The sequence below is a fragment of the Rhodococcus sp. C3V genome, from assembly GCF_029269915.1.
Lineage (GTDB): Bacteria > Actinomycetota > Actinomycetes > Mycobacteriales > Mycobacteriaceae > Rhodococcus_F > Rhodococcus_F qingshengii.
Map to the genome: position 1 here is coordinate 1 of NZ_JARJBE010000003.1, position 57671 is coordinate 57671.

The following is a 57671-nucleotide window of genomic DNA, read 5'->3' on the forward strand; positions in this document are numbered from 1 at the left end:
GCGCCGATGGTACTGCACTCGACAGGGTGTGGGAGAGTAGGACACCGCCGAACACACATTAGAGAAGCCCCTCAACCAGTACTGGTTGGGGGGCTTTCTCGTACCCAAAACACCCCCCGAAACATCCCGTCGCCGGCACCCTCTGATCGAGTGAACGGTACGTTCGTCGCCTCAGATCGACCGAACGTACCGTTCACACCATCAGGGGCGCGAGCACAGCCGACTCACCACCCCGTCCGGGACCGAGCGAACGACACGCTCACCCTCTTGGGCGAGGGGAACGATACGTTCACGCCATCAGGGCAGGGCAGGGCAGGGCAGGTGAGCGGATGGGCAGATCCGACAGGCGTTATCGCAGAGCTGCCTGTAGCACCTCGCAGAGCACGTCCAGCGTCCTCGAATACTGCGACTGCGTCGGCGTGCTGTAGCCGACGACGATGCCGTCACCGCCGACTGACGACACGTCGGGATGTCGGAAGACCGACAGCCCTTCGAGTCCGAGATCGCGCGCCTGGGCCGCTGCAAGAACAGATTGTTCGGTGCCGGAGGGCAGACGGATCACAGCGTGAAGTCCCGCGGAGATCCCCTCGACCCTGACCTGGGGTACTTGCTGCGCAAGTGTCGCAACCAGTTGATCGCGTCGTCGTCGGTACGAGGTGCGCATCTTTCGAATATGGCTGTCGAATCTTCCGGATTCGATGAAGTCCGCCAAGGTCAATTGATCCGTTGAACTTACCCAGCGTTCGTAGGGTCCCTTTGTTGCGAGGACAGGTTCGATCAGCCTGTCCGGCAACACCATCCATCCGATGCGAATGGCCGGCGACAGTGTCTTGCTGACAGTGCCCAGGTACGCAACGTGCTGCGGTGCGATTCCTTGGAGTGCACCGACAGGTTTTCTGTCGTAACGGAATTCGCCGTCGTAGTCGTCCTCGATGATGACGCCGCCCGTAGTCGTGGCCCATTCGAGAGCGGTCGCGCGCCTCGCCGGTGTGAGGGGACCGCCGAGAGGGAACTGATGGGTCGGCGTCAGCAGAACACTATCAGCAGATGTAGAGGCCAATTCGTCTGTGCAAGTGCCTGATTCGTCAACCGATATGGGAACTGTCAGCAGCCCTTCGTCGGCGAGCAACTGCCGGTGCAGGTGAAGGCAGAAAGCGTCGACCGCAATCGTTCCTCCGAGTGCGCGGGCAAGGAGGGAAATCCCGTGACCCGAGCTGGCACTGATCACAATGCAGCTCGGATCGACGCGAACGCCTCTGGTGCGGCTCAGGTATGTGGTGAGGGCGTTTCGGAGTTCGACTCGGCCCCTGGGATCAGTAGTCGCGAACGCGTCGGTCGGCGCGTCGGTCAAAGCACGTCTGGCGGACGAAATCCATGCAGTGCGGGGAAACGCCGACGCGTCGGGCGATCCAGGGAGAAGGCTGTAGGTCCAGCGTCGTCGAGTCGGTGATGGCTCGACCTCGCGGGTGTGTGTGCTGGCGAGCGAGGCGACCAGGGTCCCGGAACCAGGCCGTGTGACAAGCCACCCAGCTGCGGCGAGCTCGGCATAGCAGTCCGCAACGGTGTTTCGGGCAACTCCGAGGTCGAGCGCGAGGGTGCGGGAAGGTGGGAGTCTGGTGCCGGGCTTCAACAGTCCACTGTCGATCGCGTCGCGAAGGGTCTGAAGCAGTGCAGCGCGAACCCCGATTCCCTGTGGCAGCTCGATATGTAGATCGAACCCAAGATTGGCCCACGAATTCACCACCGGATTGAACCATGTTTCCGGGTCTTTCCGGGATTACCGTTTGAGTTATGACTACAGCAACAGGACAAAGACTGGATATCGCAAAGCTGGCGCCCGAGGTCTACAAGGCGATGATTGCGTTGGATGCCGCTGCGCGCAAGGGGCTGGAGCCGACGCTCGTCGAGCTGGTCCTCACGCGTGCGTCGCAGCTGAATCATTGCGCATGGTGCCTGGACATGCACACTCGCGACGCCCGAAAGGTCGGCGTCACGGAGCAGAAGCTCTACCTACTGAACGCGTGGGAAGAAGCGCGAGGGATGTACTCCGATCGTGAACGTGCCGCGCTCGCCTTGACCGAGGCCGTGACAGTCCTCACCGACGGTTTCGTTCCGGACGAGGTGTATAGCGAGGCTGCCGGCGAATTCTCGGACGTGGAACTGGCTCAGCTCATCAGCGTCATTTTGACGATCAATGCGTGGAATCGCATTGCGGTTACCACGAGGAAGGCGCCTCCGGTCCGAGACTGATCCGAGGCCGTGCTCCGCTCTCCGGCAGGGCAGGGTTCCGCCGTCGGAGATCTGGATAATCGACGCAAAGAGGACCAAAAGATTGGTTCAGGGTGTGAACAAAACCAACAGATTCTTTCAATGTGATGCAAATCACACAATGTGAGTGGGGATCGTTCTGGAGCATCTACAAGTTGCCCGAATCCCGACAAAGCAGTCTCGGTCGGAAGTTTCCGGCGAAGGGGTCCGCATAGCGGGCCCCTTCTTTTGCGTGCGAGCTGAAAACGCCCCTTCCTGTGAGTTTCCTCGACATGCCCAAGTTACCGACTGGCTAGCTTCGGCGAAATGTCAGAAACGTCGCGGTTGTATGAGCAGATTTTGGGGGGATCGCGATAGTTGTGCGGTTGGACAAAAGTTCAGTCACCTCCATGGCTAACTTGCCATCCGGATGTCCAAGCTATGCCCGAGGGGCTCGATGGCCGGGTGAACTTTCTTGAAACATGCACTACATTGCCATCTAGTAACTGGCTGATTGCCAAAAGTGATCGGCCGATCCTCTCGGAAGTGAGCGCTGGGTGGCGTGGTATTGGGAATCCAGGCAACCGTCCCGCTACCGAAATGTCTTGAAAGGGAAGCTTTGATGACTGTGTCTGGTTCACGGCGTAGGCCGCTTGTTCTCCGGCTCTCGCTAACTGCAGCTATTGCCGCAACGGTGGCCGGTAGTAGCGTTGCTTTTGCTTCGCCAGCTGTGTCCGCGCCGATGCCGGTGCGAACCGCGGCCGCTCCGGCGTTCACCGCTGGGTTGTGTGAGGGCACCGAGTACACGCCCTCGGAGCAGATGCTCGAAATCTCCGGCATTCGGCTGGATCACTACAACGACGGCAACATCGTGCCGATGTACGGCACCACCGATCGGGGTACCTCGGCCGCGGTGGATGCTCCGGTCTGCGGTGTCCGCGACGTCGACGGAATTGCGAAGTCGGAATGGATGTACTGCACGGACTTCGATCTCGATCCGTGTGCCGGTGTCGACGAGAACGGTTTGCCGGTTGACAAGCACAACGACGAGATGGGTGCGACGGTGCCGTCTTCGGGCAATCCCGATCTGTCAGCCGACGATCTCGCTGTCATCAGTTGGTTGCTGCAGAATCCCGCCAAACTCGACGGTGTCGTTTCGGGAAATAGCAGCGAGGATGCACGTTCGGCGCGGCAGACGCTTGTGTGGTGTGTCTCGGACTACGACAATCCGCTGATGGCCGATTTCAAAAGCCTGTGCGACAGGAACATCGGAGACGACGAGCGAGCTCGCATCGTCGAGATCATGAACGTCACGCAGACGCTCGACCTCGTTCGCAAGACACCCGCGACGGGGACTCTGAAGGCCGGCGAGACTGCCGTTTTCACCCTGAATACGAATATGTACCGGAAGCCGATCACTGTTCAGTCCTCGGCGGGCACCGAACTGACCGTCTGTGGTGACAACGCCAAGGCGACGTTGACTGCAAACCAACTGACGGTCGACGGCCGCGGCGACGCACCGACTGCTGTTGATCTTTGCCTCACCGCTGCGGCCGGCGGGGACTACTCGGTGACTGCAAGCGTCATTCCGGATTCGGTCGAGAACCTGCACTGGAACACGGCAGGCGCACAGTGCCAGATCTTCGCGTCGTTCGACACCGTTCGGCCGGCTTCGATGAATGCATCTGCCAGCGTCGGATATGCAGCAGCACCCACGACGACACCGGCAACGACCACACCGGCCACCACGACGCCTGCAACCCCGGTCGTTCCGATCGTGCCGATTGTTCCGATCGTGCCCATCGTGCCCATCGTGCCGATTGTTCCGATCGTGCCGGTCGTGCCTGTAGTTCCGGGTGCACCTGTTCCGTCGCAGCCGGTTGCAACTCCCGCAACTCCGGCGCCGTCGGCTCCGAAGCCGGCCACTGGCCCCCGCCCGGTTGCCATCGACGGTGGTGCTGCTGAACAGAATTCAGGCCGCAACGTCGCCGTCGCAGTGACGGGCCTCGGGCTTGTCGGAATGGCTGCTGCCGGAGCAGTTGCTCTCCGCCGCAAGCGATCCTGACACCAGGCACGTGTAGTAGACGTCGGCACCGATCACGATTCGTGTGATCGGTGCCGACATTGATCAGACGCAGGGGGCGTCAATTCGCACGAGGTGCCGGGGGCGCCTCATCCCGCAGGAGACAGTTCGATGACCATGTACGAGTCGGATCCCAATCCATCCAATCCATACGACGATCCCAACCACGATCAGCCCGCGAGTCCAGGCAAAGGGCGTCGTGTCGCGTTCATTCTGGCTCTCATCGCGGTGTTGGCCGCCGGTGCTTCCATGGCCTTCGTCGGCCTGCGATCCTCCGATGGCGATGCTGCGATCCCGCCGAGTCCGGGAGTTGTCATGTCGCACTCCGCGAATCCGGCAACGCCTACGGATGCGTTGATGACTCCCAACACCCTTTCGCTCGACCCGGTCGGTGTTCAGGCGCCGATCGTGGACGCCACCGTGCCGGAAGGAGTTCTCACTCCGCCGGAGAACGTCAAGAACGTCGGAATCTGGCTCGACGGTGCATCTCTCGATTCCGCCACCGGCACGACCTTGATTGCCGGACACGTCAATCTGACCGGCCAGGGTAACGGCGCGCTGTTCGACCTGGGCACGATCGAGCCGGGTGAAGTGATCCGTACATCCGACGCGACGGGTAAGAGCACGTCGTGGAAGGTGACTGCGGTGACGACGCGCCCGAAGGCCGATGGTGTGGAGGAAAGCGTGCTGGCCGGCCCGGAAGGCCCTCGTAAGTTGGCAGTCGTAACCTGCGGCGGCGAACTGCAATTCGAGGACGGTGTGGGCAACTACGCCGACAACGTCTACCTGTACGCGGATCTGATGGTCTGAGACACAGGAATGATTCCGACGGTCCCCGATCCCTCTTCGTAGAGATCGGGGACCGCCTGTTGGATAGTGTCGCAGGTATGGATCTTCACTTGTCTGGAAAGCGTGCGATCGTTGCCGGTGGTAGCAAGGGGATCGGTCTGGCAATCGCCAGAGGTCTGGCCGCTGAAGGGGTCGACATCGCGATACTCGCGCGCACTGAGCGAACCGTCGTAAGCGTTGCACGAGATTTGGTTTCGAAGTTCGGAATTCGTGCGATCGGAGTCGCGACGGATACGCGAGACGACGACGCGGTTCAGGCGTCGGTGCGGCAAGTGGTAATGGAGTTCGGCGGTGTCGACATTCTGGTCAATTCGGCAGCGACGCCGTTCAGCGCCGGAAAGCCGACGGATTTCGAGGCGACCACCGACGACGTCGTGCGAGACGAAGTCGAAGTGAAAGTGCTGGGGTACCTGCGCACTGCGCGTGCTGTAGCGCCGTATCTGATCGATCAGGGTTGGGGTCGGATCATCAACATCAGCGGTTTGGGTGCCAGACAGGCAACCTCGATCGCCCACACGATCCGCAACGTCAGTGTGTCTGCGCTGACCAAGAATCTTGCAGACGAGCTGGGCCCCAAGGGAATCAACGTCACCGTCGTCCATCCGGGCGTGACGCGGACCGAGAGGTTGACCGCGCGGATTACGCGCGAGTCGGAAGAATCCGGCCGCTCGCAGGCGGAGGTGGAGCGGGGTATCGCGACGAATTCGATACACCGGATCATCGACGCCGAAGAGGTGGCTGATGTCGTGACCTTCCTGGCATCGCCGCGAAGCATCGCGATCACCGGTGACGCAGTGGCAGCGGGTGGAGGAGTGCCAGGGCCGGTCTACTACTGAAATTGTGCGTACTGCTACCTGCCGGCGGTGGTGACGATCGTGTGAACGCGTCCGCCGCCGAGTCTCTTGCTTTCGTACATCGCCGAATCGGCGACTTTCTGCATGTCCGTGAACGCTGCTGCGCGGTCTTCTCCGGCGACGAATTTGTGGGTACGCACGGCGATTCCGATGCTCGAAGTCGACGGTATCTCGTCGGTATTCGAGTGCATTGCCGGTCCGATCGAGTTGAGCATCGGTCCGATGGCTGGCACGGAAAGTCTTTGAACGAGGATGAATTCGTCGCCGCCGACCCGCGCGACGACAGCATCGGCGTGTGCCCAGGCGGATAACCGCTGCGATACCCGGAGAATGATGCGATCGCCGACGTCGTGGCCGTGCACGTCGTTGATCGTCTTGAACCGGTCGATGTCGATCGCGATCACGAGTAGTGCCGCAGATTCTTGACGCTGGAACCCCTCGAGTACCTTCTCGACGTGGCGGTCGAGGCCACGACGGTTCAAGAGGCCGGTGAGAGGATCGAGGTCGGAACTGGAAGCATCCATGCTGAGCATCGTCAGCACGATCTGCGAGATGAATGCGCAGACCACCAACGCGGTGATGACGACCAGTACTTTCGAAACACCAAGGGCTGGATCGCGATCCGGCCCGAACAGAATTGGCTGCGCAGCCACCGCGATCACAAGAAGCGAAAAAGCTATGTGCGCGATCTGCAACTTCGGGTTGTGGAAGTAGGCGATGTAGATGCCGACCAGAGCAAAAATGACACAGGTGAGCAATCGTGCGAGCTGGGAGGAATCTCCAACGACGGAGATCGTGACCGCGATGTCGCAGAAGACCACGAAACCGAACGAGCGACGCTTTGTGGGGCCGAAGACCCACCATGAGACTCCGACTACGAAGCACGAGATCACGACAACAGTATTGAAGAACAGCGCAATCGTGCTTGTCGGACCGGCAGGGCTGAATCTGTTCAGTAGTGCGCACACTCCCAGTCCGATGACAATGATGCCAAGTAATAGCCGGGTGGCGGTCGTGAGGCCGTTGTCGCGGAGATAGCGAGTGAAGCGGTCGTATTGATCGGGAAGAATCAACCACTCGCGGGTCAGCGTCCTCATCGACTTCATCTGCGATGTCATGAGTGCATCAGTCCTCGAAGGCTGGAGCGTGCGCCATTCATCGCGAACTGATTCCTCTTCTGTCTGGCACCTTGCAATGCTAACTGGATCGATGCCGCATCGGACCGAGATGTTCGGATCGGCGACCCGGATGTCTGCGTTGCGCCAGCGTGGAGTATAAATACATCTTGTGTCTATGTTGTATTCCGCTTCCGAAACCGTCTTCCGCGAAGTCAAGGAGCTGATCCTTTCCGGCGAGCTCGCCGGCGGGGAGCTGATCAGTGAGGGTGACATCGCTGCACGGACCAATGTGAGCCGAACGCCGGTGCGTGAGGCGTTTCTGCGTCTCGAATCGGAAGGTTGGATGCGCCTCTATCCGAAGAAGGGGGCGCTGATCGTCCCGGTCGCGGATGGGGAAGCGGAACACGTAGTCAGTGCCAGACAGCTCGTCGAGACTCAGAGCGTTCGAGTGGTGTCGGTCCGACCGAACGCACGGGAAGCGCTTGTCGCAGCGTTGCGCGCGAATCTGATCGAGCAACGTGAGATTGCTGATCGCGGGGACGTGGCCGCGTTCAGCGCAATCGATGCAGACTTCCACAAGATGATCGTTGCCGCCGGTGGGAACCCTTTGCTCGACTCGTTCTACGCGAGTCTGCGCGACAGGCAACGACGGATGACAGCCCGGTCGATCTCACGCGACCCCGGCCAACTCTCGCGCATCCTTGCCGATCACACCGCGCTTACCGACCTCGTCGACACAGGCGATGCCGACGGATACAACACTGCCGTCCTCACACACATGCGCCAGGTCCACGGCCTCGGCTTCGAAGGAACTCTGTGATGAGCACCCAAACGATCGGCGCTGGGACCGCGGCCGAAACTCGTCTCGAGGGTGAACGCCTCTCCGGCGGAAAGTGGCTGTGGCTGACCGTTGCCGCCAGTATGTTCGCCGCTGCCTGGGGCGGAAACGAATTCACCCCACTGCTGGTGATGTACCGACTCGACCACGGCTATTCGCCGGTGATGGTCGATTTCTTCCTCTTCGCCTACGTCGTCGGAATTGTGCCGGCCCTGCTGCTCGGCGGCCCGCTGTCCGATCGATTGGGTCGACGCCCGATCATGCTCCCCGCGCCGATCATCGCGATCGCCGGTTCGACGCTGCTCGCTTTCGGGGCGGACTCCGCCGCTGCTCTCATCCTGGGAAGAATCCTCTGTGGCATTGCCTTGGGGATCGGTATGGCCGTCGGCGGCTCCTGGGTCAAGGAGTTGTCCACGCAACCTTGGGACCCGACGGCGTCGGAAGGCGCAGGTGCTCGGCGAGCAGCGATGAGTCTGACCGCGGGCTTCGCCTTGGGAGCGGGTGCTGCGGGAATCTTGGCGCAGTGGGCGCCCATGCCGAGTGTGTTGGCGTACGTGCTGCACATCGCGATCACCGTCCTCGCCGCCATGGCGCTGTGGCGTGCGCCCGAAACACGACCGGCACAGGCGAAATCCGACCGTCGCAGGTTGATCGACGACCTCAAGATCCCCTCGGCAGGTCACCGCAGATTCCTCTACGTCGTCGTTCCGTTGGCGCCGTGGGTGTTCGGTGCCGCCAGTGTCGCGTATGCAGTTATTCCGGCGCTCATGACCGGGCACAGTGGCGATGCGCCCGTGGCCTTTTCGGCTCTGCTGTGCATGGTCGCGCTGACATGCGGATTCGCGATTCAGTCGTTGGGGCGCAAGATCGACACCGACCGCAGTGCTCGTGGCGCCGTTGTGGCTCTGGTGTTTCTGGTGGTCGGTATGGCCGGTGCTGCTCTGGTTGCGTCGACGCTGAGCGTGGCGATCGCGATCGTGGCTGCAGCGATCCTCGGTTGCGGGTACGGCATGGCACTGGTGTCCGGGTTGCTGGAGATCCAGCGAATCGCGGGGCCGGACGATCTGGCAGGATTGACCGCGGTGTTCTACTCGATCACCTACATCGGGTTCGCGGTGCCTGCGTTGCTGGCGATGCTGTCGGAAAGCATTCCGGCACTGAGCTACACGGTGACTCTGCTGTTCGGATCAGCCGCCGCCGCTGCCTGCTTGATTCTGATTCTCTTCAAGTCGCGTTCACATCTTCCGAGCGCGTGAAGCCGGCCCGCCGACTCCTGCGAGAGTCGGCGGACCGGGGCGAAATCACGCGTCTACGGTTGCGGAACCGTTTTCCGAATTGTGGACCGAATTGTGTACCGAACCAGCCGGAACCGATGCGGTCTTGTTCAGGCCGTTGAGCAAACCGGTGATATCGACGCCTGAGCTTTCGAGAGTTTCGATGACACCGGCAATCACCTGGGGACTGATGCCCAGGATCGAGCCGATCGAACCCTGCGCCCCGTCGCTGCCGCCGACGATGGAGATCCGATCGATGTCGCCGACCGGCTTCGCTGCTGCTGCGGTGGCGTCGACCAGTGCTGCCAGAACGTCAGGCAGAGTGAGCAACTGCGCGGCCTGCGGGGTGTAGGAATTGAGCGCCTCGGCGATCTGACGCTTACCGGCAGCCTCGGCTTCGAGCTTGGCGCGCAAACCATCCGCTTCGGCCTGCTGTTCGGCGCGAACGGCGTCGGCCGCTACCTTGCGGCCGTCAGCTTCGGCTTCCAGACGTGCTCGAAGGCCGTCGGCATCAGCCTGCTGCTCGGAGCGAACAGCGTCGGCGACGAGCTTTCGTGCATCGGCCTGAGCCCCGCCGGCCTGCCTTGCTGACTCGGCCTGTGCCTGGGCGCGGAGGATCGCGGCCTGTCGCTCACCCTCTGCGCGTGCGATGGAGGCTTGGCGTTCGGCCTCGGCCGGTGCAATGACATCTGCCTGCAATGCCGCTTCCGATTGCTGGGCGCGACGACGCTCGACCTCGGTGCGAGCTTCGACGCGGGCCGCCTCGGCCTGCTCACGTGCGATGCCGACGGCCTTCTCGGCCGTTGCCTGCGCGAGTGGTCCGGCCTGGTCGGCTTCGGCGTTCTCGGCTTCGGTCTGTGCTCGAAGGCGAGCGAGTTCGACGTCGCGCTTCTGATTTGCACTCGCGATCGCAGTGTCGGCCTCGGCCTGTGCGACGGAGCCTGCCTGTCGCGCCTTTGCCGACTGGATCTGCGAATCACGCTCTGCTTCAGCAGTTCCGATCGCGGCATCACGTTTGACCTCGGCGATGCGGCGCTGACCGAGCGATTCGAGGTAGCCGTTGAAGTCGGAGATTCCCGCGATCTTGATGACATCGACTTCCATGCCGATGCGTGCGAGGTCGCCGCCTGCCTCCTCGACCACGCTGCGTGCGAGCGAATCGCGGTTGGAGTTCAGATCCTCGACCGTCATGGTCGCGGTGATTCCGCGCAGGCTGCCGGCGAGGATTTCGTTGATCTGCTGCTGGAGTTCGTCCAGGTCGGAGGTCAGGAATCGTTGCACCGCTGTCTGAACCGCTTCGTCGGCGGAACCGATTCGTACCAGGCCGACTGCCTCGACGTTGACCGGAACACCGTCGTTGGAGAGCGCATTCTTGAGATTGATGCTGACGTTGAACGGCTCGAGCGACATGATGTCGACGCGTTCGATTCCCGGAATCTTGAACCGGGCTCCGCCGCGGACGACTTTCGGCTTGCCTCGTCCGGTGAAAACCGCCACTTCGTTCGGCGGGACCTTGACGTAGTTCTTCACGTAGATCGCGGGGAGAACGATGAAGATGATTACTGCGACTACAATCGCAATGATGATGATTGGCAGCATGTATCGAGTCCTTAGATCGCGTCGTCAACCGTGACGACGTGAAGGTATTGATCGTCTACATCGGCGATGTAGACGGTGGTGCCGGTGGTGAGCGCCATCGGCTGTGCACTGACGGCCTTGGCCTGCACGCGATTGCCTTCGGCGTCGACGAACGAGACTTCTCCCCAACCTTCGGCTGCAATGGTGAGAGTGACGGTGCCCAACAGCCCGGAGTACGAAGCTCGTCCGATGTGCGAATTATCTTGTTGTTCAAGGAGATAGGGGAGAAGTAGGCCGCGCGTGACGACAACGAGAACGGCGGCGAGTGCGAGTGCTGCAATCGCCGCTACTAATGTTGGGGCGTCCGCGAGAGTGGCAGCTACGCCGCCGGCGCCGAAGCCGAAAAGTGCTGTGGCCAAGGTTGTCAGGCTCAGAAATGGCAGCCCGTCTGCGTGGCCGCCGCCCAGATCTGCAACCTCGCCGACGGCAAAGGCTCCGACCAGGGCCACGACCCCGATCACGAAACATATTGTGAATACAACGAACATCGATCCCCCGATCTACCTGTCGAGGAAGCGTGCCCTGAGAATTGTGTTGTCGGGGTCGTCCCTCGGCCCACCTCTATAGTAAAGGTAAGACAAAGATAATCGGCGCATTCGGAATGTTTCGGCGTGGTGATATCGCGGTGAGAGAGCGTCAGAGACGAGGCAGGGAGCGCTGATTCAGCCATGCATCCCACAGTGGGCGCAATGGAGTGTCGGTGAAACGTGAAGCGAGATCGGTGAATTGCTCGGTACTGACCGTGCTGTGTCGATGCTTCGTGGTCCACTGACGGATCAGTTCGAAGAACTTCTCGTCTCCGAGAACGCCGCGCAGGGCGTGCAGAGTCAATGCGCCCCGCTTGTAGATTCGATCGTCGAACATCAGGGCAGGACCGGGATTGGCGACGATCAAGTCCTGAGATTTACGCCCGAGCCCTTGATAGGCGTTTGTCGCGAGTTGGTTCGAGGACGGGCCACCGGAATTCTCGGACCAGATCCACTCCGCGTAACAGGCAAAGCCTTCGTGCAGCCAGATGTCGCACCACTGCCCGAGAGTGAGGCTGTTGCCGAACCATTGATGGGCAAGCTCGTGTGCGACAAGACGTTCGGAACCGCGCCTGCCTGTGCAGTGGTTGGCTCCGAAGATCGAGAGTCCCTGCGCTTCGATGGGGATTTCGAGTTCGTCGTCGGTGACCACAGCGGTGTAGTCGGTAAAGGGATACGGTCCGAACAGCTTTCCGAAGACCTCCAACATCTGGGGTTGGCGCCCGAAGTCGACGTCGAACGCTGCTCGCAGCCGAGGTGGGTGAACGGCGAAGACCGGTACCGGCCCGGCGCTCACTTGTCGGTGCTCGTACTGACCGATCTGAATGGTTGCCAGGTAGGTTGCCATCGGTTCGGTCTGCTCGTAGACCCACGTCGTCTGACTCGCACGGGTCTGCTTGCGGATCAGCTTGCCGTTGGCGAGGGCATAGAACGGGGAATCGGTGGTGATCGAGATGCGGTACGACGCTTTGGAAATCGGATGGTCGTCGCACGGGAACCAGGACGCCGCGCCGTTGGGCTGACTTGCGACCAAAGTTCCTTCGTCGAGTTCCTCCCAGCCGACTTCGCCCCACAGGCTCTTGATCGGCTCGGGGTTGCCGCTGTACGCGATGGTGACCGACAGGGCACCGCCCGCGGGGATCTTGGTAGACGGCGTGAGGATCAGCTTGTTGTTCAAGTGCGCGTACTTGGTGCCGCGGGCACCATTGACGGACACCTTGGACACCTGCAGGTTCTGCGCGAGGTCGAAGCTGAACTTGGATCGGCTCTCGGTGGTGACAGCGGTGATGACAGCTTTGCCCGCGAGACGGTTGCTGAAGACCTTGTACGTCAGTTCCAGTTCGTACCGGGACACGCGGTACCCGCGGTTGCCGTTGAGCGGCAGGTACGGATCGATCGGCTCCTCGAGCATTCGGTTCGGCTTCACGACGCCACCCACGGTGCAATCGGGTTGCCCTGCCAGCGGGTGGAGGGCGGAACGGTGTCACCTCGCATCACCAGAGATGCAGGCCCTACCGTCGCTCCCGCGCCGATGCCGGCTGCGGGTAGCGCGACACAGTGCGGTCCCAGCGTTGCTCCTGCTCCCAAAGTGACGGTGTCCATGGACATGATCCGATCATGGAAGAGATGAGTTTGCACGACGCACCCCCGTTCCACTGTCGCTCCGTCGCCCAAAGTCACAAGATCTGCCTCGGGTAGCCAGTACGACTCACACCAAACGCCCTTACCGATCTTGGCCCCGAGTCCACGCAAGAAGATGTTCAGTACGGCCGTACCAGTCGCCGCGCGAGCGAACCACGGCGCCGCGACGGTCTCGACGAAGGCGTCGGCTACCTCGTTTCGCCAGACGAACGAACTCCACAGCGGATGCTCGACCTTGGCGATGCGTCCGACGACGATCCACTTGGCGGCGATGGTGATCGCGCCCGCCACTGCTCCGGCGACGAGCAGAATTACGCCGCTCAGCAGAGCCGCGAACCAGAATCCGACTGCGCCGACCAGTGCTTCGAGTGCAAACAGAACACCGAGACCGATGCCGAACGTGACCATGACGGGGATCAGTCGGCAGGTTTCGACCACTCCGCGGGCGATCTTGAGGCGCATGGGCGGATTGAACGTGCGGGCGGCGTCGGTGTCTCCGGCAGCCCTTCTCAGACGTACCGGTGGACTACCCAGCCACGATGATCCGGACTTGGCCTTGGACGGGGTAGCCGACAGAACCGCCACCAGACCGTTCTTGGGGACGCGTCGACCGGGGGCGGTCATACCGGAGTTGCCGAGGAACGCGCGCTTGCCGATCTTCGCCTGTTCGATGTGCATCCAGCCGCCGCCGAGGCCGTAGCTCGCAACCATGGTGTCGTCAGCGAGGAATGCACCGTCGGCGACCGTCGTGAACTTGGGAAGGAGGAGCACGGTGGATGCTTCGACGTTCTTGCCGATCTTGGCGCCGAGAAGGCGGAGCCATCCCGGCGTCAGCAGGCTCGCGTAGAGCGGGAAGAGGAAGGTTCTGGCCGAGTCGAGCAGGCGTTCGGTCGCCCACACCTGCCAGCCGATGCGGCTGCGGACAGGGTGGTAACCGGGGGTCAGCCCGATCGAGAGAAGACGAACGGCCACAAGGGTGACGACTGCGAAGACGAGCAAACTCAGGATGGTCGCGACGGGAAGCATGATCAGCGATTGGAGCACTGCGCTCGCGAGCGTGTCGGTGTCGCGAATCCACCAACCGATCAATGCGATCCCGGCCATCAGCGCGAAGATCGGCATACCGGCCAGGAAGACCGAGGTGACGCCGTATACCGGCACCCAGCCGGGCGCGCGCTTCGGATGTTCGGCAGGCCAAGGATGATTCGCTTTCCCGACCTTGGTGGCGGGGGAGCCGGCCCACTGCTGGTTTGCCTTCACTCGGCCGAAAACCGCAGATCCGGGTTCGACGACGGCGTCGCGACCGATACGCGCGCCGGGCAGAAGCGTCGAGCGTGAACCGACGGAGGCGCCGTCGCCGATCTTGATCTCACCGATGTGGATGACGTCGCCGTCGATCCAGTGGCCCGAGAGGTCGACTTCGGGTTCGACGGAGCAGCCGTTACCGAGTTCGAGCATGCCGGTGATGGGAGGAAGTGTGTGGAGATCGACGCCGCTGCCGATGTCGGCGCCGAGGGCGCGGGCGTAGTAGAGCATCCACGGTGCGCCCGAAAGGTTGGCTGCGCCACTGGCTTCGGTGAGTCGCAGCGCTATCCACAGACGCAGGTGTTCACTACCACCTCGCGGGTACGTTCCTGGTTCCAACTTGCGTAGGAGCAGGCGCGCCCCGACGACGGCGATGGTCATACGGCCGATCGGCGTGATGAACACGATGAACGCCAACAGGATCCACCACCACGAGACCGTGGGCGCCCAGCTGACGTCGACGAACCAGCCGAGGACGTTGTTCGCGATCGCCAGCCACGTCACCCACTGCAGTCCGGTGAGCGTCGTGAGCGGAACGGTGACGGCGATCTGCGCGAGCTGAGTCTTCAAGGGTGTCGGAGCGACGATGCGCGGCTCCACAGTTTCGGTGGGTGCCAATTCGTCGAGATATTCGGCGAGCGATCCCAACCGTGGGTGGTCGTAGAGCTGTGCGACGGTCACTTCGGGGAACCGCTCGCGCAGGGCGGTTACCAGCTGAGCCGCAGAGAGGGATCCGCCGCCCACTTCGAAGAAGTCGTCGTCGAGTCCGGTGATCTGCGCGCCCAGGATCGATCCCCACAGGCCGGCAACCCAGGCAGCGGTGCCGTCGAGGCCCAACGCGGCCCCCGCATCTTCACCGGCGCCGGGCAACGGCCACGGCAGCGCATTGCGGTCGACCTTGCCTGACGTACGCGTCGGAAGTTCGTCCATCAACGCCAGACGCGGCACGAGGGCTGCTGGTAGCTGCTCGCTGAGCAGCGCATGAGCGGCCTTGAGATCGAAGTCGGGATCCGTGCTGGCGATGTATCCGACGAGGAGCTGGTTGCCGGCTGCCGTCTTCTTCACGGCTGCGGCAGCGCCGCTCACACCCGGCAGGTTCTGCAAGGCGTTGTCGACCTCACCGAGTTCGATGCGCCTGCCGCCGAGCTTGACCTGATCGTCCGCGCGGCCCTGGAACATCAGGCCGGTGGTCTCGAGCCGGACCAGGTCGCCGCTTCGGTAGGCGCGTTCCCACCCGAGAGAGGGCATCGACGCGTACTTCTCGGCGTCCTTCGCGGGATCGAGGTAACGGGCGAGGCCGACGCCGCCGATCACCAGCTCGCCTACCTCACCGACCGCGACGGCATTGCTCTGGGCGTCGACGACGGCAAGGTCCCAGCCGTCGAGGGGGAGGCCGATGCTGACGGGGCTCCTGCCGTCCATCAGTGCGCCGCAGGCGACGACGGTTGCCTCGGTGGGGCCGTAAGTGTTCCAGACCTCGCGGCCCTCGACGGCCAGGCGCTCTGCCAGTTCGGGTGGGCAGGCTTCGCCGCCGAAGATCAGGAGTCGAACGGCTTCGAGGGCCTCGGCCGGCCACAGAGACGCAAGCGTCGGCACAGTGGAGACGATGCTGACGTCACGCGAGACCAGCCACGGGCCGAGGTCCATGCCGCTGCGAACCAACGAACGAGGAGCCGGGACGAGGCAGGCGCCGTGGCGCCACGCGAGCCACATCTCCTCGCAGGACGCATCGAATGCCACGGAGAGTCCCGCGAGGACGCGGTCACCAGGCCCGATGGGCTCGTCCTGGAGGAACATGCGCGCCTCGGCGTCGACGAAGGCTGCGGCATTGAGGTGAGTGACCGCGACGCCCTTGGGGGTGCCCGTGGATCCTGAGGTGAAGATGATCCAGGCGTCGTCCTCGGGTTCGGGTTCGCGAACCGGTGGATGTTCGAGCCGCTTCGGCGCCGTCCCCGGCTGGATTCCGTCGCCGGTGATGATTGCCGCTACCTGCGCCTCGCCGAACACCAACTCGGCGCGCTCTTCCGGATCGTCGGCGTCGACGGGAACGTAGGCGGCGCCCGCCGCGAGGATCGACAGGATCGCCACGTACAGCGAACGCGAACCTGACGGCATCCTGATTCCGACGCGGTCACCTGCGCCGACGCCGGCATCACCGAGCCAGCGCGCACCGAGCGCGATCTCGTCGAGCAACTCCGAGTACGACAGTGTGGTGTCGCCGTCGTCGATGGCAGGTGCTTCCGGGTTGGCCTCGGCTGAGGCCCGCACGATGTCGATGAGCGTGCGCGGCGCAGGTGCATGCGCCGACCGTAGGAATACGGACGGAATCCCGAAAGATTGTTCCGTCTCCGACTGCGACTGGAGTGGCAAACCCGTTGGTCCTGTTCTACTCACGAAACTTAGAGTCCTGCGAACTGTCGAGTTGAAAGTCTCATGACAAGTTTGCGAGTTGGTGAACAGATATGCCTAATGCAACATGCCGAACGTGCCGGTCAGTCCGTACTGGCAGCTTGCGCGTGGCCTTCTGCCGAGTCGGCGAACTCGGGTGTGTCGAACACCTCTCCGCCCAGCGGATCGACGACCTTCGATTCCTCGGAGAAGTCGACGGCGCCGGTATCCGGGTCGATGTTGACCGCATGGGCGGGAACTTCGTGGACCGCGACGAGCATGTGGGCGTCGGAGGGATCCGTCATGATCCCGCTTTGTGACGGAGTGAGCCCGGCGAAGGTCGACGAGATCTTCAGATCGCGGAGCCGCTTTTCGGTGGGTTGCGGAACGTCGGTTGATGCCGAGGTATTTGTAGAAACCCGCAGGTAGCGCGGTGCCGAAGCGACCTCGTATCGGAACGCCTTCAGCATCGACAGACATGCCAGCACCATGATGACCGAGAACGGTACCGCCGTGGCGATGGCAACGGTTTGCAGCGCCGTGAGCGATCCACTGCCACCCACGATGAGGAGAACTGCGGCCGCGGCACCGGAGAGGAACGTCCAGTAGACACGCGTGATCTTGGAGGTCTCCAAGCTGCCACCGGTCGCGAGGATGTCGATGACGATCGAGCCGGAATCCGCGGACGTGACGAAGAAGAAGACGATCACGACGATCGCGAGAACACTCGAAATCGTTCCGAGCGGAAGTCCGTCGAGAAGCGTGAACAGCGACGTGTTGGTGTCCACTGCGCCGGATGCGTCGAGCATCGTGCCTTCGTTGCGCTGACGCAGAATGCCGGAGTTACCGAAGATCGTGAACCACAACGAACCAACCAGCGTCGGGGCCAGCAGCACACCGAAGACGAATTCGCGGATGGTGCGGCCGCGTGAGATGCGCGCGATGAACATGCCGACGAACGGTGCCCAGCTCATCCACCAACCCCAGTAGAAGATGGTCCATGCGCCCTGCCAGCCGTCTTCGGCGAACGGGGACGTGCGCAGCATCAGTTCGGGCAAGGCCTGGACGTATCCGCCGAGGTTCTGCACCCACGACTGCATGAGGAACAGCGTCGGTCCCAGAATCAGGACGAACAGGGCCAGCGCGGCAGCGAGCATCATGTTGATGTTGGAGAGCCACTTGAGGCCCTTGGTGACGCCGGAGACGACCGAGAAGGTGGCCATGCCCGTCACGATGACGATGATGGTGATGACCAACCAGTTGTCGGTCTCCACCCAGCCGAGGTAGTCGAGGCCGGCCGAGATCTGCTGGACACCGAAGCCCAGCGACGTCGCGACACCGAACAGCGTGCCGACGATGGCGACGACGTCGATGGCGTGGCCGATCTTTCCTTCGATGCGAGCCCGTCCGAGGAGCGGCTCGAGCAACCAACGGATCGAGAGCGGACGACCCTTGCGGTAGGTCATGTACGCCAGACCAAGGCCGACGACGACGTAGATCGCCCATGCATGAAGGCCCCAGTGGAACAGCGTCAGTTCCATCGCTTGATTGGCTGCGGCGTCCGTGGATCCCGCGATCTGCCCGGCGACGGGAGGGTTCACATAGTGCGAAAGGGGTTCTGCCACTCCGTAGAACACGAGGCCGATGCCCATCCCGGCGCTGAAGAGCATCGCGAACCACGAGAGCATGCCGAACTCGGGTTGCTCGTCGTCGCGCCCCAATCGGATGTTGCCGATGCGGCTGATTCCGCAGTACAGCGCAAAGATCACGAAACCGGTAGCCGAGAGGATGTACCACCAGCCGACGCCGTCGCTGATCACGTTGTTGAGTGTTTCGAAAGCATCCGCGGCGGTTCCCGCGTAGATCACGGCAAAGGCGATCAGGGCAAAGATCACTATCGACGCGGGGATGAACACGGGTTTCCGTAGTTCACGCCACGCAGTTTTGACCGCAGTCATTCCACTCCTCGAACGTTCAGGCATTCACAGCGCCCATCAGGGCGGCCACGTGTCACGCGTAGGTGGGCGTTTCGCTCACACCATCGCAGGCCAAGACCGGGCTATTGCTTTGAAATTCAACGTAACGTCAAGTTTCGGTCAACTCAACTGGACGAAAGATGCTGCACTGTCGCGAAAGTTCTCACTGGATGCCGTAGTTCCGGTTGTAAATCGTTGGGTAATAGTGGCATTGGGTCATGAGCGGAATGCTGAACGGCGAATTCGATTGGTACGGTGAGTTGAATCGGTCGAGTCGACGCTCACCGATTGACCCCATTTGTCAAACTCGGCGAAACAGCCTGTCTGTCAGGTGGTTAACTCCTGGCGTGCTTGCCCGATCGTGGCGGTCAGGTGTCGATACCTAACTGTGATTGTGATGGTCGCAACTATCAGTGATGCGGGCCCTGTTCGCCCCGCTGAGCGTCGATCAGATCCATCGCATCCCTCAGGCCCAAGCCCGGATGCAGTTCGCGTAGTGCCTTGATTGCCGGAATGCGGTCGTCAGTCGACGCGAGTGCGCTACGGACGTCGTCGGCAGGGATTTCGGTGGGGGCAGTTGTCCCTTCCCACCACACCGACTGAGGTTTGTTCCTGTTTCGCCAGGCTTGGACTGCGTAGTAAGCAGACCCGACCGTCGCGAAAAGCCAGATTGCGAGGAATGTCCAATTCCAAGCTGTGGGTTCTGTGATGACCTTGTCGATGGTGCTTGGGCCGAAGAAAACGAGTAGCCAAACCAGCACGATCGTCTGCCACCATCGCTCGACGCGCCTGCTCGGATTCCACCACTCTGCCATCGACCGATACTCGCACAGGGCTGCTGTTTCGGTGCGACGATGGAGATCATGGAGATTCGTGATGCGGTGGAGCGACTTCGGGCGGATTCCGGGACCTCGATGATCTTCGGAGAACCGCACCAGACCAGCGACGGATCGACGATCATCACGGTTTCGCGTCTACACCGGCGGTGGCGGGGCGACCCGATACCGGTGCCAGTGGGAGTGTTCTCGATCCACGAGGGTGAGCCGTCGTGGTCACCGGCCGTCGATCACACCAGGGCGGCTTTGATGGGGGAGTTCATCGGGCTGGCGGCCGCGGTGATCGCAACCCTGGCAGTTCTACGTCGACCGCCCTGGCCTGATGTGACGATTCAGAAGGGGTGACCCAGAATTACGCCGATCAGTTGGAACGGCATCGCGAGGAACATCGATCCGACGTAGAGCGGATAGCGAATCGGATCGCCGGCGAGGTAACCCTCGGCGAGCCAGGCCATGACGTCTGCTGATCCCATAGTCGTTACTTCCCTTCGCTGTTGTGGTTCACCGACATTTTCGGTCGTGGGAGTTGTTTTGTTACAAGCGAACTCGAAGGAGGAGTACATGTGAAGGCAGTTTCGACGCAGCAAACGTCGTCAAGCGAGATCCCCGGGGGCGGTGTCCTCTACCAGCTAAGTCTCGATACTTAGCACTGTTCCGTAGTGAAATCTGTGCGTTCTGCACATGTCGGGACAATTCGGTGAGCCCTACAGTCGCTGCATGACAACGACACCTTCTCCTCTCTCAGGCAAGACCGTCGTACTGATCGGCGGCGGAACAGGCATCGGGCTGCGAGTGGCGCAGCTTGCCGTCGACGCCGGCGCGCAGGTAGTTCTCGGTGGCCGAACCGCATCCAAGCTCGAAGCAGCGGCCGCGCAGCTGGGTGAGGCTGCGCACTGGTTCACCGTCGACACCTCCGACGACGACTCGGTGAAAGAGTTCTTCACCAACATCCCCAGCGTCGATGCTCTCTTCACCACGGCTGCCGATTACCAGGTCGGCTCGTTCCGTGAACAGAGCGTCGAGGAAGCGGCGTCGCCGTTCACCTCCAAGTTCTGGGGGCAGTACCGCGTCGTGCACGCTGCGCTCGACAAGCTGACACCCACCGCATCGGTGGTCCTCATGTCCGGCGCTGCCAGTGTGCGGCCACCCGCAGCTGCCGCGGCATACGTTGCAGCCAACGCGGCAATCGAGGGGCTCGGGCGGGGGCTGGCGGTCGAACTGTCGCCGATCCGCGTCAACACTGTCGCTCCCGGAACCATCGACGGGCATCTGTGGGCTCAGCGCCCGGCGGAGGTTCGGGAGGCCGCGTTCACCTGGAGTGCCGAGAACAACGTGCTCGGCCGCGTCGGGAACGAAGACGAGATTGCACAAGCGGTGTTCTATCTCTTCACCAACACGTACACAACGGGTTCCACGCTGTACCCCGACGGCGGGTACGCGTTGCGTTAGACCCGTGCCATTTGGCGACTGTGTGAAATGACGACTGTGCGAAATGCATTGTCGTAACACGAAGAAACGCCAATTCGCCCATAGGCGTGACCCCTGCCACATTCGTACCGTCTTCTCCGAGAACACTTCCAACTATTCGAGGAGTCCGTCATGAAAAACACGTCAGCGACCGCCGCCGGCGGTGAAGTGCCCGACGGTGACGACTACGCGCTCACCCGCGTTCCCGACGAAGCACGATATTCGTGGTTCTCGGTGGCAGTACAGCGATTCGGTCAGGTATCGGCACTCGCACAGTTCTTGCTCGGTGCGACGCTCGGCTACGGTATGACGTTCTGGAATGCCTTCTGGGCATTGACAGTCGGGGCGGTGATTCTCGAGGTCGTCTGTATTTTCATCGGCATCATCGGGGTTCGTGAAGGGCTCAACACATCGGTGGTCGCACGCTGGTGTGGATTCGGGCACGCAGGTTCCGCGGTGATCGGTTTGGTGATCGGGGTCAGCCTGATCGGTTGGTTCGGCATTCAATCTGCTGTCTCTGCATCAGGTTTGCACGGAATCATGCCGTTTCTGCCGCAGTGGGCGTGGGCTTTGGCCTTCGGTCTCCTGATCACCGCGATAGTCCTTCGCGGGTTCGGATCCATGCAACTGATCGCCAACATCACCGTTCCGCTGTTCCTGATCCTGGTCGGTTGGGCCGTCATCGCCGAACTGCGTAATCACTCGCTGTCAGATCTGATGGCATCTGCTCCAGCCGGGCCGGAGCTCAGCTTCCTCGCCGGAACTACCATCGTCGCAGGCGGTTTCATTGCCGGAGCAGTGATCACACCTGACATGACGCGCTTCAACCGCACGGCAGGCGATGTCGTGAAGCAGACGCTCGTCGGAATAACGTTGGGCGAATACGTGATCGGGCTGACCGGTGTTCTCCTTGCCCATGCCGTTCGCAGTTCCGACATTGCCACGATCATTCTCTCGTCGGTCGGTTGGGTCGGCGTTCTGATCATCGTTCTCGGCACCTTCAAGATCAACGACTGGAACCTGTACAGCTCGGGGCTCGGCGTCGTGAACTTCATCGACGTCGTGTTCGGTCGACGGATCAATCGCGCAGTTGTCACAGCAGTTGTCGGCATCACCGGTTCGGTCCTCGCGGCTGCCGGAATCCTGAACTCGTTCACCGACTTCCTGATCCTGTTGGGCGTCGGATTCCCGCCGATCGCCGGGATCATGGTGGCGGAATACTTCATCGTCAAGACATGGCGCAAGGATCTGGAGGAGAGTCGAGCTGCGGGTACCCTCCCGAACTCGGCACCCACTTGGGTACCGGCCACGCTGGTGATCTGGATCGTCTCGGCGCTGATCGGTCATTACAGCACCTTCGGCCTGCCGTCGATCAACGCGGTGGCCTCGGCCTTCGTTCTCTACGTCGTCGCGGGTCGACTCGGCCTGATTCGCGGAGTCGGACGCACCGCCACCGAAGCGCCGCAAGAGACTTCGGGAAAATCTGCGCTCACGCACTAGCACGGCACACACTGTAGAAGGGAGTTCGCGATGCGAATCGGAATCGACGTCGGTGGTACGAACACCGACGCGGTCCTGATGGACGGGACCACCGTCATCGGGCATGTCAAACACTCGACCAGCAAGGACATCACCGGCGGAATCGGCGGAGCTCTGACGGCGCTGCAGCAGCAGTACTCGTTCTCTCCCAGCGCTGTTCAAGCAGTGATGATCGGCACGACGCACTTTCTCAACGCTCTCATCGAGCAACGCGGACTTGCACCGACAGCGGCTCTGCGATTGGGGCTTCCGGCGACCGCGGCGCTTCCTCCGATGGTGGGGTGGCCGCGAGACCTGGTCTCCGCTGTGCAAGGAAGGCACTACCTCGCTCACGGTGGGCACGAGTTCGACGGTCGTCGTATTTCGCCGCTGGACCCCGACGAGATTCGCCGCCATGCCGCCGATATGGCTCGCAGCGGTACTCGTTCGGTCGCAATATCTTCGGTGTTCTCTCCGGTCAATCTCGAATGCGAAGCGGCCGCCGCGGAGATCGTGCGTGAGGAACTCGGCCCGGACGTCGCAATTTCGCTCTCGCACGAGATCGGTCGAGTGGGTCTACTCCAGCGGGAGAACGCGACCATCATCAATGCTGCGCTGCGCGAGCTCGCCGATCACATCGTCGACGGTCTTGCCCGATCTTTGGTCGAGCACGGCATTGTCGCGCCGCTGTACCTGAGCCAGAACGACGGAACCTTGATGGACATCGAGTACGCGAGGCGTTATCCGGTGGCGACTTTCGCATCGGGACCGACCAACTCCATGCGAGGCGCCGCTGTGCTGTCCGGTCTGGCCAGCTGTGCGGTGATCGACATCGGAGGTACCACTACCGACGTGGGCGTATTGACCAACGGTTTCCCGCGAGAAGCCACCACGGAGGTGACGGTCGCCGGGGTACGGACCAATTTCCGTATGCCGGACGTCTTCTCGATCGGTATCGGTGGTGGTTCGCTGGTGGAAGCAGACGGACTCACAGTCGGACCCGAATCTGTGGGATACGAATTGGGTTCACGGGCACTCGTATTCGGCGGTGACACGTTGACGGCCACCGACATAGCCGTCGCGGCAGGCTTGGCCGACGTCGGAGATCGCAGTGCGGTGGCGCACCTCGACCGCGGCCTGGTGTCGACGGCACTCGACCGGATCTCGCGCCGAGTCGCCGACGCCGTGGAACAGATGCGGACCACGTCGGATCCACTTCCCGTTGTGGCGGTTGGCGGGGGATCGGTACTGCTGGAGCGTGAACTCCCGGGCCTGGGAACGGTGATTCGTCCTGTGCGCTTCGATGTTGCCAATGCGATCGGCGCTGCGATCGCGCAGGTCAGTGGTGAGGTAGATCGAGTCGAAGCGGTGCGGGACGGGCACCGGCAGGTTTTTGCCGACGATGCTCGCCAGGAGGCGATCGATCGGGCAGTCGCCGCAGGCGCACGGCCCGAGTCGGTGCAGATCGTGGAGTTCGACGAAGTCCCCATTCCGTATCTGCCGGGCAACGCAACACGTATTCGAGTGAAGGCAGTCGGTGACTTGGCACTGCACAGTGGTTTGGTCTCCACCGGTCAGGAGGGCTCACGATGAGTTGGACACTACGAACGGCGGATCTCGACGACCTCGCCAGGGGCGCAGCCTTGTTGGGCACCGGCGGCGGGGGAGATCCGTTCGTCGGCAAGATGTTGGTCACGCAGGCGCTCGGAGAGGCCGGTGAAATCACAATTCTCGATCCGGAGGAGCTTGACGACGACGCGTGGGTGATTCCCGTCGCGCAGATGGGTGCCCCGACCGTCGTGGTCGAAAAGATGCCGCGCGGAACCGAACCCGAGCTGGCGCTGATCACGTTGGAGAAGCACACGGGTCGAACTGCAGATGCCACGATGCCGATGGAGTGCGGCGGAATCAATTCGATGATTCCGTTGCTGGTGGCCGCACGGCGCGGCCTGCCGGTTGTCGACGCCGACGGGATGGGGCGAGCCTTTCCTCAGCTCGAGATGGAAACCTTCTCGGTGTACGGGATTTCGGCGAGTCCGCTCGCCATGGCGAACGAGCACGACGAGGTGGCGATCTTCGACACCGGAAGTGACAACAGCAGATTGGAGGGCCTCGCCCGCGGGGTGACGTCGAGGTTCGGTGGGATGGCGCACATCGCGCAGTACTCGATGACGGGTGCAGATGTGAAGCGGACGGCGATCCCACGGACTCTGTCGTTGGCCATGACCATCGGCCGGTCCATCAGACTTTCACGTGAGCAGCGGGTGGACCCGGTGCAGGCGCTTGTCGACAGTCTCGCCGACACGCTCTACGGATACGGGCGAGTTCTCTTTCACGGCAAGGTGATCGATGTCGACAGGCGAACCGATGAGGGGTTCGCTCGCGGTTCGGTGCGTATCGCCGGCGTCGGAGACGAAGAGCTGGAAGTTCAGTTCCAGAACGAAAATCTGATCGCCGTCCAATCCGGAGTGATGGTGGCGATCGTGCCAGACCTGATCTGCATCGTCGAGGCCGATACCGCCGAACCCATCACCACCGAGGGCTTGCGGTACGGGCAGCGCGTTGCGGTCATCGGGATCGCGACCCCACCCATCATGAGAACCCCGGAGGCACTGGCGGTCTTCGGCCCGGCTAGCTTCGGGCTCGATCGCCCGTTCCTGCCGGTGGAGACACTCGAGCAACCTGTACTGGCAGAATAGCGAGCCGTGAGCAGGCTGCACGCGGTCCGGGAGGCCGACCTCGACGCGATCGCAGCGGGGGCGGTGGTCCTGGGCTGCGGCGGGGGCGGCGATCCACGCTTGTTCGTGGAATTGCTGCGTCCACTGATGACGTCTACTTCGGTGGAGGTCATCGCGCCGGACCAGTTGCCGGAGGAGGCATTGGTGATGCCGGTGGGAATCGTCGGATCGGCCCTGGCCTTGGAGGAGCAATTGCCCTCCGGGCGTGAGTTTGCAGATACTGCAGCAGCTTTGACGCGCTGGACCGGGAAGCGTCCAACCGCGGTGATGACTTTCGAAGGCGGTGGACTCAACGCTCTCTCCGGCATTGCGGCGGCGTTGGCGTTGGGAATTCCCGTGGTCGACGCGGACCTGTTGGGTCGAGCGATGCCGCGGCTCGATCACTTCTCTCTCGCCGCAGCCGGGTTGGAATTGTGCCCGGTCACACTCGCCCAGCCCGGCGGCCTCATTACCGTCGTCGACGGAGTGGATGTGCTGGGCGCCGAGGTAGCAGTGCGGTCGTTGATCGGGAGAACCAGCGGTTGGGGCGCTCTGGCGATCGCGTCGATCGATGCGCGGACGGTGCAGGAGGCGTGCATTCCGGGAACTCTCTCCCGAGCATACGAACTGGGTCAGCACATCGGGGTACTGGGCAGTTGGCAGGAGATCGCGGAAAGCTCCGGGGCCCGGGTAATGGGGACTGGCCGGGTGCGTGCGGTCCGTCGTAGTCGTCCGGACACCGGCGATCGTCGGGGCAGCGTGATTCTCGAACACGATTCTGCGGTGATACGAGTCGAATTCGAGAGTGAGTTCCTGACCGTCGCGTTGGACGGCGAGATGATTGCAACGTGCCCGGACATCGTGACGTTGCTCGACGTGCGGACCGGCGCCTTCGTCTCGTGTGAATCCGTGCACCAGGGGCACGATGTGGCCGTGTTGGTTCTTCCCGGTCCACAGTGGTGGGCGGAAGAAGTGGGCAGATTGAAAGTTGTCGGCCCGCGGGCATTCGGGATCGACCACGACGCAGTGCTGATGGAGGCGCGATGAGCGCGAGTGTTTCGGCGTTGCTGAACAACCCGGCCTTTGTCGGGCTGTATCGACTGGCCGGGGAGGGTGATCCCGTCGTGACGACAGTGGGAGCACTCACCGGGGAATCGGCACAGTCGGCCGAGGCCGTGTCGGATGCGGCGAGTTCAGGATCAGTTCTGGTGATTCTCGATCGAATCGACATCGGGGAGTGGAGATTCGACGCTCTCCTTCGGCGCACAGCGGCGACCGGCTGCCAGGTGGTCGCTGTGCACAGCACTGCGGCGGAGGATGCGAATCTCTCGTTGCTTGCCGATCGGCTCGGACTGGTGGTGCTCGGAGTATCCGACCCGTGGCAGTTCAGCGTGGATCTTCGCGATCTTCTCTCGAATTCGCGGGCGGTGATGGCCGACGCAGTACTGCGGGCGACACACGCGGGCCAACGAGCCGGAGGAAGCGTCGAGAATCTTCTGTCGGTGCTACTGAACACTTTTCAGCGTTCATTCTTTCTCCTGGACTCGTCCGGACGTCCGATGACCGGCGCCGACCTGTTGTCAGACACTGATCGAGCAGCCGCCGGTATGTTGTCGGGTCGCGGGGCGCCCACCACGGTCGAATTGGACTCCGGCGGGGTCCTGATTGCGTGCCCGGTGATGTCCGGCGCAGCCCGAGAGCCCTGGCTGGCGGTGCTACTCCCGGTGCGTCAAAGCGTCGAAGAGGCTTCTCTCTCAGTGGTTCTCGACGTGGCCTCGTTGGCTGCCGGGCACCGACTGGCCGTTGCGCGCATGGTCGACGAGCGTGAAGCGCGCCGGCGTAGCGCGTTGCTCGGTGAACTGATCGACACGTCAGCAGACGCCACACCCGGACTGCTCCGGCGCGCACTCGACGCGGGTTGGATGCTGGACGGATGGCACATCGGCATCAAAGTCCTGGCGGTCGGTGAGGTCGACCTGGTGGCAAGACGCAGCGAGGTTGCAGATGCTCTCGCCGCCGAGGGAATCGACGCCAATGTCGTGGAACAGGCTGACGGCTGGGCGGCGTGGACGACTCTGCCAGGCGAGCCGCGACCGGAGGCGATCACCAGGATCGCCGAGTGCATCCGTGCAGCTCAGGCCAGGTTGGAACCCACGATGGAGACCTGGGTAGGTGTGGGACGCGCACACGACGGTCCGGCTGGAATCGGTTCGTCCCTGTCGGAGGCCGGGGATGCCGCTCGGCTCGCCGGTTCCCGATCTCAAACAGGTCGATTCCTGCACGTGGACCGCCTCGGGCTGGCGCAGTTGCTGCTGGCGTGGACGCGAACCGACACCTTCCAGCCTGCGGCCGCGGCATTGCTCGCACCGCTACGCGATTCCAATGGAGAGTTGCTCGAGACTCTGTCGACGTACCTCGACGAAGAATCGTCTCTGGCTCACACCGCAACCCGAATGGGCTTGCACCGCAACACCGTATCGAGTCGGATCGATAGAATTCAGCGCCTTCTCTCGGTCGATCTGGCCGATCCGGAAACCAGGCTTGCGCTCCACCTCGCCTGCCGGACGATCGCGCCGTGACGACGGTCTTCGCAGCTTCGTCTTGACAAGCGCGGGAGGTTCCTGCCATCCTCGTTGCCAGGTCACGAGTACCAGTGTTCAGCCCCGGCTTGCTGGTCGGCAACCCTCCTCCGCGGTGGGGTGCTCCGGGTGACGACCCGGCTGCGTTCGAAAACGAATGCGGCAAGCGCGGACTCTTCCGGGGCCATCTCCCGACGAACGAGTCCTTGAACGTGAGGATTGTCTTCGATGACTGCTGTATTGAGTGCCGACACCTGCTGCACCACCGCGATTGCCAAGGTTTCGGGTGCCGACCTGCAGGTTCCATTGGTTCAGGGCGGCGAATGCTCCTACGCCAACTTCGACTACGCGGCCAGCGCGCCGGCATTGGCCCAGGTCACCGACCGTATCGCCGAATTGTTGCCCACGTACGCCAGCGTCCACCGCGGTGCCGGCTACGCGTCCCGGATCTCCACGCTCACCTACGAGAACGCTCGTGAATCCGTTGCTCGTTTCGTGAACTGTGCCGACGATCAGGTTGTCGTCTTCACCCGGAACACCACCGATTCGCTGAACCTGCTTGCGCAGTGCGTCCCCGGCAGCACCGTCGTCCTCGACGTCGAGCATCACGCAAACCTGTTGCCGTGGAACGACGCTCGTATCGTCACCGCCGCAGACACCATCGAAGAAACGATCGAGCGTCTGATCGGTGAACTGTGCACCAAGCCTGCCGCGCTGCTCGCAATCACCGGGGCCTCCAACGTGACCGGTGAGATCCTGCCGATTGCACGTTTGGCTGACATCGCTCACCGTTGCGGCGCACGTATCCTCGTCGACGCTGCTCAGTTGGCTCCCCACCGTCGCATCGACCTGCAGGAATGCGGCGTCGACTACGTAGCGTTCTCGGGCCACAAGCTGTACGCGCCCTTCGGCGCCGGCGTTCTCGTCGGCCGCCGTGACTGGCTCGACGAAGCTCAGCCGTACCTCGCCGGCGGCGGCGCCGTGCGTGAGGTGACCATCGAATCCACCGAGTGGGCTTGCGCGCCCGCACGCCACGAGGCGGGTTCCCCCAACGTGCTCGGTGCGGCAGCCATCGCGACCGCCTGCGAAACCCTGCACGCCCTGGACTTCGACGTGATCGCCGAGCATGAGAAGGCGCTCACCGCCCAGCTCACTGACGGCTTGTCCGCCATCGAGGGCGTCTCACTCGTGCGACTGTGGAACGACGCTCCCGACGCCGTCGGAATCGTCACCTTCACCGTCGACGGATTCGAAGCGGGCGAGATCGCCGCATTCCTCTCCGCCGAGCACGGCATCGGAGTTCGCGACGGTCGCTTCTGCGCACATCCGGTTCTCGCGCGCCTCGGCCTCTCCGGCGGTGCAGTTCGCGCCAGCCTCGGCCTCGGTAGCAGCTCGGACGACGTGACGCGGTTGGTCGACGCCGTGAACATCCTGGTTTCGAATCAGCGTGATTGGAAGTACGCGAAGACGGCAGGTGCGTGGAACCCTGTGCCCGAGACCCGCCCCTTCCTCGGAGCCGCAGACGACAATGCCGGCGCAGCCGAGTGCGTCTGAGCTGAGCTCGGTCCCCGAAAACTCGAACGGACAACTAGCATGGCAGCCATGGCACCAGCGGATTTTCCCGCCACCCCTTCGAGAGTGAGCATCACTCTCGGTCAGTGGTGCCGTCGCCATGTCGATCTGTGCCGCACCTCTTCAGGAATGTGTTCGAGCTGACGATTCGTCTCGCTCATCCCATACTTTTCTGATTTTCGGAGGTCTCACATGTCTTCACTCGCTTCGCATTCTCTGCACGTAGCGGTCGAGTTGACCGGATCCGGTCACCATCCGGCCGCTGAGGGCGCACCCGGCAACCTGCCCATCATCGGCGGCGACTACTGGGTGGACCTCACCGAGGGTGAAAAGGCTCTCGATTTGGCTTCATTCCCTACCAATGTGGTTCGGATTCGCGCTGCGGATCTGCGTGAGGCACAGCTCGAACGCGCACGGATACGCGCTGCCGTCGCTGAAGAAGGACGCGATCCCGACAGCGTCGCAGTGCTGGTCGATCTCGAGATTCTGATCGCGCCGGAGGCTCGCTCCGCTCGTAAGGAGCTTGCGCAGTTGGACAGCGCGTTGACCTCGCCGCGGGTTCCCGTTTCGCTTCATTACGTCGGAACGCCTTCCGGTCTCGGCAGTTTGATCGCCGATATCCGAGCTGCGGAGGTCGCCGACGGCGTTACGTTGCTGCCTCTCGCATTGCCTCGCACGCTCGAGCATCTGGTGGACAGCACCATTCCGTGGCTTCAGGATCGCGGACTTGTCACACCGTCCACCGCAGTCGACGAGGTTCTCGGGCGTTTCGGACTGCCGCCCCGTCATCGCACGCTTGCGTCCTGATCGTCACCGATTGCATCTGCGTACAGGTGGAACAGCGACGGTAATTCGTCGGCACCGTCCACCTGTGCCAGAAGCGTCCAGCACTGCGCAGTGATCGACCGAGCCCTCGTGCCGATCCAGTTGGTGGGCAGTAGTTCCGGCGGCAACAGCGGATCCGGTTCCATGGCTCGCGTGAATTCCGCCGCGAGTTCGATGGTCATCGTGACAGCATCGGTACCCGGACTGTTCTGCAGTTTGTGCAGGCGTGCGGTCGCTACGTCGAGTAGCCGTTCGTATCCGTCAGCGATCTGGTCCAGTGGCCACAACTGCGCGGCAATCTTCACGGGGTCTTCGAGAGTGCCCACTTTCAGATCTCGAGTGGTGAGAGAAGACAGGTGCTGTTCGACGTCGAGTTCGGCGGCCGCATCGCGAATATACGGTTCCCAGGCGTGCGGCGAGACGTACAGACCGCCCTGGACGAGCGCGCCGCCGAGGTAAACGACCCTGGTGCGCAGCGCATCTCGCGCTTTCCGTGACGACTCCGGAATTGCGAATCCGGCCAGGTGCCAATACCCGTCCCACGGCGTCACAGTGTCGCGGTCTTGTCGATAGGCCAGCCGAACGAATTCGACGTCGGGTTCCATCTCGCGCAGGGCTTTCGGCGTTGCTCGTAGCGTGGCCTGCCGCCCGCGACCTTCCTGAGTGAACTTCCCCTCGGTGACCAACCGCTTGATGCACAGCCGAACCTGTTGATCAGTTTTGCCGAGGGCGTCGGCGGTGGCATAGAGGGTGTGCCCGTCGACAGTTCCGTCCGTGCGCAGTAGTCCCTCGATCAAGATCCTCGTGGGTACATCGACGTCCCTGTCGGTCATCGCCATGTCCTTTCCTCGCTTCTCGACACCTTCGCCCACAACTGTACTATCGAATGCAATACGATCGTTTCAAATTCGTACGTTAGGGCGGGAAGATGGCAGCGGAATCGATGAGCGAGGGCAAGAGTAAGCCTCGTTTACGCAGGTGGATGGTTACTTCCCTGGCGGTGGTCGTTGTTCTGATCGCGACTCTGGTGGGCTGGACGCTGTACCAGAACACCTATGACATCCGTGAGGAAAAAGTGACGATCACCGGGGGATCGGTGCCGCTCCAGGGAGTCCTTGCACTGCCCGAACACGGTGACGGTCCCTTCGGGCTCGTGGTTTTCGTCCACGGAGACGGCCCGGTCGATGCAACACATGAGACGTTCTATCGACCGGTGTGGGAGGCGTTCGCAAAGGCGGGGTACGCGTCACTCTCCTGGGACAAGCCGGGGGTGAATGGGGCACCGGGCAATTGGCTCGACCAGAGCATGGACGATCGCGCGGCAGAAACGGAAGCGGCAATCGAGTGGGCGCGGGGACGTTCGGATATCGATCCGTCTCGGATCGGTCTGTGGGGTGCAAGCCAGGCAGGGTGGGTGATGCCCAAGGTGGTGAACCTCGACCCGGACGTAGCGTTCGTCATTGCCGTGGGTCCCGCGATCAACTGGCTCCAACAAGGCGAATTCAATACCCTAGCCGAACTTTCCGAGAGAAATGCGTCGGCCGACGAGTTCGAGAAAGCGCGGGTCGATCGTGCGAAGAACTTGGATCAGTTGGCCCGTGATGCATCGTTCGACGATCTCGTGGCCTCCGGCGAGGCCGACGGTCTCACCGAAGACCGGTGGAACTTCATCCGAAAGAACTACCTCTCGGATGCGCGAGCCGATCTCGAAACCGTGAAGGTTCCGGTGCTCTTGATCATCGGCGGACAAGACGTCAACGTCGACGTGGCTGATACCGAAAGGGTGTATCGCGAATTGTTGGACACTCCAGGGCAATTGGTGGTCAAGAAGTACCCCGACGCTACGCATTCGATCGTGGACAAGGATCTCGAAGACTCGGAAGTGAGGTCCGCTCTGGTGGCCGTCCTTGCTCCCCGTTCGATCTTCGCTCCCGGCTATCTAGCGGATCAGACTGCATTTTTGGAGGGAATTCATGGCTGACGGAATCACGGTTGTCGCACTGGGTGGTGCCGGTGCCATGGGCTCGGCAGCAGTTCGTCTGGCCGCAACATTGCCGGGAATCGGCAAGGTAGTAGTCGCGGATCGCGATATCGATGCTGCGAAGCGTCTTTCAGTTGAACTGGCGCAGGCGTCAGCGGAAGTCGAGGCGCGCAGCATCGACGTCACGGACGGTCGCACGCTACGTGAATTGCTTGACGGCGCAGACGTGGTCGTCAATACGGTCGGACCGTTCTTCCGTTTCGGCGTCGGCATTCTCCAGGCAGCGATCGAGACCGGGACTCACTATCTCGACATCTGCGACGACTGGGAGCCGGCCGTCGACATGCTGGAATTGGACTGTGCCGCGAGGGGAGCCGGAATCTGTGCGGTAGTCGGCATGGGCGCAAGTCCCGGGATGAGTAACCTCCTGGCCGCGATGGGAGTCTCGCGATTGGACGTGGTCGACGATCTGTATACAGCCTGGCCGGTTGATGTCGAGGGCGAGGACGAGTCGGTGGACACATTGAGTGCAGCCGCCGTTCACTGGATGCAACAGATCAGCGGCCAGGTTCCGGTGGTTCGTGCGGGGCGAATCGTCAACGAAGAACCGTTGCGTTCCATCGCACTCGAACTGCCCGGCGGACGTCGGGGGAACGCTTACGTGGTCGGGCATCCGGAGCCGGTGATGTTTCATCGGACCATCAATCCTGCGGGGCATTCGGCAAATCTGATGGTCATCACACCGGAAACCGTGGCGTTTCTCGACGTTCTCCGCGCCGACATCGACAAGGGGAGAATCGATCTCGACTCGGCCGCCGAAGAATTGGGCAAGCCTTCGCTCGGACGGATGATCCGTGCTGCGCCTCGAATGCTCACGCGCGCCGGCCACGGATCCCTGCCGTTGTTCTTCGCCTCGGCGACAGGAATGTTCGACGGAAGAGCGATGCGCGTCGTGGCCCGGATTGCAGACGATTCACCGGTGTCGGAGTTGCTGTCGGACATGGCCGGTGCAACCGGAATCCCCTTGGCGCTCGGCCTTGCTCAGGTGGTGTCCCGGCTCGCCGACGGAACGATTTCGGATCGGATCGGTGTGCACTCACCCGAGAGCGTCGTCGACCCGGAAGTTCTGTTCACTGCGCTGGCGCGGTTGTTCGATCGAACCGACTGGAGTGAGATCGTCACCGTCGAATCCGAGTTCCGCTAGTCAGTTCGCGGCGTGTGATCCGATGCGACTGCGGATTTCGGTCTCGACGCGATCGGCGTCCTTGGGGCTGAACGAAGGCGATCCGTGGCCGGCGAGAGTGAGTACCACCGCGGTCTCCTTCCACGGGCGTGAAAGATCCAGGCTGTACCACGAGCTGAAATCTGTTGTTCCCCAGATTCGTAGGCGTCCGCTCAGCCATGACATGACTCCGAGGTCGACGGATTCGATCTGCGAGTACGGGACGAACTTGCTGACAAACGGAAAGTAGTAGTGGCGGATCGTGACGCCCTGATCGTCGATCCGGACGGTCCTGTCCTCGTAGATCGTTGATGTCCCTGTACTCACAGTGAAAACCCGGTCCCTGCTGTTCGACGCTCTCGGCGGATGCCGAAAACCAACCATACAGTCTCTATTGGGGCGGGTGGCCCGCCTGAGTGTCAGGCGCTGGTAGTCCTCGCGACGACGAGATCGCTCACCGCGATCTGAGCGTTGCCGATTGCCGCCTGAACCGGTTCGCAACTACTCGATGCTCGGGCGAGCGCAAGAACTGCGGTGAGTAGGGCGGCGTCGGGCTCTCCTTCGAACGGTCCGCTCTGGACGTCGAACTTTCCAGCGCGCAACTGCTTTCGGGCATTGATTCCAAGTTGTGAAATGACCTCGTCCATCGCGGTCAGGCACTGGGCGAGCGCGCCGATCGACCAGTAGAGATCGGCAGCGACGACGGGTGTCTGCGATGCCACGGTGCCGGCGCGGCGCAATCGGTGGTGAGTGTCTCGGAGTATCTCGGGCAGCCTGTGGTCTGCGCAATGTTCCATCCCGCCGCCTCCGTAAGGTGTAAAGTTAGGTTATTCAATTACGGTAGGGCAGGACGGTAAGGGATGCAAGTAGTTTTAGACGATTACGTCGCCGGTGCGTCGTTTGCGACCGACTTGGTCAATACCTCGCCCCGCGTGTGGGTGGAGGCAGGTGACGCGTTGGCTGCCCCTCAGGCGCTTCACGATCTACTGGACGAACATGGACTCTCGCCGGATGCGCTCACCAACGGACGTCGACTTACCAGCGGTGAACTTGCTGAGGTCAAGGAACTCAGAGAGGGGATTCGTTCGATTCTCGATGCTCCGACTTCTGATGAGCTCGTTGATCGCACTCATCGACTCCTGCAGACCGTCCCGCATCACGTCCGACTCGTGCCTGATGCCCGGTCCGACTATCGATGGAATGCGGTACCGGACAGCAGAATCAATCTCACCGGCGAACTTGCGCTGTTGATCGGCTACTCGTTGCTGGGGACTCTGCGCACATTGGGGTACGAACGATTCCGCCCATGCGCGTCGCCGACGTGCAACGGGGTGTTCGTCGATACAAGCCGGGGAGGGCGACGCCGCTACTGCATGCCGGCGTTGTGCGGCAACCGAATCAACGTCGCGAATCACCGTCAACGGCAGCGTCGTACTTAGCGTCTGCGCTTGCCCGGTCGATAGTGACAATCGAACAGAGTACGGCCGACTGTATGGGGAACTCCAACGAGATACAGACCACGTCAGTCCCGCACGATTGTCGCCATGGCAACTCCTAGTAGATGGCGGCTCGTATGAAAGCCCGTTCTGTCTCCGCGACAGCAGTTATCAGCGTTGGCGTTTTCACCCTGGCCGGGTGTGGCGGCGCATCCAGTCCCGAAGGTTCGGTCGGTGAGTATGCAAAGGACGGCAGTTTCACGACTGTCATCAACGCCGATCCCGGAAATCTGCACCCTCTGATCACCAACCTCACGTCGACTCAGATCGTGAACGCGTACTCGTACGATTCGTTGATCGACATCGACGCGCAAACACGCACTGTGCGTCCCTATCTGGCGGAGAGCTGGAGTGAAGAAGGGAACACGCTGAAGTTCGTGCTCAAGAAGGGCATCACTTGTGCCGACGGCACTTCCTTCACCGCACAGACCGCGGCCGATGACATCAACTGGGTCATGGATCCTGAAAACGCTTCACCGCTACGCGGATCCACTGTGCCGATGTCGACTTCGGCCTCAGCGGACGGTGACGAACTGACGGTGACTACCGCCGAGCCAGCGCCCTTCCTGCTCTCTCGAGTCGGCGCGTTGCGGCTTCCGTGCGCTGCGACGCTCGAAGACCCGGCCAGCATCCGTTCGAGTAGCAACGGAACGGGTCTGTTCAAGGTCACCGAAGTTGTTCCGAACGATCACATCACGATGGAACGCCGCGACGGTTACACCTGGAGTCCGAACGGCGAGACCACTTCAGACACTCTCGGGGTGCCGAAGACAGTGACGATCAAGATTGTCACCGATCCCAGTACGACGGCGAATCTTGTTCTCACCGGCGGAGTGAATGCCGCAGCGGTGACCGGTTCGGACGAGGAACGAGTCTTGGCCGCGGGTCTGGATTCGAAGACTTACACCACGTTGTCCGGTGAGTTCATCTTCAATCATTTCGCGTCTCTACCCACGGCGGACCGTGCTGTGCGGCAGGCGCTCGTGCAGGCAGTAGACCTGGACGACTACACCGAGATCACCACCGGTGGTAAAGGAACCCGCGCACGTGCCCTCGCGGTTTCGGAACCCCTTGCCTGCGACTACAACAGTGTTGAAGGAACGATTCCCGAGTTCGACGTCGACGCAGCCAAGAAGACCTTGTCCGACGCAGGTTGGAAGGCGGGGGCCGACGGCGTCCTGACGAAGGACGGGCGACCGCTTGCCCTCAACGTAATTTTCAACAACTCACGCGATACGAACTCTGCCGCCGCGGAATACGTGGCAACCCAGTGGGAAGGACTGGGCGCGAAGGTGAAACTGACCGGTGGTGACTACAGTTTTGTCATCGCCAACACATTCAGCACCACCGACCTGTCGTCGTGGGACGTTTCCATCGGTTTGACGCTGGGGAGCGATACGCCGAGTATCTTTGCGAAGTACTTCACCGGCCCACCGAAGCCTGAAGGAGTGAACTTCGCTTCCCTCGACAACAAGAAGTACATCGAATTGTCCACTGAGGCTTCGCTTCTTCCCGGTGACGAGTCCTGCAAGGTCTGGGAGGAAAGTGAGCGGGCATTGTTCAAGGACGTCGACCTGCTGCCGGTATCCACGACTCCCGCTCACATGTTCTTCAACGGGGCAACGTCGATCTATCCGCCATCGAGCGGAATCCTTCCGGGCTCGGCGATCCGTGTCCTGAAGTAGGACCCTCGGCAAACGCTCACTTTCGGGTATTGATCATCCGAAGAGCAAACCGAAATACCACCGCAGCACCCGCACCTGCAGCCAGCCCGGCGACGACATCGGCAAGAAGGACACCGACGCCTATGCCCAGGACGGCAGCGGCGGCGACAGCAAGGGCTACGTCAGCACGAGGAGCGGCGATCGCGGCATCCTTTCCCCGAGTATCGAACGAGCACCCATCTCAACGGAGCATGTCACGAAACTGTCGTCCGCAGGTGTATCAACAGCAAAATGTGTGAAACGCGTCGGCCCCGACGGAGTTGGACTCCGCCGGGGCCGGGCTGTGTGTACAGCGCAGTGTGTATTGCGCGCTGGCTCAGTGTGTCGGAACGGATTCCTTCGAGGAGGTCGGGGACGTATCGGTGTGCTGGCTACCAATCTCCTTGCGGGAGTTGGAGCTGTTGAACCGAGGGAGGAAACCGGCCAGGACGAGTGCGACGACGGCGGATCCCGCAGCGAGGGCCATGACGACGCGGAAAGCGTTCTCCGACGGCAGCGTTGCCCCACCGATGGACATGGTCATCTGGGCGATGACGACACCCGCGATGGCGCTGGCGAATGATGTACCGAGGGAGCGCATCAGGGTGTTGAAGCTGTTGGCTGCACCGGTCTCGGACGGAGGAACAGCCCCCATGATGAGAGCGGGCATCGCGCCGTAAGCCATACCGGTACCGGCGCCGATGATCACTGCGATCACGATCAGTTCCCAAATCGAGTGCATGGCGAAAATGCCGATGCCGTAACCGATTGCGACGACAACGGCGCCGAGCATGAGCGTCACCTTGGGGCCGTGCGAATTGGTGATGCGTGAGGACAGCGGAGAGATCAGCATCATGATGATGCCGGAGGGAGCCATGACCAGACCTGCGGTGAGCATCGAACCGCCTAGGCCGTAACCAGTGACTTCAGGCAACTGGACTACCTGGGGAAAGACCATGCTGGCGGCGAACATCGCGAATCCGAACACGATCGATGCGAGGTTGGTGAAGAGCACCTGGCGGCGGATGGATACGCGTAGATCCACCAGCGGCTTGGGGGTGCGTAGTTCCCACCAAGCCCAGAATCCGAATATCAGGATCGCGGCGCCGAACAGGGAAAGCGTGAGCGTGCTCGTCCAACCCCAGTCGCCACCCTTGGAAATGGCCAGTAGTAGAGCGATGAGGGCGGCTGAGAGCGAGATTGCCCCACCGAAGTCGAACGTGCCACCTGTGCGAACCGTCGATTCGGGGACCAGGACGACAACAAGAACGGCCGCAAGAGCGCCGAGCACGGCTGACGCCCAGAACAGGACGTGCCAGTCGGCGTACTCGGCGATCAAAGCCGCGATCGGAAGACCTAGAGCGCCACCGACTCCCAGTGAAGCGCTCATCATCGCAACAGCGCCGGCGAGCTTCTTGGGCGGAAGCACGTCGCGCATCACACTGATGCCCAGCGGAATGACGCCGGCAGCAAGGCCCTGCAGGATTCGGCCGGCAACGAGGGGGATAACGCTCGAACTGAGTGCTCCGACCACCGAACCGGTGACCAACAGCGCCATGCTGATCAGGAGTAGACGCCGTTTGCCGAACATGTCGCCCAAGCGGCCCATGGTCGGGACGGCGACGGCAGCTGCGAGCAGCGTGGCGGTCACAGCCCACGCGGTATCGGACGCCGGCGCGTTCAGGTACTCGGGCAGATGCGGGATGATCGGGATCACCAGCGTCTGCATGAGCGAGACGACGATGCCGGAAAACGCCAGAACAGCCACCACTGCGGTGGTGGCTGGCGACTTCGTTGTCTGTGGCGGCGTTGTCGGTGGTGGTGAAGTGGTTGACGACATTGCGGTAACTCCATCGGAGGAAGAACGAATAATGGTTTAAGTCAGTTGCTTGAACTAAAGTTAAATCAATTGACTGACTTAACGGAAGGCTGTGTCTCCGATCGTGACGAATATCTCCGGTGCCGAGCAGCTTCGGATGGTCGAGGATGATGGTGTCCATGACTACGAGGACTGAGGACGCGTCGGCCGATGTCGGCGGCGCCGCAAATTCCGCGCGCTCTGCTGCAACCCGAGACCGCATTCTCGCCGTCGCCGAGCAGTTGTTCGCAGAACATGGAGTCTTCGCGGTTTCGAACCGTCAGGTGAGCGAGGCGGCAGGTCAGGGCAACAATGCTGCCGTCGGATATCACTTCGGAACCAAGACCGATCTGGTCCGCGCGATCGTGAACAAGCATTCCCAGCAGGTCGAGAAGAACCGTGGCGAACTGCTGCGTGAGATCGAAGGGTCCACAAATGTTCGTGACTGGATTTCGTGTCTGGTTCGGGCGTCGACCGATCACTACGCCGAAATGGGTGGCCCGACCTGGTATGCGCGGTTCAGCGCGCAGATTCTCACCGACCCGGTCCTGCGGAAAATCGTCTACGACGAGGTACTGGCCTCGCCCACCCTGCAGGAGACGCTTCGGGGACTCTCTGACTGTCTGGCCGACATGCCGATGAGTGTTCGACGCGCCCGCGCGGACATCGGACGCAATGCGATCGTGCACATGTTCGCCGAACGTGAGCGCACGCTTGCCGAAGAGGGGCCGGACGCGGTCACGTCATGGGAGGACTTCACGACCGATCTCGTCGATGCGCTGGTCGGACTTTGGACTGCTCCGATCTGCCGCTGACCGGCCGTTTGTCCGCGCTAGCCGCCCGCCCCGGGGCAACCCTGCGGGATGGATCTCGCGTCGGCGGAAGATCCAGGAGCAAGCCGACTCCGGCAAGAATGATGACAAGACCGCCAACGAGCGCGAAGGTAACAGGCTCGTTCAACCACAGCACTCCGATGGCTGATGCCGAAATCGGAACGAGAAGAGTGACGGCCGATGCCGCGACTGGACCCGCCTGACGAATTATCCAGAAGTAGACCAGGTAGCCACCGGCGGTAGCCCCCAGCCCCAGGGCTACCACGGCGATGAGTGGGCCGACGGTTATGGGCCCCGGAGGGGGAGCGACGGCGGACACCGGCACCAAGAGGGCGACCGCGGCAAGTTGTTGGCCGAGGGCCAGCGGCAGGGGTGGAGTGTCCTGGAACGACTTTCGTGCGTAGACACCTCCGACTGCGTACAGCAGCGCCGCGGTCAAAGATGCGCCAATGGCCAGCATTGCGCGACTGTCGATCGCTGACGGAATTCCGCCGACAAGCACCGAGACGCCGACGATGCCGATCGCGACCCCCGAGAGTTTTCGCCAGGTGATCTTTTGTCGAAGCCAGAAAGCGGCGACGAATACGGTGAACATCGGAGTCGTGGCATTCAGGATCGACGCCGTCGACGAGTTGAGGCCGACGATCGCAGTTGCGACAAGTGTCAGGGGCCCAGCGACGTTGAGGGCAGCCAGCAGTAGGAATGCAGGAAACCGATGACCGACCGCGCGCCAGGTCGATCTGCTGGAAGCAGTTATCAGCGCGAGAACCAACGCTGCAACAATGAAGCGGCCGTGCGTAGTGCCGACGGCGCCGAGAGTTGGTGCTGCCACAGCAACCAGGGGGAACGAGCTTCCCCAGAGCATGCCGACCAACAGCAAAGCTCCAACTACGGCGAATCGGCTGCTGCCGATTGCTTTCCAGTTCTTCATTGCTCCTCTTCGTCGACGACCTCGCGGACATGGCTGGTTGATGCCAGACCTACCCTATACCCCCAGTAGGTATAGGATTGACTGTGTCGTGATGCTGCAGGTGATCCGAGACTGGTGACGCATTATTCTCTCTCCCGCAATGGTTTATACGGCGATGTGTCAACTGAACGCACCCTTAGGCTCAGTCAAATATACCTATAGGGGGTATATTGGCGGTTGTATCGGGCTCGCTTTGCGGGCCGCATCCGTCCCGCAAAAGAACAGGAATCCCAATGAGCAGTTGTGGCTGTGGCAACACCCCGAAGTCTGACGCCAAAGGCGATGTCGGCGCTGTCGGTTCGGCGATGCCGACCGGTGGGAAAGACCTACTCAACGCTGGCAGTAGTGAACTCGTCGAATGTCGGGTCATGCCCGGCAGTGTGATCGAAAAGGCGCGTGCCGAAGCGGAAGGCCTGTTCCGTGACTTCGAAGGAAATCGGTACTGGTTCTGCTGCAAGGGATGTGGTCCTCGATTCGACGCAAATCCGAGGAAGTACGCCGACGTGAGTTGAGCGAAAAGTGGTGGTGCAGGCGATGGCTGCACCACCACTTTCGTTGAGGCCCAATCGAGGTTCGGGCAGACCGTCGACATCAGACGGTGCGAGCGCATGCGCACTGGGTTGCCGCCAAGGTGCATTGGCCTCGCGTGGTTTCATACGTCGCCTGTCCGGGCAATTCAGCAACTGTCTCCCGAGGCCAAAGTGCAAATCCTGCAACGGCTCCCACTGCGGCAAGCGCTGCAAGGATGCTCCAGGTGACCGCAAATCCCGCGCTCGAACCAACCCATCCGGCGATCGGATAGGTGACAAGCCAGGCAAGGTGCGACAGGGAGAACTGGGCTGCGAACACCTCCGGTATGCCTGCGGGTTCGACGGAGCGCCGAAGTACTTTTCCGGTCGGAGTGACGATCATGGCCATGCCGGCGCCGACGAGCGCCCACACTGCGGCAGTGAGCATCCACGTGAATACACCGGCCACGGCGAGGGCTGCTGCCGCGCCGGCGCTGACGACCAGGACAACGGAACCTGCTGTCATCACGGTACGTTCAGCGGTTCTGTCGAGAACGCGTGGAAGAAGAAGCGCGGTCACCAACGTGCCGGTGCCTGACGCGGCAAGCATCCACGCCACGTCGGATTGGGTTCCACCGAGCTCGTCGCGGACGTAGTTGACGGTGTTGACCACCACGATCGATCCGGCTGCTGCCACCACGAGATTGAGTGCCATGATGCCGCGCAGTCGCGGCGTGGTCACGAAGATCCGCATCCCCGACGCGATCCGATCCCACGCCTTGCGGTGAGTACTTCGGCGAGCGTTGGGGATTCGGGTGGCCAGCACGAGCAGTGCCGAGACGGCAAAGCCCACGGAGGTGGCGACGAACAACAGGTTGAATGTCATGAAGGACAGAGCGACTGCGGCAAGAACAGGGCTGAGCAGACTTTCCATCGTGTAAGCGACCTGCGATGCCGACAGCGCGCGGGTGAAATCGGCCTCGTCGGTCACGATGTCAGGGATGACCGCTTGGAACGTGGGAGTGAACGCTGCCGACGCAGCTTGGAGAACGCCCACCAGCACGTAGATGTGCCAGATCTCGCTGACGAAGGGCAATGCGATCACGACCGCTGCGCGAATGGCGTCGAGGACAACGAGGAAAGCCCGTCTCGGCAACCGGTCTACGTACGCCGCCGCGAGTGGAGCGATCACGACGTACAGGGACATCTTGATCGTCAGCGCGGTGGCCAGCACGGCTCCGGCGCTCGGTCCGGCGAGTTCGTAGGCGAGTAGACCCAGCGCAACCGTCGCCAACCCGGTGCCGAACAGCGCGATGATCTGGGCGCTGAAGAGCAGGCGATAGTCGCGAATCAAGAACAGACGCAGGCTGTTCCGTTCCGGTGCGGAGTTAGCGATCCGGTTCATTTGGTTTCACTCCCGCGACAAGATTGAAAGCTCCGGTCAGGACATTGAGGGCGACGATTCCGACTACGTCGGCGATCTCGCGATCACCGTAGCCGTGCGCTCGAAGGCCCGTGATGTGTTCGTCTGAAATCGAGGCAGGCTCCCGATAGACGCGAAGCCCGAGGTCGATCATTGCCGCGATGGCGGGATCGGCCGAGGTGCCCGCGCGGGCACGCTCGATCTCGTCCGCCTCGACGCCGTTGGCGTGCGCGGCGGCCACGTGGGCTTCGAGGCAAACAGCGCAACCTTGCTGGACCTGCACAGCGATAGAGATTCGCTCGGTGATCTTGCGGCTCAGTTTCGCTCGCTTCATTGCTCGGCTGAGTTGCAGATAGCCGCCCAGCACAGCGGGCGAATGAGCCATCGCCGCGACCATGTCACCGACCTGTCCGTGACGGTTGACGAGTTCGGCGAGAAGGTCTTTCGATGCACCGACAGCGGTGGTGGGCGTGAGAGAAGCAAGGCGCGACATAACGAGTCCTAAGTGGTTCCGCCGGTGGTGGGTTCGGCTGGTGACAGCCGGCCGAACCCACCACCGGAGTTGGTCAAGAATTGACGGTGGATTGAACGGGTCGAGGATCGTCGACCTTGGTCGACCGCATCACGATCGCGGTGATTGCTGCGCCAACCACTGCGATGGCGGCTGCTCCGAGGAACACGGCGGAGAAACCGTTCGTCAACTCCGTCAGGTCACCGAGTTGATCAGCGCCGAACACTGCTGCGATCGCGGTCATCACCGCGAGGCCGACAGCCGAGCCGACCTGGTAGCTGACGTTGACGATGCCGGAAGCCAATCCGCCCTCTTCCGGGCGCGCAGCCGAAATCGCCGTACCGAGTGAGGGAATGAACGCCAGCGTCATACCTGCCGCAGCCACGAGCGATGCCGGCAGTACGTCGACCCAGAAGTTGCCGGTGGGCCGGATCAACGACATCCAACCCAAACCGATTCCCAGTACAAGCAATCCGGTCACGATCATCGCTTTTGCACCGAAGCGTGCCATGGCCCGTGGTGCCACGACGACCATGCCGAGCATGACGAAGATCGTCATCGGCAGCAGCGCCGCACCGGCCGGGAAGGCGCTGTATCCGAGCACTTGCTGCAGGTACAGGTTCAGGAAGAACCACATCGGTATCCAGGCAGCGCCGAGGACGAGCTGAGCGATGTTCGCGGCACCGAGGTTGGGCGCCTTGAAGATTCCCAGACGCACCAGAGGTTCCCGACGCTTCGACTGGATCAATACGAATGCACCCAACAGAGCGGCCGAAACGGCGAGCGCCAGCCACGTCTGCCCGGATCCCCATCCGACATCAGGTGCTCTGACGATGCCGAAGACTCCGACAGCAAGACCTGCGGTGACAGCGAGTGCGCCGAGGAAGTCGATCGACCCGGTACGTGCCGGTGCGTTCGGCATCAGGAGGGGAGTAGCGATTAGTGCGATGACAGCGATGGGAATGTTGAGATAGAACACCCAAGGCCAGCTGGTGTATTCGGTGATGACGCCGCCGAGGAACACGCCGGCCGTACCGCCGGCCGGGGCGGCAGCGCCGTAGATGGACAGCGCCTTGGTCATCTCTTTCTGCGTGCTGCCGAACAGCATCATCAGCAAGGTGAGCGCCGACGGCGCGATGAGTGCGGCGCCTGCGCCCTGGACTGCACGGCCCGCAAGTTCGACGGCGACGTTACCGGCGGCACCGGCGACAACGGAACCGATCAGCAGGATCAGCCAACCAGCGGAGAACACTCTGCGGGCGCCGAACAGGTCGGACAGGCGGCCGCCGAGGAGGAGTAGCCCGCCGAACGCGATGACGTACGCATTGAAGACCCAGGTCAGGCCTTCTTGGGAAAAGCCGAGATCGCTCTGCATCTGGGGGAGAGCGACGCCGATGATGGAGGTGTCCATGATGACCATGAACTGAGCGGCGGCGATCAACGCCAACGCCCACCACTTACGGGTGGATTTCGGTTGTGTGGACATTCTGAGTTCCTTACCTGTACGGGGTATAGGTGATGCTCGTGTGGTCGGGGGGTGTCGAAAGCGAGCCGGGGCGACATCGGCGCAGCGCTTCGTTGAGGTGCGCGGGGAAATGCTGTTCTTGGAACTCGTTCGGCCGGCGCTCTGCGTAGATGCGCATCGGATCTCCTTCGAGTGAATTCAGGGTGTTCGAGTAGCTCGTTGCATACCCTAGGGGGGTATGGTACAAATTGCAACAGGTTCGATGTCAAGGAGTGCAGAACCTGACGCAGACGGCAACGAGAGTGCTGCCGACCCAAACTTTGGAGGGCAAGATGTTCAGCGACAACGGCTACACACTGGAATTGGCAACGTCGGAGGCGACCGTCGGCAACCATGTCCCCTTGCAGTTCCGGATCCTGGATCCGGTTGGAACTCCCTTGATCCGGTACACGGACACCCACGACAAGCAGTTGCATCTGATCGTGGTCGGTCTGGACCTGACCGGATTCCAGCACGTGCATCCCGAATTGGACGAGAACGGAAACTGGCATGTGTCAGTCGATTTCGATCATGCGGGAGACTATCGAGTCTTCGCTGATTTCACTCCGGACGGTGGTGACGGAATCACGCTCAGTGCGGATGTGCGCGTCGCCGGATCCTACGATCCTCGGCCGTTGCCCGCCGCTACTGCCGCCACGACGGTCGACGGCTATACCGTCTCCCTCGAAGGCGCGGCCCATGCCGGCCAGACATCGAAGCTCACGCTCTCGGTCAGTCGTGACGGAATCCCGGTCACAGACTTGCAGCCCTACCTTGCCGCATACGGGCATCTGGTCGCGTTGCGTGCCTCCGACCTCGCCTATCTCCATGTCCATCCGGACGGCTACCCCGGTGACGGTGTCACGCCGGCCGGACCGGCAATCACCTTCTACGCCAACATGCCGAGCGCCGAGGATTACCGGTTGTTTTTGGACTTCAAGCACGGCGGAGTGGTGCGTACGGCGGAATTCACGCTGACGGCCGACAATGCGACCCCACCTGCGTCCGAACATGCGAACCACGCGCACCACGGGCACTGAGACCGAATGCGTTTCGCAGCAGCGGGAAAACGGGCATCGCTAATCGCCATGCACCCATCTGTTCGCGCAGTAGCGAAGTGCGTGGCGATGTGCACAGTGATTGCTCTGCAAGACAAGGGAAGTCGAAGAGTATCCGCACATCGCACCGGTAACGAGAATTGTTGCGAAGTCACGCGTTGACGAACAGGAGGACATCGAATGTCGGAAGCGACAGAAGTTGGCAGTGCGCCAAGCAGCGCTCCAAACAGTGTCCAAAGCAGTGATGCGACCGGCGATGTGTGCTGCACGGGAGATTCGCACGGCTACATCACCGCCAAGGGCGACTACCTGGCGCGTCTGCGTCGCATTGAAGGTCAAGCTCGCGGCCTGCAGCGCATGGTCGACGAGGACAAGTACTGTATCGACATCCTGACGCAGGTGTCGGCGATGACCAAGGGCCTCCAGGCGGTGGCCATGGGCCTGCTCGAGGACCACATCGGCCACTGCGTCGTCAAAGCCGCTGTTGCCGGTGGGCCCGAGGCGGACGCGAAGATCAAAGAAGCGAACGACGCGATTGCGCGATTGGTCCGCTCATAGAATTGTGATGAACATTGATACCTTGGTGCGCATGTTCAGTATCGAGATCCGTCGTACATTCGCTGTGAGGCAGGGGCTTCCGGCACCGGTGCGGGACGCGAAGAACTTGCCGCCGCTGATGCCTGCCGACGGATTTCGCGTGACGATGCGAGTGGCGTTCTCGTTCGAGGACGACCAACTCGGAGAACGTGGATGGTTTGTCGACACGGACGCTCTGGACGAGTCCGTCGATCGATGTGCCGAGCAATTGGCGAGCGGTGCCTGGCCGGAGATTTTCGATTTCCGTCCGTCATTCGAGAATGTCGCGAAGTGGGCTTTCAGTGAACTTGCGTCCAGCATTCCTCAGCTGACCTACGTCGAACTCGACAACGAGACGATCGGTGTGGCAACAAGATACGTCAGATCACAATGATCTGACGTATCTCGTTGACGCACCGCGTTCGGTCGACCGGCCTACTGGTAGAGGCGCAACGCAGAACCGATGAAGGTCTTACCGAATGCGAGTCCGGCCTTGTTGAAGTAGAAGCTCAAGACCGTATCTGCAAACGGGACTGCGGACACCGTTTTGGTGATCTGTGACTCGGCGTCTGCCCACTCCGCGCATGCTGCGTCGCCGGTCAAACCGGAGGCCTTGGCAACGGCTGCTTCGTAGGCGGGGTTGTTGATCGAAGAGAAGTTCTTACCTGCTGCCGGAGCAGGACCGGAGAAGAACGGGACGAACCCGCTGGGAACCGAATTGTTGATCTGGATCCACGCGATGTCCCACTGGTTGTTGTCCTTGCCACTGAGCATGACGTCGACAACCTTGGTCTGGTCGGCTCCTGTCACCTCGACGGTCGCACCGAGGTCGGACCATGCCGACTGGGTGAGCTCGGCTGCCGCGCTGCGCGCATCTTCGCCGGCAGCGTAGAAGAGGCGGAGGGTCAGCGGCTTTCCGTCCTTGCTTCGTTTGCCGTCGGAGCCGGCGGTCCAACCTGCAGCGTCCAGTGTTGCCTTTGCTGCGCTGAGGTCGAAGTCCGGAATGTTGCCTGCGACAGAGTCGTACACACAGGCTCGGGGCTCGACGGAGACAAGACTTGTTGCACGGGTGCCCTGGCCGCCAGTGATGACTTCAGCGAGATCGTCGAGATTGACAGCCTGGACGAGAGCTTTTCGAACGGCGGGATCACTGGTCGGATTGTCCGCAATCTGATTGAAGTACATCTGACCGGCGGGAAGTGGGCGCTGGACCGAGTCGAAATTGGCGGCATCGATGCGATCCTTGTCCGGACCGGCGATCGGAGATGCGCTCAGTTCGCCTGAGAGAAGCTGGTTTGCTGCGGTGCTGACATTGGGTGCCATGACAGCAATGACTGTCTTGGGGACACCCGGTGTGTCGGAGGTGGTGTCGTCGGGCCCCCAGCTGTAACCGTCACGACGCTCGAACGTGTAGTGGTCATTGGCCGAGACTTCGGTGACTTCGAACATGCCGGAGCCCAGCGACTTGTTGTTCGAGGCGGTCGGATCTTCGAGACCGGCATCGCACATGATCGGGAGGCGACTGATGGTGAGGAGGAGGAACGGGCTCGGCGCCGGAGTGGTTACCGTGATGGTGCGGGTGGCGAGATCGGCAGTGGCCGAAGCGCCGATGGGAACTGTGGTGCCGCGTTGTTGTGAACCCTTGGCTGGATCGGCTACGAAGTTGATGTTGTTCGCGACGGTCTGTGCAGTCAGCGTCGACCCGTCGGTACAGGTCACGCCTTCACGAATGGTGAAGGACGCGGAGGTCGGCGTTTCTTCCCACTTCTCGGCCAACCATGGTTTGAATTCACTGGTTTCAGGATCCTGGTAGACCAGGGAGTCGTACGCCAGCTTCGAAATTTCCGCGGTTGCCGCAGAGCCGGACATGATCGGGTTGAGTGCACCCGGATCGCCTTGCAACGCGTACCGGAAGGTTCCGTCAGTCAGAGGCTCACCGCCGCCGGAGCCCGAGGACGTGCCTCCCGAGCTGCAAGCCGACAATACGAGCGCGAGCCCCGCGGTCGCGGCAAGCGTCGAATAGGAGCGGTGTTTCATTGTGCCTCCGTGAAGGAGCCGGGGCCCGGGAGTGAATCGTGAGGGCGCAGTCGAGTGTGACCGCTAAATCTTGGCGTAGGACGTGACGGGCATCTCGGTCGATCCTCACGAAAATCGGGCGGATTTTTGTTCGATTTCACGAAGGTTGGAGTTCTGGTTCAGTTCACGGGGAGTCGAGGTCACTTCGTCGTGGCCACCCGGTCTCCGTGAGCACGGTTGCTGGAACTGACCTCAACGGGGAGGTGGGGCCGAGACCGTGGAGGTCTGCGTCGTCGTCGATTTCGGACCAGAATTCGTCCGCCGAAACATCAAGGCCGAGAACGATCCACGGCGGTCCGGCTTCTTGGAACGCGTACGAGACGGTTCCGGTACGCGGAATTGTCGTATCGAACAGTCGGTCTCCGACGGGATAGCACTGCTGCTCGCCGACCAAAGTCAAGGTAGTCGGTTCGAAGGATGCATCGCGCAGAATCTTCTCGACTGCGCGGTCGAAGCTCTGCTGGACGCTGAACTCTTCGTCCGAGTTCGAACCGGTGAACTCGGGGAAATGCGCACAACACAAAACGTATGGGCCTGCTGAGTTGCAGTAGAGACGAAACACGGGAAATCCACCGGCCACGACGTGACGTTAGCAGGGCGTCGAAATGGAGAAGTTGCTGTTTCAGCAAAGATGGTTGCGTGAGTTGTGGAAGGTCGTTCATCCTGGGTGCATGAGCAACGAACACCACAATCACCACGAAAACTCCGATACCACCGAGAATCCGTACGCCAAGGCGGACGCACAGTTCTGGAACTCGCTGTACGAGGAACGCCCCGCGCGCTGGAGCGGAAATCCCAACCCACAGTTGATTGCCGAAGCCTCCGACCTGGAACCGGGCACGGCACTCGACGTCGGTTGCGGCGAAGGTGCCGACGCTTTGTGGTTGGCGCGTCGCGGGTGGAAGGTCACCGGCACCGACATCTCGTCGGTTGCGCTCGGGCGCGCCCAGGCTCACGTCGAGGGCGAGGGCGTCGACATCGAATGGCTGGAAGCCGACCTGACGAAGTGGGATCCGCAGGGGCGCTCGTTCGATCTGGTGTCCGCGCAGTTCTTCCACATGCTCGAACCCGCGCGCGGGGAATTGTTCCGTGCTCTCGGAGATCTGGTCGCGCCCGGCGGGCATTTGCTGATCGTGGGCCACTCACCTCACGAGTCGCCGACCGAGCACCATCGGGCCATGCTCCATACACCCGAATACGTGGAGTCGCTGTTCACCGATGGTTGGAAGGTGTTGGTCTCGGAGTCGCGGGAACGTGATCTTCCCGCGAACCCCGAGATGCATCACACGACGGATACCGTTGTGCTGCTTCAGCGATTGAGTGCGAGTACCGACAGCAACTCGTAAGCGACGTGAGCCGCTGCGATACCGGTGATCTCGGCGTGGTCGTACGCCGGCGCTACCTCGACGATGTCGGCGCCGACCACGTTGAGTCCCACCAACCCACGCAGTGTGTTCAACAATTCGCGAGAGGTCATGCCGCCCGCTTCGGGTGTTCCGGTGCCCGGAGCGTGGGCGGGATCGAGTACGTCGATGTCGACGGAGACGTACACCGGGCCACCGTCGAGGCGCTTACGCATGCGCTCGACGATGCTGGCGACGCCGTCGACCTCGTAGTCGTCACTGCGGATCACCTGGAAACCGAGGACGCGGTCGTCTTCGAGGTCTTTCTCGCTGTAGAGCGGTCCACGGATGCCGATGTGCTGCGAGCGCTCCATGTCGATCAGGCCCTCTTCGCTGGCGCGGCGGAAGGGGGTGCCGTGGGTGAAAGGCTGACCGAAGTAGGTGTCCCAGGTGTCGAGATGAGCGTCGAAGTGCAGGACGGCGATCGGGCCGTGATCGCGGGCCAGTGAACGCAGGATCGGCAGTGCGATGGTGTGATCGCCGCCGAGCGTGAGCACGGAGGAACCGTCGGCGCGCAGGTCGGTGACGGCGGACTGAACCGTCGTGAGAGCTTCCTGGATGTCGAAGGGGTTGACGCCGATGTCGCCGAAATCGGCTACCTGCTGATTGGCGAAGGGCGAGACCTTCAGCGCTGGGTTGTACGGACGCAGCAGCTTCGACGCAGCGCGGATGTGCCCCGGACCGAACCGGGCACCGGGGCGGTAGCTGACACCCGAATCGAAGGGGATGCCGAGGATCGTCACGTCGGCGCGCGAGACCTCGTCCAGGCGCGGGAGACGCGCAAAGGTGGTCGGCTCGGCGTAGCGGGGGACGCGCGTGGCGTCGACGGGTCCGATGAACGATCCGGGGTTGTTGGTAGCCATGTGCAGAGGTCCCTGCTCTCGATTCGGCGCACACCGGGCGCCCTTCAGTGATGTAGCTCTCTGAGCAAGTATGGTTTCTTCAAGAGGCTCGGTTGTCAACCCCTGTTTCCTGAAAGGGACACGGCGGTCGTGAAGGAGTGGGTTCAGTGGCCAAGGCGAAGGAAGCGGTCGAGCCGGTCGGACCGCGCATCGGGGCGAGGCTCAAGGCGGCACGTCAATCGAAGCGGTTGACCCTCGACGACCTGGCCGAGGCCTGCGGTGTGACCAAGGGGTATCTCTCGAAACTCGAGCGCGATCACGTCAACGCGTCGGTGGCGACCCTGATCAAGGTGTGCGCGGTGCTCGAGATCCCCGTCGGATCCCTGTTCGAGAATGCGTCCGCCGGTGAAGTAGTCCGCGCCGACGCCATGCCGCAAATCAGCTTCGGTGGCGAAAAGATGACGGAGTACCTGCTCACGCCTACCAACGAGCGTCGAATTCAGGTGCTGCTCGGCGAGCTGGAACCAGGCGGCGGAAGTGGTCGGGAGTTCTACAGTCTGCCGATCGACGTGAACTTCGTGCACGTGCTCGAGGGCGGCTTGCGGGTCTCGTTCGAGGGCGGTCGGACGGATCCGAACGGTGAGGCCGTCGATGCCGAAGACGTCGTACTTGCGGCGGGCGATTCCTTCACATTCACGCCGACGCACAACCATAGTTTTCAGGCCGAAGGCTCGGTTCTGGCGAAGGTTCTGTGGGTCTTGAATCCGGCATTGCCGGAAGGGCCACGCGCGTCGTCTTCGTGAGACTCGAATCCGTGAATGTTGATTCTTAGGAAACAAGAGTTGACATGATTGGCGGCAGCCGTCACGCTGGTAGTTGTCCCCGTCACACACACCGTCGAAAATTGGCGTCACGGAACTCCTGAAGGAGCGCACCATGCATGTCGATTCAGTTCGAGTTGGCCTGTTCCAAGGTCCGCTCACCACCCCGGACACCTTTGCGTCGGTGGAGTTCAACCTCGCTGCAATCGACACTGCTGCCCGCGAGGCTGCAGCATCCGGTGCGAAGATCCTGCTGACGCCGGAGATGTCCGCAACCGGCTACGACATCGGCGAACTGGTGTCGCTACGCGCGGAACCGGCCGACGGCCCGATCTTCGATTCCGTCGCCGCGATTGCTCGAAGTGCAGGCATCGCAGTCGTCTACGGCTACCCCGAACTCGACGGGGGAGATGTCTACAACAGTGTGCAGGTGGTGGACCGCGACGGCACTTCGCTTGCGCACTACCGCAAGACGCACCTGTTCGGCACGCTCGACCGCGAACATTTCCGGCCAGGTGAGACCCTGGTGGTCGGGTTCGATTTCGAGGGCATCCGCTGCGGGTTGTTGATCTGCTACGACGTGGAATTTCCCGAAGCGGTTCGGGCCCATGCCGACTCCGGTACCGAATGGCTCATCGTGCCGACAGGGTTGATGACTCCGTACGAACACATTGCGCAGCAAGTGGTTCCGGCCCGCGCATACGAGAGTCAGATGTTTGTCACCTACGTCAATCGCTGCGGCGCCGAAACCGAGCTGACCTACTGCGGTCTCTCGTGCGCCATCGCGCCCGACGGTGCCGAGTTGGCGAGGGCCGGGTTCGGCCAGGAATTGCTCTTCGCGGATATCGCCGCCGCCACCGTCTCGCAATCGCGCACCCTCAACACGCATCTCGACGATCGACGCCTCGATCTGTATCCAGATCTTTCTGTCACGACTGTCTCCAAGGAGAACCGTAGATGACCATCCCAGTAGCTCCGGACAGTTCCTCGGAACCCGGCAAGCAGCCGCCCCTCACGATGTTCGGGCCGGATTTTCCGTTCCCGTACGACGACTACGTTTCCAGTCCGGCGGGACTCGGCTCGGTGCCCGATCTGGCACTGGGTACAGAAGTTGCCGTGATCGGTGGCGGACTCTCCGGCATGATCGCGGCCTACGAGTTGCTCAAGATCGGTCTCAAACCGATTGTCTACGAAGCTGATCAGATCGGTGGCCGGATGCGGTCGGTCGAGTTCGACGGGCACCCCGGGGTTGTTGCCGAGATGGGCGCAATGCGTTTCCCACCGTCGTCGACAACGTTGTTCCACTACCTGAACGAACTGGGTCTGCAGACCGAAGAGTTCCCCAATCCCCTTGCCGAGGTCACGCCGAGCACCGTCATCGATCTCAAGGGCGAGAGCCACTACGCGCACACTCTCGAGGATCTGCCGCCGATCTACACCGAGGTGGCGCAGGCCTGGCAGCGCACTCTCGAAGAGCATGCCGATCTGATTCCGTTGCAGCAGGCCATTCGTGACCGCGACACCGCAGAAATCAAGCGGATCTGGAACGACCTCGTGGTGCGCTACGACGACCAGACGTTCTACGGATTCCTCGCCGCGTCGAAGCACTTCAAGTCCTTCCACATGCGGGAAGTGTTCGGACAGGTCGGATTCGGTACGGGCGGTTGGGATACCGACTACCCCAACTCGATCCTCGAAATCCTTCGTGTGGTCATCACGGCCGCCGACGACGACCACCGCGGCATCGTCGGTGGATCGCAGCAGCTGCCGATGCGGTTGTGGAACCGCGCCCCGGCGCACATGGCGCATTGGCCTGCCGGTACTACGGTCGCTTCGCTCAACGACGGTGAGACGCGTCCCCGCGTCACCGAACTCCGGCGTACCGAGCCCGGCAACATCACGGTGACGGACTCCGAAGGTTTCATTCGCACGTATGCGAGTGCCGTTGTGACAGTGCAGAGTTGGATGCTGCTGAACAACATCAGGTGTGACGACGATCTGTTCCCGATCGACCACTGGACTGCGATCGAGCGAACTCACTACATGGGTTCGACCAAGGTGTTCGTTCTCGTCGACCGCCCGTTCTGGAAGGACAAGGACCCCGTGACCGGCCGTGATTCGGTGTCGATGACACTGACCGACCGTATGAGTCGCGGCACCTACCTGCTCGATCAAGGCGAGGGCAAGCCAGGCCTGATCTGCTTGTCGTACACCTGGTCGGACGATTCGCTGAAGCTGCTGGCGCTCGACGCCACCGAGCGCATGAACATCATGCTGCGCTCTCTCGAAGAGATCTACCCCGGCGTTGACTTCCGCAGCCACATCATCTCGAGCCCGGTGACGCTGTCGTGGGAAACCGAGCGCGACTTCATGGGCGCATTCAAGGCGAACCTTCCGGGGCACTACCGCTACCAGGAGCGCCTGTTCTCCCACTTCGTGCAGAATGATCTCGAACCGCGTCATCGGGGAATCTTCCTCGCCGGTGACGACGTGTCGTGGACCGCCGGCTGGGCTGAGGGCGCGATCCAGACCGCGATCAACGCGGTATGGGGCGTCGTCAACCATCTCGGCGGCGCTGCGCCTGCCGAGAATCCCGGACCCGGCGACGTGTTCGAGGAGCTTGCTCCGATCAGGTTGGGCGACTGAGCTCACCGCAACTGCCGAAATGTCGTGCCCGATGGGGGTTGGTACTCCTATCGGGCACGACCTCTTTCCGGTGATCCACGCAACACTGGAAAGTGTTCGGATCCAATAATTTCCAGGAGGGTGTTCAATGGCGAGCACATCATCGGCGACCAAGACCGCAGCTGCAGAATCGAGACCGGCAGGCGGTGATCGATCCGGTGACCCGGCGCTCGAACTGGTCGCCGAATTGGCAGCAGCGGGCCAGCGACTCGTCTTCCGTCAGGGCGACGACTTGAACAGCGATGCCCTGAGCAGTGACGATCTGACCTGTGTGGTGCTGTGGCCGTCCGGAGAGCCCTCCCTCTCCGATCTGTGCGAGAACTTCGAGTCCCTCGGACTCCGAGTTTCGACGCACCGCCCCCTTCCAACCGTTCTGGGTTCGGCGCATTACTTCACCTTCGAGCCGAGCACCTTCGACGGCAGTGCGCTGGAGAAGATGGCGGACGCCTTCGAAGCCGTCATCGCCGGACAGACCCGGATGGACGCATTCTCCAGTCTGATCGGACGAGCAGACATCACGTGGCGCGACGCAGAGTTGCTGCGCGCTGCGTGCCGTTTCCTCGCTCAGGCTCGTATCGGGCTGTCCGAGAGCTACATCGTCGGAGTGTTGGCAGCGAAGCCACTCTTCGTACGGCAGGCAATCGAACTCTTCACTGCGCGTTTCGATCCCGCCGTAGCAGGATTGCGGGAGACAGCAGTGGCCACCGCGGCGGCGGCCATCGACGAATCAGTCGACGGTGCAGACACTCTCGACGAGGATCGCGTCTTGCGCGGCGTTCGTTCGTTCCTGCAGGCGACTCTGCGCACCAACTGGTACCTGCGTGGTGAGTCCGGCGACCCGCTGCCGTACGCGTCGTTCAAGATCGACTCGCAGTTGCTCTCCACCCCACAGAAGACCGTTCCCTTCCGCGAGATCTACGTCAGCGCACCCAATGTCGAAGGCGTTCACCTGCGTAGTTCCTCCGTCGCCCGTGGCGGCCTGCGTTGGTCGGATCGATACGAGGACTACCGCACCGAGGCCCTGAGCCTCATGAAGACCCAGAGCGTGAAGAATTCCCCGATCGTTCCTTCGGGTGCCAAGGGCGCGTTCGTGGTTCGGGGCACGTCGTCACCGACTCCGGCGCAGGTGCAGGAGTCGTACAGCACCTTCATTCGCGGCTTGCTGGACGTGGTGGACAACATCGTCGACGGCGCTGCGGTACACCCGGCAGAAGTAATCGAGTACGACGGTGAAGACTCCTATCTCGTCGTGGCAGCAGACAAGGGGACCGCACGGTTCTCGGACGTCGCGAACGGCATCGCCGTCGAGCGTGGTTTCTGGCTCGGCGACGCTTTTGCTTCCGGCGGTTCGGCCGGCTACGACCACAAGGCGATGGGCATCACCGCTCGCGGCGCCTGGGTAGCGGTTCGACGGCACTTCGCCGAGCGCGACCTCGATGTCGACACCGATCCGTTCACCGTCGCGGGTATCGGGGACATGTCCGGCGACGTGTTCGGCAACGGAATGTTGCTCTCGCACAAGATCCGTCTGGTCGCGGCATTCGATCACCGCCACATCTTCATCGACCCGAACCCCGACACCGAGACGAGCTTTGCCGAACGCGCTCGCCTCTTCACCGTGCCGCGCTCGTCCTGGGACGACTTCGATCGCACCGTGATGTCGCCGGGCGGTGGCGTCTGGCCGCGGAGCGCGAAGTCGATCCGCCTTCCGCTCGAGGCGCGTGCGGCCCTCGGAATCACCGAGGAGAACTTGACCCCGCAGGAACTGATCCGAGCGATCCTGTGTGCTCCGGTGGACCTGTTGTGGAACGGCGGCGTCGGTACCTACGTGAAAGCGTCGACCGAAAGCAACGTCGACGCGGCCGATCCGTCCAACGACGCAGTTCGCGTCAGCGCTGACGAGTTGCGTGCAACCGTGGTGGGTGAGGGCGGCAACCTGGGTTTCACCCAGCGTGCCCGCATCGAATATGCCGCTGGCGGAGGACGAATCAACGCCGACTTCATCGACAACGCGGCAGGCGTGGCTACCTCGGACCGTGAGGTCAACATCAAGATCGCACTCGCAGAGTTGGAAGCGACCTCGCGCAATGAACTACTCGCGGCGGCCCAGGACGAGGTGGCCGCATCGGTGCTCGAGGCCAGTGAAGATCAGACCCTCGCGATCAGCCTGGCCGAGCACCGCGCACCGGCCCTGCTCGATCAGCACGAGCGGTTGATCGAGAACCTCGTCTCGGCGGGCGCCATGAAGCGACTGGAAGAATCTCTGCCCGACTCCAAGGCGCTGGCGGTCAGGGCGCGTGCCGGGCAGGGTCTCCTGCGGCCGGAACTTGCTGTGCTGGTGGCGCAGTCGAAGAACGTACTGACGGCGGAATTGGGGGCGTCGACCGTCCCGGACAATCAGATCTTCGCCGATCGTCTCCCGCAGTACTTCCCGCTCTCCGTCGTCGAGGCAGCACCGGACGCGGTCCGCGCACATCGGTTGGGCCGCGACATCATCATCACCTCGGTTGTCGACGAACTGGTCAACCGCGTCGGCCCCGGCGTGCTGTTCCGGCTCGAGGAACACCTCGGAGTCCACAGTCCGGAAGCGGCTCTGGCCTACGCAGTAGTCAGCGAAGTGCTCGGCACCGAGGAACTTCGGCGCGAGATCTTGAACTCGGAGCTGCGCGCCACCGAGCAGTTGCAGGCTCTCGATCGCTTGCAGCAGTTGTTGGAATCCGAGATGAGCTGGGTGTTGCGTCGTCCGGGAGCAGCCGGCCGGTTCACCGTGAACCCGCGCGCCGACATCGATCGGTGGGCAGCCCCGGTGCGGGAACTCACCGACGGTTTGCCGGCCAGCGAGCGCATCGAGGCGTCTTTCGGAGCACTCGCCCTGGCAGACATTGCACTGCAGGAGAATACGACGGCCGCGGCCGCAGCCGCGATCTATCGGGAACTCTCCGACGCTCTCGATCTGGGCGATGTTCTCGGCGGCGTCGACGTCGCCGTCGGTGCCTCGCATTGGGAGGTCATGGGCAGCGCTGCCGTCCATGCCAGGTTGACGGCGCGTTTCGCGGACCTCGTGTCCGGTGCGCTCGGTGAAGGTATTCCGGAGGTCGTCGAGTTGTGGACCGCCGCCAATCCGCAAGCGGTGCGCCGGTTCACGGCTTTGATGTCGAGCGTGAGCCGCAGCGGAGCGCTGGACACCGCCCGTCTCTGCACGGTCGACGCCGAACTCGAACTACTCGTCCGCGGTGCGTCGAGCTTCGCTTCGGTACACGCCGCGGAGGGTTCAGCGGCCCTCCCAGGCGAGTAGCGATAGCAGCAGTTCGGCTCTGACCCTGGCCTGTCCGAGGTCGCATTGCAGCAGTTCCTCGATGCGTGCGATGCGACCTCGGAGGGTGTGCCGATGAACACCGAGTTCGGCTGCGGCCGATTCCCATTGGCCGTTTGCCTCGAGATAGGCGCGCAAAGACGCGGCCAGTGCGGTTCCGTGTGCCTGGTCGTGTTCGGTCAGCACCGGGATGGTGTCCGCAGCCATTGCGATCAGTGCCTCACGGGCAGGCTCGGATGCCAGAATCGTCGAACCACTCAGAGCGTCGAACTCGAGAATGCGGGCAGTGGCCGTCGTGAGATTGGCCGCGGCGCGGGCCTGGACGAGTGCGCGCGGTGCGTCCAGAAGACGGTGAGGGGTGCTGATTCCGGCACGCACGGCTTTCGCTTCGGTGGGGGAGAGCTGCGCCAGTAGTGTTTTGGCGGTGTCGATTGTGTCGGTTCCGCGGAGGAGGACGGTCAGCGAACCGTCCTCGGATTGCGCGAACAACGGCCGGCCTGCTCGCGCGAGAGCGTTGTCGAGTTCGCGAAGAACTGGGCCGAGTCCGGATCCGCGAACGTGGACGACACGAATGTTGCCGTGCGTGTCGCTTGCCTCGTCCAAGTACGACGGCACACCGTCCTCGGGGATTCGGC

Annotated in this window: 50 protein-coding genes and 1 riboswitch (1 of these 51 running past the window's edge); of the genes, 29 read left to right on the top strand and 21 right to left on the bottom strand. The window is 62.1% G+C overall.

Annotated features, from left to right (window positions below):
• Window positions 1-349 precede the first annotated feature (349 nt).
• Complete coding sequence (locus tag P3G66_RS08970) at window positions 350-1744, bottom strand: PLP-dependent aminotransferase family protein (RefSeq protein ID WP_276116410.1); 1395 nt, start codon at window positions 1742-1744, stop codon at window positions 350-352.
• Between the two features lie 47 nt (window positions 1745-1791).
• On the opposite strand from P3G66_RS08970, the gene P3G66_RS08975 reads away from it, so the two are divergent.
• The 4 genes from P3G66_RS08975 (at window position 1792) to P3G66_RS08990 (ending at window position 6015) form a co-directional block, all read left to right on the top strand.
• Window positions 1792-2250 carry a carboxymuconolactone decarboxylase family protein gene (locus tag P3G66_RS08975; RefSeq protein ID WP_007727180.1) on the top strand — a complete coding sequence of 153 codons (459 nt, stop codon included), beginning with the start codon at window positions 1792-1794 and terminating at the stop codon, window positions 2248-2250.
• A 619-nt stretch (window positions 2251-2869) separates the two neighbouring features.
• On the top strand, window positions 2870-4312 hold the full coding sequence (locus P3G66_RS08980; protein ID WP_276116411.1) for a hypothetical protein: 1443 nt from the start codon (window positions 2870-2872) through the stop codon (window positions 4310-4312).
• 129 nt (window positions 4313-4441) lie between these two features.
• Window positions 4442-5140: a class F sortase gene (locus tag P3G66_RS08985; RefSeq protein ID WP_064688680.1), complete on the top strand. Its 699-nt coding sequence runs from the start codon at window positions 4442-4444 to the stop codon at window positions 5138-5140.
• A gap of 77 nt (window positions 5141-5217) precedes the next feature.
• On the top strand, window positions 5218-6015 hold the full coding sequence (locus tag P3G66_RS08990; protein WP_276116412.1) for an SDR family oxidoreductase: 798 nt from the start codon (window positions 5218-5220) through the stop codon (window positions 6013-6015).
• Between the two features lie 14 nt (window positions 6016-6029).
• On the opposite strand, the gene P3G66_RS08995 is transcribed toward P3G66_RS08990, so the two are convergent.
• A complete protein-coding gene (locus tag P3G66_RS08995; RefSeq protein ID WP_042450505.1) occupies window positions 6030-7151 on the bottom strand; it encodes a GGDEF domain-containing protein in 1122 nt (373 codons plus the stop codon).
• A gap of 175 nt (window positions 7152-7326) precedes the next feature.
• Here P3G66_RS08995 and P3G66_RS09000 point away from each other — a divergent pair, with 175 nt between their 5' ends.
• A complete protein-coding gene (locus P3G66_RS09000; RefSeq protein WP_054782145.1) occupies window positions 7327-7971 on the top strand; it encodes a GntR family transcriptional regulator in 645 nt (214 codons plus the stop codon).
• Window positions 7971-9245 (top strand): MFS transporter, encoded by a 1275-nt coding sequence (locus P3G66_RS09005; RefSeq protein WP_276116413.1) that lies wholly within the window; start codon window positions 7971-7973, stop codon window positions 9243-9245. The genes P3G66_RS09000 and P3G66_RS09005 overlap by 1 nt, the downstream gene beginning before the upstream one ends.
• Before the next feature lie 45 nt (window positions 9246-9290).
• On the opposite strand, the gene P3G66_RS09010 is transcribed toward P3G66_RS09005, so the two are convergent.
• From P3G66_RS09010 to P3G66_RS09035, 6 genes are all read right to left on the bottom strand, one after another.
• Window positions 9291-10862 (bottom strand): flotillin family protein, encoded by a 1572-nt coding sequence (locus P3G66_RS09010; protein ID WP_276116414.1) that lies wholly within the window; start codon window positions 10860-10862, stop codon window positions 9291-9293.
• A gap of 11 nt (window positions 10863-10873) precedes the next feature.
• On the bottom strand, window positions 10874-11389 hold the full coding sequence (locus tag P3G66_RS09015; protein WP_037129298.1) for a DUF1449 family protein: 516 nt from the start codon (window positions 11387-11389) through the stop codon (window positions 10874-10876).
• Between the two features lie 148 nt (window positions 11390-11537).
• Complete coding sequence (locus P3G66_RS09020) at window positions 11538-12839, bottom strand: M1 family metallopeptidase (protein ID WP_047269739.1); 1302 nt, start codon at window positions 12837-12839, stop codon at window positions 11538-11540.
• Between the two features lie 11 nt (window positions 12840-12850).
• Window positions 12851-16744 carry a Pls/PosA family non-ribosomal peptide synthetase gene (locus P3G66_RS09025; RefSeq protein ID WP_276116599.1) on the bottom strand — a complete coding sequence of 1298 codons (3894 nt, stop codon included), beginning with the start codon at window positions 16742-16744 and terminating at the stop codon, window positions 12851-12853.
• 122 nt (window positions 16745-16866) lie between these two features.
• Window positions 16867-18720: a BCCT family transporter gene (locus P3G66_RS09030; RefSeq protein ID WP_060939649.1), complete on the bottom strand. Its 1854-nt coding sequence runs from the start codon at window positions 18718-18720 to the stop codon at window positions 16867-16869.
• 428 nt (window positions 18721-19148) lie between these two features.
• Window positions 19149-19553, bottom strand: a complete 405-nt coding sequence (locus P3G66_RS09035) for a hypothetical protein (RefSeq protein ID WP_219469198.1) — start codon at window positions 19551-19553, stop codon at window positions 19149-19151.
• A gap of 39 nt (window positions 19554-19592) precedes the next feature.
• Between P3G66_RS09035 and P3G66_RS09040 the strand changes: the two genes are divergently transcribed.
• The gene (locus P3G66_RS09040) at window positions 19593-19919 is read left to right on the top strand and encodes a hypothetical protein (protein WP_058039289.1); all 327 of its coding nucleotides are present in this window, start codon (window positions 19593-19595) and stop codon (window positions 19917-19919) included.
• Here the strand turns inward: P3G66_RS09040 and P3G66_RS09045 are convergent.
• On the bottom strand, window positions 19907-20047 hold the full coding sequence (locus P3G66_RS09045; RefSeq protein ID WP_003941170.1) for a hypothetical protein: 141 nt from the start codon (window positions 20045-20047) through the stop codon (window positions 19907-19909). The genes P3G66_RS09040 and P3G66_RS09045 overlap by 13 nt on opposite strands.
• Before the next feature lie 244 nt (window positions 20048-20291).
• Here P3G66_RS09045 and P3G66_RS09050 point away from each other — a divergent pair, with 244 nt between their 5' ends.
• The 8 genes from P3G66_RS09050 (at window position 20292) to P3G66_RS09085 (ending at window position 30234) form a co-directional block, all read left to right on the top strand.
• Window positions 20292-21023 carry an SDR family oxidoreductase gene (locus P3G66_RS09050; protein WP_054828021.1) on the top strand — a complete coding sequence of 244 codons (732 nt, stop codon included), beginning with the start codon at window positions 20292-20294 and terminating at the stop codon, window positions 21021-21023.
• Between the two features lie 150 nt (window positions 21024-21173).
• Window positions 21174-22541, top strand: a complete 1368-nt coding sequence (locus tag P3G66_RS09055; protein ID WP_081557283.1) for a cytosine permease — start codon at window positions 21174-21176, stop codon at window positions 22539-22541.
• A gap of 30 nt (window positions 22542-22571) precedes the next feature.
• The gene (locus tag P3G66_RS09060) at window positions 22572-24152 is read left to right on the top strand and encodes a hydantoinase/oxoprolinase family protein (protein WP_081557284.1); all 1581 of its coding nucleotides are present in this window, start codon (window positions 22572-22574) and stop codon (window positions 24150-24152) included.
• Entirely contained in the window at window positions 24149-25258 is a 1110-nt protein-coding gene (locus P3G66_RS09065) for a DUF917 domain-containing protein (RefSeq protein ID WP_050655919.1), read from the top strand. Before P3G66_RS09060 ends, P3G66_RS09065 begins: the two co-directional genes overlap by 4 nt.
• Window positions 25259-25264: 6 nt before the next feature.
• Window positions 25265-26323: a DUF917 domain-containing protein gene (locus P3G66_RS09070; protein WP_081557285.1), complete on the top strand. Its 1059-nt coding sequence runs from the start codon at window positions 25265-25267 to the stop codon at window positions 26321-26323.
• A complete protein-coding gene (locus P3G66_RS09075; protein WP_054187864.1) occupies window positions 26320-27855 on the top strand; it encodes a helix-turn-helix domain-containing protein in 1536 nt (511 codons plus the stop codon). Before P3G66_RS09070 ends, P3G66_RS09075 begins: the two co-directional genes overlap by 4 nt.
• 60 nt (window positions 27856-27915) lie before the next feature.
• Window positions 27916-28030, top strand: a riboswitch (SAM riboswitch).
• A gap of 53 nt (window positions 28031-28083) precedes the next feature.
• Window positions 28084-29409 (top strand): aminotransferase class V-fold PLP-dependent enzyme, encoded by a 1326-nt coding sequence (locus tag P3G66_RS09080; RefSeq protein ID WP_003941108.1) that lies wholly within the window; start codon window positions 28084-28086, stop codon window positions 29407-29409.
• Window positions 29410-29619: 210 nt separating this feature from the next.
• Window positions 29620-30234 (top strand): hypothetical protein, encoded by a 615-nt coding sequence (locus tag P3G66_RS09085; protein ID WP_050655923.1) that lies wholly within the window; start codon window positions 29620-29622, stop codon window positions 30232-30234.
• On the opposite strand, the gene P3G66_RS09090 is transcribed toward P3G66_RS09085, so the two are convergent.
• Window positions 30213-31091: a phage repressor protein gene (locus P3G66_RS09090; RefSeq protein ID WP_050655932.1), complete on the bottom strand. Its 879-nt coding sequence runs from the start codon at window positions 31089-31091 to the stop codon at window positions 30213-30215. The genes P3G66_RS09085 and P3G66_RS09090 overlap by 22 nt on opposite strands.
• A 143-nt stretch (window positions 31092-31234) precedes the next feature.
• On the opposite strand from P3G66_RS09090, the gene P3G66_RS09095 reads away from it, so the two are divergent.
• Together P3G66_RS09095 and P3G66_RS09100 are read left to right on the top strand one after the other, a co-directional pair.
• Window positions 31235-32233 carry an alpha/beta hydrolase gene (locus P3G66_RS09095; protein ID WP_042450570.1) on the top strand — a complete coding sequence of 333 codons (999 nt, stop codon included), beginning with the start codon at window positions 31235-31237 and terminating at the stop codon, window positions 32231-32233.
• Window positions 32226-33437 (top strand): saccharopine dehydrogenase NADP-binding domain-containing protein, encoded by a 1212-nt coding sequence (locus P3G66_RS09100; RefSeq protein WP_081557288.1) that lies wholly within the window; start codon window positions 32226-32228, stop codon window positions 33435-33437. The genes P3G66_RS09095 and P3G66_RS09100 overlap by 8 nt, the downstream gene beginning before the upstream one ends.
• Here P3G66_RS09100 and P3G66_RS09105 read toward each other — a convergent pair whose 3' ends face one another.
• Both P3G66_RS09105 and P3G66_RS09110 read right to left on the bottom strand, forming a co-directional pair.
• Complete coding sequence (locus tag P3G66_RS09105) at window positions 33438-33782, bottom strand: hypothetical protein (RefSeq protein WP_276116415.1); 345 nt, start codon at window positions 33780-33782, stop codon at window positions 33438-33440. It lies immediately after the preceding gene.
• Window positions 33783-33874: 92 nt separating this feature from the next.
• On the bottom strand, window positions 33875-34252 hold the full coding sequence (locus tag P3G66_RS09110; protein WP_064111455.1) for a hypothetical protein: 378 nt from the start codon (window positions 34250-34252) through the stop codon (window positions 33875-33877).
• 63 nt (window positions 34253-34315) lie between these two features.
• On the opposite strand from P3G66_RS09110, the gene P3G66_RS09115 reads away from it, so the two are divergent.
• Window positions 34316-34894, top strand: a complete 579-nt coding sequence (locus P3G66_RS09115; protein WP_042450527.1) for a CGNR zinc finger domain-containing protein — start codon at window positions 34316-34318, stop codon at window positions 34892-34894.
• Between the two features lie 134 nt (window positions 34895-35028).
• Window positions 35029-36636 carry an ABC transporter substrate-binding protein gene (locus P3G66_RS09120; RefSeq protein ID WP_221741667.1) on the top strand — a complete coding sequence of 536 codons (1608 nt, stop codon included), beginning with the start codon at window positions 35029-35031 and terminating at the stop codon, window positions 36634-36636.
• Between the two features lie 355 nt (window positions 36637-36991).
• On the opposite strand, the gene P3G66_RS09125 is transcribed toward P3G66_RS09120, so the two are convergent.
• On the bottom strand, window positions 36992-38494 hold the full coding sequence (locus P3G66_RS09125; RefSeq protein ID WP_058227979.1) for an MFS transporter: 1503 nt from the start codon (window positions 38492-38494) through the stop codon (window positions 36992-36994).
• Between the two features lie 158 nt (window positions 38495-38652).
• Here P3G66_RS09125 and P3G66_RS09130 point away from each other — a divergent pair, with 158 nt between their 5' ends.
• Window positions 38653-39327, top strand: coding sequence for a TetR/AcrR family transcriptional regulator (locus P3G66_RS09130; RefSeq protein ID WP_276116416.1), 675 nt, complete (start codon window positions 38653-38655; stop codon window positions 39325-39327).
• Here P3G66_RS09130 and P3G66_RS09135 read toward each other — a convergent pair.
• Window positions 39269-40276 carry a DMT family transporter gene (locus P3G66_RS09135; RefSeq protein WP_276116417.1) on the bottom strand — a complete coding sequence of 336 codons (1008 nt, stop codon included), beginning with the start codon at window positions 40274-40276 and terminating at the stop codon, window positions 39269-39271. The two genes, P3G66_RS09130 and P3G66_RS09135, sit on opposite strands and share 59 nt — an antisense overlap.
• Before the next feature lie 272 nt (window positions 40277-40548).
• Here P3G66_RS09135 and P3G66_RS09140 point away from each other — a divergent pair, with 272 nt between their 5' ends.
• Entirely contained in the window at window positions 40549-40827 is a 279-nt protein-coding gene (locus P3G66_RS09140) for a YHS domain-containing protein (RefSeq protein ID WP_042922741.1), read from the top strand.
• A 79-nt stretch (window positions 40828-40906) separates the two neighbouring features.
• On the opposite strand, the gene P3G66_RS09145 is transcribed toward P3G66_RS09140, so the two are convergent.
• The 3 genes from P3G66_RS09145 to P3G66_RS09155 form a co-directional block, all read right to left on the bottom strand.
• Window positions 40907-42229, bottom strand: coding sequence for an MFS transporter (locus P3G66_RS09145; RefSeq protein ID WP_176742012.1), 1323 nt, complete (start codon window positions 42227-42229; stop codon window positions 40907-40909).
• Complete coding sequence (locus P3G66_RS09150) at window positions 42213-42740, bottom strand: carboxymuconolactone decarboxylase family protein (RefSeq protein WP_020906029.1); 528 nt, start codon at window positions 42738-42740, stop codon at window positions 42213-42215. The genes P3G66_RS09145 and P3G66_RS09150 overlap by 17 nt, the downstream gene beginning before the upstream one ends.
• Before the next feature lie 73 nt (window positions 42741-42813).
• On the bottom strand, window positions 42814-44244 hold the full coding sequence (locus P3G66_RS09155; protein WP_041814608.1) for an MFS transporter: 1431 nt from the start codon (window positions 44242-44244) through the stop codon (window positions 42814-42816).
• Between the two features lie 251 nt (window positions 44245-44495).
• Here P3G66_RS09155 and P3G66_RS09160 point away from each other — a divergent pair, with 251 nt between their 5' ends.
• The 3 genes from P3G66_RS09160 (at window position 44496) to P3G66_RS09170 (ending at window position 46290) form a co-directional block, all read left to right on the top strand.
• On the top strand, window positions 44496-45302 hold the full coding sequence (locus P3G66_RS09160; protein ID WP_234551009.1) for a hypothetical protein: 807 nt from the start codon (window positions 44496-44498) through the stop codon (window positions 45300-45302).
• 198 nt (window positions 45303-45500) lie between these two features.
• Window positions 45501-45878: a metal-sensitive transcriptional regulator gene (locus tag P3G66_RS09165; protein ID WP_064111441.1), complete on the top strand. Its 378-nt coding sequence runs from the start codon at window positions 45501-45503 to the stop codon at window positions 45876-45878.
• A 7-nt stretch (window positions 45879-45885) separates the two neighbouring features.
• Window positions 45886-46290: a 6-carboxytetrahydropterin synthase gene (locus P3G66_RS09170; protein WP_054187872.1), complete on the top strand. Its 405-nt coding sequence runs from the start codon at window positions 45886-45888 to the stop codon at window positions 46288-46290.
• A gap of 41 nt (window positions 46291-46331) precedes the next feature.
• Here P3G66_RS09170 and P3G66_RS09175 read toward each other — a convergent pair whose 3' ends face one another.
• On the bottom strand, window positions 46332-47933 hold the full coding sequence (locus P3G66_RS09175; protein ID WP_234551007.1) for an ABC transporter substrate-binding protein: 1602 nt from the start codon (window positions 47931-47933) through the stop codon (window positions 46332-46334).
• 163 nt (window positions 47934-48096) lie between these two features.
• Window positions 48097-48552 (bottom strand): hypothetical protein, encoded by a 456-nt coding sequence (locus P3G66_RS09180; protein ID WP_276116418.1) that lies wholly within the window; start codon window positions 48550-48552, stop codon window positions 48097-48099.
• A gap of 91 nt (window positions 48553-48643) precedes the next feature.
• On the opposite strand from P3G66_RS09180, the gene P3G66_RS09185 reads away from it, so the two are divergent.
• Complete coding sequence (locus P3G66_RS09185) at window positions 48644-49318, top strand: class I SAM-dependent methyltransferase (protein ID WP_037129351.1); 675 nt, start codon at window positions 48644-48646, stop codon at window positions 49316-49318.
• On the opposite strand, the gene speB is transcribed toward P3G66_RS09185, so the two are convergent.
• A complete protein-coding gene (gene speB, locus P3G66_RS09190) occupies window positions 49282-50238 on the bottom strand; it encodes an agmatinase (protein WP_003941134.1) in 957 nt (318 codons plus the stop codon). The two genes, P3G66_RS09185 and speB, sit on opposite strands and share 37 nt — an antisense overlap.
• Window positions 50239-50384: 146 nt before the next feature.
• Between speB and P3G66_RS09195 the strand changes: the two genes are divergently transcribed.
• From P3G66_RS09195 to P3G66_RS09210, 4 genes are all read left to right on the top strand, one after another.
• Entirely contained in the window at window positions 50385-51020 is a 636-nt protein-coding gene (locus P3G66_RS09195) for an XRE family transcriptional regulator (RefSeq protein ID WP_007727089.1), read from the top strand.
• Window positions 51021-51153: 133 nt separating this feature from the next.
• Window positions 51154-51999, top strand: a complete 846-nt coding sequence (locus tag P3G66_RS09200) for a carbon-nitrogen hydrolase family protein (protein WP_007727087.1) — start codon at window positions 51154-51156, stop codon at window positions 51997-51999.
• On the top strand, window positions 51996-53684 hold the full coding sequence (locus tag P3G66_RS09205; RefSeq protein ID WP_007727084.1) for an NAD(P)/FAD-dependent oxidoreductase: 1689 nt from the start codon (window positions 51996-51998) through the stop codon (window positions 53682-53684). The genes P3G66_RS09200 and P3G66_RS09205 overlap by 4 nt, the downstream gene beginning before the upstream one ends.
• Before the next feature lie 127 nt (window positions 53685-53811).
• Window positions 53812-57018: an NAD-glutamate dehydrogenase domain-containing protein gene (locus tag P3G66_RS09210; protein ID WP_276116419.1), complete on the top strand. Its 3207-nt coding sequence runs from the start codon at window positions 53812-53814 to the stop codon at window positions 57016-57018.
• Here P3G66_RS09210 and P3G66_RS09215 read toward each other — a convergent pair.
• Window positions 56995-57671 carry the final stretch of a PucR family transcriptional regulator gene (locus P3G66_RS09215; protein WP_065351873.1) on the bottom strand. Its footprint extends 841 nt past the window's final position, so the window shows 677 of its 1518 coding nt (coding positions 842-1518); the start codon falls outside the window, past its right edge — the gene reads right to left on this strand; it ends in the stop codon at window positions 56995-56997. The genes P3G66_RS09210 and P3G66_RS09215 overlap by 24 nt on opposite strands.

Bases quoted from the DNA above. Each gene is read 5' to 3' on its own strand.
- P3G66_RS08975 (WP_007727180.1), top strand. From the start codon at position 1,792: ATGACTACAGCAACAGGACAAAGACTGGATATCGCAAAGCTGGCGCCC.
- P3G66_RS08980 (WP_276116411.1), top strand. From the start codon at position 2,870: ATGACTGTGTCTGGTTCACGGCGTAGGCCGCTTGTTCTCCGGCTCTCG.
- P3G66_RS08985 (WP_064688680.1), top strand. From the start codon at position 4,442: ATGACCATGTACGAGTCGGATCCCAATCCATCCAATCCATACGACGAT.
- P3G66_RS08990 (WP_276116412.1), top strand. From the start codon at position 5,218: ATGGATCTTCACTTGTCTGGAAAGCGTGCGATCGTTGCCGGTGGTAGC.
- P3G66_RS08995 (WP_042450505.1), bottom strand. From the start codon at position 7,151: ATGACATCGCAGATGAAGTCGATGAGGACGCTGACCCGCGAGTGGTTG.
- P3G66_RS09000 (WP_054782145.1), top strand. From the start codon at position 7,327: ATGTTGTATTCCGCTTCCGAAACCGTCTTCCGCGAAGTCAAGGAGCTG.
- P3G66_RS09005 (WP_276116413.1), top strand. From the start codon at position 7,971: ATGAGCACCCAAACGATCGGCGCTGGGACCGCGGCCGAAACTCGTCTC.
- P3G66_RS09010 (WP_276116414.1), bottom strand. From the start codon at position 10,862: ATGCTGCCAATCATCATCATTGCGATTGTAGTCGCAGTAATCATCTTC.
- P3G66_RS09015 (WP_037129298.1), bottom strand. From the start codon at position 11,389: ATGTTCGTTGTATTCACAATATGTTTCGTGATCGGGGTCGTGGCCCTG.
- P3G66_RS09020 (WP_047269739.1), bottom strand. From the start codon at position 12,839: ATGCTCGAGGAGCCGATCGATCCGTACCTGCCGCTCAACGGCAACCGC.
- P3G66_RS09030 (WP_060939649.1), bottom strand. From the start codon at position 18,720: ATGACTGCGGTCAAAACTGCGTGGCGTGAACTACGGAAACCCGTGTTC.
- P3G66_RS09035 (WP_219469198.1), bottom strand. From the start codon at position 19,553: ATGGCAGAGTGGTGGAATCCGAGCAGGCGCGTCGAGCGATGGTGGCAG.
- P3G66_RS09040 (WP_058039289.1), top strand. From the start codon at position 19,593: ATGGAGATCATGGAGATTCGTGATGCGGTGGAGCGACTTCGGGCGGAT.
- P3G66_RS09045 (WP_003941170.1), bottom strand. From the start codon at position 20,047: ATGGGATCAGCAGACGTCATGGCCTGGCTCGCCGAGGGTTACCTCGCC.
- P3G66_RS09050 (WP_054828021.1), top strand. From the start codon at position 20,292: ATGACAACGACACCTTCTCCTCTCTCAGGCAAGACCGTCGTACTGATC.
- P3G66_RS09055 (WP_081557283.1), top strand. From the start codon at position 21,174: ATGAAAAACACGTCAGCGACCGCCGCCGGCGGTGAAGTGCCCGACGGT.
- P3G66_RS09060 (WP_081557284.1), top strand. From the start codon at position 22,572: ATGCGAATCGGAATCGACGTCGGTGGTACGAACACCGACGCGGTCCTG.
- P3G66_RS09065 (WP_050655919.1), top strand. From the start codon at position 24,149: ATGAGTTGGACACTACGAACGGCGGATCTCGACGACCTCGCCAGGGGC.
- P3G66_RS09075 (WP_054187864.1), top strand. From the start codon at position 26,320: ATGAGCGCGAGTGTTTCGGCGTTGCTGAACAACCCGGCCTTTGTCGGG.
- P3G66_RS09080 (WP_003941108.1), top strand. From the start codon at position 28,084: ATGACTGCTGTATTGAGTGCCGACACCTGCTGCACCACCGCGATTGCC.
- P3G66_RS09085 (WP_050655923.1), top strand. From the start codon at position 29,620: ATGTCTTCACTCGCTTCGCATTCTCTGCACGTAGCGGTCGAGTTGACC.
- P3G66_RS09090 (WP_050655932.1), bottom strand. From the start codon at position 31,091: ATGGCGATGACCGACAGGGACGTCGATGTACCCACGAGGATCTTGATC.
- P3G66_RS09095 (WP_042450570.1), top strand. From the start codon at position 31,235: ATGGTTACTTCCCTGGCGGTGGTCGTTGTTCTGATCGCGACTCTGGTG.
- P3G66_RS09100 (WP_081557288.1), top strand. From the start codon at position 32,226: ATGGCTGACGGAATCACGGTTGTCGCACTGGGTGGTGCCGGTGCCATG.
- P3G66_RS09110 (WP_064111455.1), bottom strand. From the start codon at position 34,252: ATGGAACATTGCGCAGACCACAGGCTGCCCGAGATACTCCGAGACACT.
- P3G66_RS09115 (WP_042450527.1), top strand. From the start codon at position 34,316: ATGCAAGTAGTTTTAGACGATTACGTCGCCGGTGCGTCGTTTGCGACC.
- P3G66_RS09120 (WP_221741667.1), top strand. From the start codon at position 35,029: ATGAAAGCCCGTTCTGTCTCCGCGACAGCAGTTATCAGCGTTGGCGTT.
- P3G66_RS09125 (WP_058227979.1), bottom strand. From the start codon at position 38,494: ATGTCGTCAACCACTTCACCACCACCGACAACGCCGCCACAGACAACG.
- P3G66_RS09130 (WP_276116416.1), top strand. From the start codon at position 38,653: ATGACTACGAGGACTGAGGACGCGTCGGCCGATGTCGGCGGCGCCGCA.
- P3G66_RS09135 (WP_276116417.1), bottom strand. From the start codon at position 40,276: ATGAAGAACTGGAAAGCAATCGGCAGCAGCCGATTCGCCGTAGTTGGA.
- P3G66_RS09140 (WP_042922741.1), top strand. From the start codon at position 40,549: ATGAGCAGTTGTGGCTGTGGCAACACCCCGAAGTCTGACGCCAAAGGC.
- P3G66_RS09145 (WP_176742012.1), bottom strand. From the start codon at position 42,229: ATGAACCGGATCGCTAACTCCGCACCGGAACGGAACAGCCTGCGTCTG.
- P3G66_RS09150 (WP_020906029.1), bottom strand. From the start codon at position 42,740: ATGTCGCGCCTTGCTTCTCTCACGCCCACCACCGCTGTCGGTGCATCG.
- P3G66_RS09155 (WP_041814608.1), bottom strand. From the start codon at position 44,244: ATGTCCACACAACCGAAATCCACCCGTAAGTGGTGGGCGTTGGCGTTG.
- P3G66_RS09165 (WP_064111441.1), top strand. From the start codon at position 45,501: ATGTCGGAAGCGACAGAAGTTGGCAGTGCGCCAAGCAGCGCTCCAAAC.
- P3G66_RS09170 (WP_054187872.1), top strand. From the start codon at position 45,886: ATGAACATTGATACCTTGGTGCGCATGTTCAGTATCGAGATCCGTCGT.
- P3G66_RS09175 (WP_234551007.1), bottom strand. From the start codon at position 47,933: ATGAAACACCGCTCCTATTCGACGCTTGCCGCGACCGCGGGGCTCGCG.
- P3G66_RS09185 (WP_037129351.1), top strand. From the start codon at position 48,644: ATGAGCAACGAACACCACAATCACCACGAAAACTCCGATACCACCGAG.
- speB (WP_003941134.1), bottom strand. From the start codon at position 50,238: ATGGCTACCAACAACCCCGGATCGTTCATCGGACCCGTCGACGCCACG.
- P3G66_RS09200 (WP_007727087.1), top strand. From the start codon at position 51,154: ATGCATGTCGATTCAGTTCGAGTTGGCCTGTTCCAAGGTCCGCTCACC.
- P3G66_RS09205 (WP_007727084.1), top strand. From the start codon at position 51,996: ATGACCATCCCAGTAGCTCCGGACAGTTCCTCGGAACCCGGCAAGCAG.
- P3G66_RS09210 (WP_276116419.1), top strand. From the start codon at position 53,812: ATGGCGAGCACATCATCGGCGACCAAGACCGCAGCTGCAGAATCGAGA.